This is a genomic window from Dasania marina DSM 21967, from assembly GCF_000373485.1.
GTDB lineage: Bacteria > Pseudomonadota > Gammaproteobacteria > Pseudomonadales > Dasaniaceae > Dasania > Dasania marina.
Genome location: NZ_KB891587.1, coordinates 115,344 through 173,014, shown reverse-complemented (window position 1 = coordinate 173,014; position 57,671 = coordinate 115,344). Strand labels below are relative to the sequence as shown.

At 45.9% G+C, this 57,671-nt stretch carries 51 protein-coding genes (2 of these 51 cut by a window edge); 36 read left to right on the top strand and 15 right to left on the bottom strand.

Annotated features, from left to right (window positions below; translation table 11 throughout):
- The 15 genes from rplE to rplQ form a co-directional block, all read left to right on the top strand.
- Positions 1 to 36, top strand: the final stretch of a protein-coding gene (gene rplE / locus B067_RS0115950; RefSeq protein WP_019531096.1) for a 50S ribosomal protein L5. 504 nt of this gene lie to the left of the window's left edge; the window shows 36 of its 540 coding nt (coding positions 505-540); its start codon lies off the left edge, out of view; its stop codon occupies positions 34 to 36.
- Between the two features lie 11 nt (positions 37 to 47).
- Positions 48 to 353 carry a 30S ribosomal protein S14 gene (gene rpsN, locus B067_RS0115945; RefSeq protein ID WP_026244723.1) on the top strand — a complete coding sequence of 102 codons (306 nt, stop codon included), beginning with the start codon at positions 48 to 50 and terminating at the stop codon, positions 351 to 353.
- Between the two features lie 61 nt (positions 354 to 414).
- Positions 415 to 813 (top strand): 30S ribosomal protein S8, encoded by a 399-nt coding sequence (gene rpsH, locus B067_RS0115940; RefSeq protein WP_019531094.1) that lies wholly within the window; start codon positions 415 to 417, stop codon positions 811 to 813.
- Between the two features lie 24 nt (positions 814 to 837).
- Positions 838 to 1,374, top strand: a complete 537-nt coding sequence (gene rplF, locus B067_RS0115935) for a 50S ribosomal protein L6 (protein WP_019531093.1) — start codon at positions 838 to 840, stop codon at positions 1,372 to 1,374.
- An 8-nt stretch (positions 1,375 to 1,382) separates the two neighbouring features.
- Positions 1,383 to 1,733, top strand: a complete 351-nt coding sequence (gene rplR / locus B067_RS0115930; RefSeq protein WP_026244722.1) for a 50S ribosomal protein L18 — start codon at positions 1,383 to 1,385, stop codon at positions 1,731 to 1,733.
- 11 nt (positions 1,734 to 1,744) lie between these two features.
- Positions 1,745 to 2,257 carry a 30S ribosomal protein S5 gene (gene rpsE, locus B067_RS0115925; protein WP_019531091.1) on the top strand — a complete coding sequence of 171 codons (513 nt, stop codon included), beginning with the start codon at positions 1,745 to 1,747 and terminating at the stop codon, positions 2,255 to 2,257.
- Positions 2,258 to 2,279: 22 nt separating this feature from the next.
- Positions 2,280 to 2,459 (top strand): 50S ribosomal protein L30, encoded by a 180-nt coding sequence (rpmD, locus tag B067_RS20720; protein WP_035802489.1) that lies wholly within the window; start codon positions 2,280 to 2,282, stop codon positions 2,457 to 2,459.
- A gap of 2 nt (positions 2,460 to 2,461) precedes the next feature.
- On the top strand, positions 2,462 to 2,908 hold the full coding sequence (gene rplO / locus B067_RS0115920; RefSeq protein ID WP_019531090.1) for a 50S ribosomal protein L15: 447 nt from the start codon (positions 2,462 to 2,464) through the stop codon (positions 2,906 to 2,908).
- Positions 2,909 to 2,959: 51 nt separating this feature from the next.
- The gene (secY, locus tag B067_RS0115915; protein ID WP_019531089.1) at positions 2,960 to 4,237 is read left to right on the top strand and encodes a preprotein translocase subunit SecY; all 1,278 of its coding nucleotides are present in this window, start codon (positions 2,960 to 2,962) and stop codon (positions 4,235 to 4,237) included.
- Positions 4,238 to 4,262: 25 nt separating this feature from the next.
- Positions 4,263 to 4,379, top strand: coding sequence for a 50S ribosomal protein L36 (gene rpmJ, locus B067_RS21695; protein ID WP_083921449.1), 117 nt, complete (start codon positions 4,263 to 4,265; stop codon positions 4,377 to 4,379).
- A 141-nt stretch (positions 4,380 to 4,520) separates the two neighbouring features.
- Positions 4,521 to 4,877 (top strand): 30S ribosomal protein S13, encoded by a 357-nt coding sequence (gene rpsM, locus B067_RS0115910; RefSeq protein ID WP_019531088.1) that lies wholly within the window; start codon positions 4,521 to 4,523, stop codon positions 4,875 to 4,877.
- Between the two features lie 81 nt (positions 4,878 to 4,958).
- Positions 4,959 to 5,351 (top strand): 30S ribosomal protein S11, encoded by a 393-nt coding sequence (gene rpsK / locus B067_RS0115905; protein WP_019531087.1) that lies wholly within the window; start codon positions 4,959 to 4,961, stop codon positions 5,349 to 5,351.
- A gap of 27 nt (positions 5,352 to 5,378) precedes the next feature.
- The gene (gene rpsD, locus B067_RS0115900; RefSeq protein ID WP_026244720.1) at positions 5,379 to 5,999 is read left to right on the top strand and encodes a 30S ribosomal protein S4; all 621 of its coding nucleotides are present in this window, start codon (positions 5,379 to 5,381) and stop codon (positions 5,997 to 5,999) included.
- A gap of 53 nt (positions 6,000 to 6,052) precedes the next feature.
- Entirely contained in the window at positions 6,053 to 7,057 is a 1,005-nt protein-coding gene (locus B067_RS0115895; protein WP_019531085.1) for a DNA-directed RNA polymerase subunit alpha, read from the top strand.
- A gap of 97 nt (positions 7,058 to 7,154) precedes the next feature.
- Entirely contained in the window at positions 7,155 to 7,541 is a 387-nt protein-coding gene (rplQ, locus tag B067_RS0115890) for a 50S ribosomal protein L17 (protein ID WP_019531084.1), read from the top strand.
- Between the two features lie 76 nt (positions 7,542 to 7,617).
- Here the strand turns inward: rplQ and B067_RS0115885 are convergent, their stop codons facing one another.
- The 3 genes from B067_RS0115885 to B067_RS20715 all read right to left on the bottom strand — a co-directional run bounded on the left by B067_RS0115885 (position 7,618) and on the right by B067_RS20715 (position 13,412).
- On the bottom strand, positions 7,618 to 8,499 hold the full coding sequence (locus tag B067_RS0115885; RefSeq protein WP_019531083.1) for a universal stress protein: 882 nt from the start codon (positions 8,497 to 8,499) through the stop codon (positions 7,618 to 7,620).
- Between the two features lie 86 nt (positions 8,500 to 8,585).
- On the bottom strand, positions 8,586 to 11,408 hold the full coding sequence (gene uvrA / locus B067_RS0115880; protein ID WP_019531082.1) for an excinuclease ABC subunit UvrA: 2,823 nt from the start codon (positions 11,406 to 11,408) through the stop codon (positions 8,586 to 8,588).
- Positions 11,409 to 11,546: 138 nt separating this feature from the next.
- Positions 11,547 to 13,412, bottom strand: a complete 1,866-nt coding sequence (locus tag B067_RS20715; RefSeq protein WP_019531081.1) for a serine hydrolase domain-containing protein — start codon at positions 13,410 to 13,412, stop codon at positions 11,547 to 11,549.
- Between the two features lie 252 nt (positions 13,413 to 13,664).
- Here B067_RS20715 and B067_RS0115870 point away from each other — a divergent pair, with 252 nt between their 5' ends.
- The 4 genes from B067_RS0115870 to B067_RS0115855 all read left to right on the top strand — a co-directional run bounded on the left by B067_RS0115870 (position 13,665) and on the right by B067_RS0115855 (position 21,928).
- Positions 13,665 to 14,513: a carbon-nitrogen hydrolase family protein gene (locus B067_RS0115870; RefSeq protein ID WP_019531080.1), complete on the top strand. Its 849-nt coding sequence runs from the start codon at positions 13,665 to 13,667 to the stop codon at positions 14,511 to 14,513.
- A gap of 324 nt (positions 14,514 to 14,837) precedes the next feature.
- The gene (locus B067_RS0115865) at positions 14,838 to 17,222 is read left to right on the top strand and encodes a TonB-dependent receptor (protein ID WP_026244719.1); all 2,385 of its coding nucleotides are present in this window, start codon (positions 14,838 to 14,840) and stop codon (positions 17,220 to 17,222) included.
- Positions 17,223 to 17,467: 245 nt separating this feature from the next.
- Positions 17,468 to 18,700 (top strand): MFS transporter, encoded by a 1,233-nt coding sequence (locus tag B067_RS0115860; RefSeq protein ID WP_019531078.1) that lies wholly within the window; start codon positions 17,468 to 17,470, stop codon positions 18,698 to 18,700.
- Between the two features lie 699 nt (positions 18,701 to 19,399).
- Entirely contained in the window at positions 19,400 to 21,928 is a 2,529-nt protein-coding gene (locus tag B067_RS0115855) for a choice-of-anchor D domain-containing protein (protein ID WP_019531077.1), read from the top strand.
- Positions 21,929 to 22,328: 400 nt separating this feature from the next.
- On the opposite strand, the gene pdxR is transcribed toward B067_RS0115855, so the two are convergent.
- Positions 22,329 to 24,131 (bottom strand): MocR-like pyridoxine biosynthesis transcription factor PdxR, encoded by a 1,803-nt coding sequence (pdxR, locus tag B067_RS0115850; RefSeq protein ID WP_019531076.1) that lies wholly within the window; start codon positions 24,129 to 24,131, stop codon positions 22,329 to 22,331.
- Positions 24,132 to 24,790: 659 nt separating this feature from the next.
- Here pdxR and ssb point away from each other — a divergent pair.
- The 3 genes from ssb to moaB all read left to right on the top strand — a co-directional run bounded on the left by ssb (position 24,791) and on the right by moaB (position 26,893).
- Positions 24,791 to 25,345: a single-stranded DNA-binding protein gene (gene ssb, locus B067_RS0115835; protein ID WP_019531073.1), complete on the top strand. Its 555-nt coding sequence runs from the start codon at positions 24,791 to 24,793 to the stop codon at positions 25,343 to 25,345.
- Positions 25,346 to 25,488: 143 nt separating this feature from the next.
- On the top strand, positions 25,489 to 26,358 hold the full coding sequence (locus B067_RS0115830; protein WP_019531072.1) for a sugar nucleotide-binding protein: 870 nt from the start codon (positions 25,489 to 25,491) through the stop codon (positions 26,356 to 26,358).
- Complete coding sequence (moaB, locus tag B067_RS0115825; protein ID WP_019531071.1) at positions 26,351 to 26,893, top strand: molybdenum cofactor biosynthesis protein B; 543 nt, start codon at positions 26,351 to 26,353, stop codon at positions 26,891 to 26,893. The genes B067_RS0115830 and moaB overlap by 8 nt, the downstream gene beginning before the upstream one ends.
- Positions 26,894 to 27,032: 139 nt before the next feature.
- Here the strand turns inward: moaB and fabB are convergent, their stop codons facing one another.
- Both fabB and fabA read right to left on the bottom strand, forming a co-directional pair.
- Positions 27,033 to 28,250 carry a beta-ketoacyl-ACP synthase I gene (gene fabB, locus B067_RS0115820; protein WP_019531070.1) on the bottom strand — a complete coding sequence of 406 codons (1,218 nt, stop codon included), beginning with the start codon at positions 28,248 to 28,250 and terminating at the stop codon, positions 27,033 to 27,035.
- Positions 28,251 to 28,294: 44 nt separating this feature from the next.
- A complete protein-coding gene (gene fabA / locus B067_RS0115815; RefSeq protein WP_026244718.1) occupies positions 28,295 to 28,819 on the bottom strand; it encodes a bifunctional 3-hydroxydecanoyl-ACP dehydratase/trans-2-decenoyl-ACP isomerase in 525 nt (174 codons plus the stop codon).
- Positions 28,820 to 29,038: 219 nt separating this feature from the next.
- Here fabA and galU point away from each other — a divergent pair, with 219 nt between their 5' ends.
- Positions 29,039 to 29,875: a UTP--glucose-1-phosphate uridylyltransferase GalU gene (gene galU / locus B067_RS0115810; RefSeq protein ID WP_019531068.1), complete on the top strand. Its 837-nt coding sequence runs from the start codon at positions 29,039 to 29,041 to the stop codon at positions 29,873 to 29,875.
- A 140-nt stretch (positions 29,876 to 30,015) separates the two neighbouring features.
- Complete coding sequence (locus B067_RS0115805; RefSeq protein ID WP_019531067.1) at positions 30,016 to 31,380, top strand: phosphohexomutase domain-containing protein; 1,365 nt, start codon at positions 30,016 to 30,018, stop codon at positions 31,378 to 31,380.
- A 92-nt stretch (positions 31,381 to 31,472) separates the two neighbouring features.
- Here the strand turns inward: B067_RS0115805 and B067_RS0115800 are convergent, their stop codons facing one another.
- The 4 genes from B067_RS0115800 to pgi are packed head-to-tail and all read right to left on the bottom strand — an operon-like array spanning position 31,473 to position 36,764.
- Positions 31,473 to 32,777, bottom strand: coding sequence for a UDP-glucose dehydrogenase family protein (locus B067_RS0115800; RefSeq protein ID WP_026244717.1), 1,305 nt, complete (start codon positions 32,775 to 32,777; stop codon positions 31,473 to 31,475).
- A gap of 37 nt (positions 32,778 to 32,814) precedes the next feature.
- Positions 32,815 to 33,819: an NAD-dependent epimerase gene (locus B067_RS0115795; RefSeq protein ID WP_019531065.1), complete on the bottom strand. Its 1,005-nt coding sequence runs from the start codon at positions 33,817 to 33,819 to the stop codon at positions 32,815 to 32,817.
- 10 nt (positions 33,820 to 33,829) lie between these two features.
- A complete protein-coding gene (locus B067_RS0115790; RefSeq protein ID WP_019531064.1) occupies positions 33,830 to 35,107 on the bottom strand; it encodes a nucleotide sugar dehydrogenase in 1,278 nt (425 codons plus the stop codon).
- 10 nt (positions 35,108 to 35,117) lie between these two features.
- Positions 35,118 to 36,764, bottom strand: coding sequence for a glucose-6-phosphate isomerase (gene pgi, locus B067_RS0115785; RefSeq protein WP_019531063.1), 1,647 nt, complete (start codon positions 36,762 to 36,764; stop codon positions 35,118 to 35,120).
- A gap of 255 nt (positions 36,765 to 37,019) precedes the next feature.
- On the opposite strand from pgi, the gene B067_RS0115780 reads away from it, so the two are divergent.
- The 6 genes from B067_RS0115780 (at position 37,020) to B067_RS0115755 (ending at position 45,487) form a co-directional block, all read left to right on the top strand.
- A complete protein-coding gene (locus B067_RS0115780; RefSeq protein WP_019531062.1) occupies positions 37,020 to 38,423 on the top strand; it encodes a TIGR03013 family XrtA/PEP-CTERM system glycosyltransferase in 1,404 nt (467 codons plus the stop codon).
- A 23-nt stretch (positions 38,424 to 38,446) separates the two neighbouring features.
- Positions 38,447 to 39,070 carry an XrtA/PEP-CTERM system exopolysaccharide export protein gene (locus B067_RS0115775; protein WP_019531061.1) on the top strand — a complete coding sequence of 208 codons (624 nt, stop codon included), beginning with the start codon at positions 38,447 to 38,449 and terminating at the stop codon, positions 39,068 to 39,070.
- Positions 39,071 to 39,086: 16 nt separating this feature from the next.
- A complete protein-coding gene (locus B067_RS0115770) occupies positions 39,087 to 40,607 on the top strand; it encodes an XrtA system polysaccharide chain length determinant (protein ID WP_019531060.1) in 1,521 nt (506 codons plus the stop codon).
- A gap of 12 nt (positions 40,608 to 40,619) precedes the next feature.
- Positions 40,620 to 41,342, top strand: a complete 723-nt coding sequence (locus B067_RS0115765; protein ID WP_019531059.1) for a P-loop NTPase family protein — start codon at positions 40,620 to 40,622, stop codon at positions 41,340 to 41,342.
- Positions 41,343 to 41,457: 115 nt separating this feature from the next.
- Positions 41,458 to 42,789 carry a porin family protein gene (locus B067_RS0115760; RefSeq protein ID WP_019531058.1) on the top strand — a complete coding sequence of 444 codons (1,332 nt, stop codon included), beginning with the start codon at positions 41,458 to 41,460 and terminating at the stop codon, positions 42,787 to 42,789.
- Positions 42,790 to 42,886: 97 nt separating this feature from the next.
- Entirely contained in the window at positions 42,887 to 45,487 is a 2,601-nt protein-coding gene (locus B067_RS0115755) for an amino acid adenylation domain-containing protein (protein ID WP_019531057.1), read from the top strand.
- Between the two features lie 6 nt (positions 45,488 to 45,493).
- On the opposite strand, the gene xrt is transcribed toward B067_RS0115755, so the two are convergent.
- Positions 45,494 to 47,080, bottom strand: a complete 1,587-nt coding sequence (xrt, locus tag B067_RS0115750; protein WP_019531056.1) for an exosortase — start codon at positions 47,078 to 47,080, stop codon at positions 45,494 to 45,496.
- A gap of 93 nt (positions 47,081 to 47,173) precedes the next feature.
- Here xrt and B067_RS0115745 point away from each other — a divergent pair, with 93 nt between their 5' ends.
- Entirely contained in the window at positions 47,174 to 48,127 is a 954-nt protein-coding gene (locus tag B067_RS0115745; RefSeq protein ID WP_019531055.1) for an XrtA system polysaccharide deacetylase, read from the top strand.
- A 4-nt stretch (positions 48,128 to 48,131) separates the two neighbouring features.
- Positions 48,132 to 49,568, top strand: coding sequence for a FemAB family XrtA/PEP-CTERM system-associated protein (locus B067_RS0115740; RefSeq protein ID WP_019531054.1), 1,437 nt, complete (start codon positions 48,132 to 48,134; stop codon positions 49,566 to 49,568).
- An 18-nt stretch (positions 49,569 to 49,586) separates the two neighbouring features.
- Here B067_RS0115740 and B067_RS0115735 read toward each other — a convergent pair whose 3' ends face one another.
- The gene (locus tag B067_RS0115735) at positions 49,587 to 50,666 is read right to left on the bottom strand and encodes a polysaccharide deacetylase family protein (protein ID WP_240472876.1); all 1,080 of its coding nucleotides are present in this window, start codon (positions 50,664 to 50,666) and stop codon (positions 49,587 to 49,589) included.
- Positions 50,667 to 50,771: 105 nt separating this feature from the next.
- Here B067_RS0115735 and B067_RS0115730 point away from each other — a divergent pair, with 105 nt between their 5' ends.
- Both B067_RS0115730 and B067_RS0115725 read left to right on the top strand, forming a co-directional pair.
- Positions 50,772 to 51,863 carry a glycosyltransferase family 4 protein gene (locus B067_RS0115730; RefSeq protein ID WP_019531052.1) on the top strand — a complete coding sequence of 364 codons (1,092 nt, stop codon included), beginning with the start codon at positions 50,772 to 50,774 and terminating at the stop codon, positions 51,861 to 51,863.
- 8 nt (positions 51,864 to 51,871) lie between these two features.
- Positions 51,872 to 53,131 (top strand): O-antigen ligase family protein, encoded by a 1,260-nt coding sequence (locus B067_RS0115725; protein WP_019531051.1) that lies wholly within the window; start codon positions 51,872 to 51,874, stop codon positions 53,129 to 53,131.
- Positions 53,132 to 53,144: 13 nt separating this feature from the next.
- Here B067_RS0115725 and B067_RS0115720 read toward each other — a convergent pair whose 3' ends face one another.
- Entirely contained in the window at positions 53,145 to 54,326 is a 1,182-nt protein-coding gene (locus tag B067_RS0115720) for a carboxylate--amine ligase (protein ID WP_019531050.1), read from the bottom strand.
- 67 nt (positions 54,327 to 54,393) lie between these two features.
- Here B067_RS0115720 and B067_RS0115715 point away from each other — a divergent pair, with 67 nt between their 5' ends.
- Positions 54,394 to 54,921, top strand: coding sequence for an arsenate-mycothiol transferase ArsC (locus tag B067_RS0115715; protein ID WP_083921448.1), 528 nt, complete (start codon positions 54,394 to 54,396; stop codon positions 54,919 to 54,921).
- A 22-nt stretch (positions 54,922 to 54,943) separates the two neighbouring features.
- Positions 54,944 to 56,011 (top strand): acyltransferase family protein, encoded by a 1,068-nt coding sequence (locus tag B067_RS0115710; RefSeq protein ID WP_019531048.1) that lies wholly within the window; start codon positions 54,944 to 54,946, stop codon positions 56,009 to 56,011.
- 87 nt (positions 56,012 to 56,098) lie between these two features.
- Here B067_RS0115710 and B067_RS0115705 read toward each other — a convergent pair whose 3' ends face one another.
- Positions 56,099 to 57,040, bottom strand: a complete 942-nt coding sequence (locus tag B067_RS0115705) for a glycosyltransferase family 2 protein (protein ID WP_019531047.1) — start codon at positions 57,038 to 57,040, stop codon at positions 56,099 to 56,101.
- Positions 57,041 to 57,058: 18 nt separating this feature from the next.
- A protein-coding gene (locus B067_RS0115700) for a heparin lyase I family protein (RefSeq protein WP_019531046.1) crosses the window boundary here: on the bottom strand, positions 57,059 to 57,671 show its 3' portion. It continues 212 nt past the right edge of the window; 613 of the gene's 825 nt are visible here — the last part of the coding sequence; the start codon falls outside the window, past its right edge — the gene reads right to left on this strand; it ends in the stop codon at positions 57,059 to 57,061.

The following is a 57,671-nucleotide window of genomic DNA, read 5'->3' as shown; positions in this document are numbered from 1 at the left end:
TTGTTGAAAGCGTTTAACTTTCCATTTAAAGGTTAAGGTCGACAGTAATGGCTAAGAAATCAATGATCGCACGCGACGTTAAACGTGCAAAAACTGTTGAAAAGTTTGCCGCAAAACGCGCTGCTTTAAAAACAATTATCGCCAATGTTAACGCTAGCGATGAAGAAGTGTGGGATGCGCAAATAAAATTGCAGCAATTACCTCGCGACGCAAGTCCAGTCCGTCAGCGTCGTCGCTGTCAGATTACTGGCCGTCCTCACGGTGTATACCGTAAGTTCGGTTTGTGCCGTAACAAGTTACGTGAAGCAGCAATGCGCGGTGATGTGCCAGGCTTAGTTAAAGCTAGCTGGTAATTAAGAATTTAAAGAGTTTATAAAGCGCACTTCATTCGGAAGTGGCTTAGGAGCACAAACTATGAGTATGCAAGATCCAATCTCAGATATGCTGACTAGGGTCCGTAATGCGCAGATGGCGGGTAAGCCAACTGTAGCAATGCCTTCTTCTACTTTGAAGGTGGCGGTTGCTGACGTGCTAGAACAAGAAGGCTTTATTGCTGGTCATACAGTTGCTAAAACTGAAGACGGCAAGGCTAACTTGAGCATTGAGCTGAAATATTTCGACGGAAAGCCAGTTGTTGTTGAGATCGACCGCGTTAGCCGTCCAGGTCTGCGTTCTTACGCAGGCAAAGGCGATATTCCATCAGTACGTGGTGGATTAGGTGTGGCTATCGTGTCGACCAGTAAAGGTGTAATGACTGATCGCGCTGCGCGCGCTGCCGGTGTCGGCGGTGAAGTGCTTTGCACAGTCTTTTAATTTTGGCTTTGAAGAGTTAGTACTATGTCTCGAGTAGCGAAAGCCCCAGTTGCTATCCCTGCAGGAACCGAAATAAAGCTAGACGGCAAGATTATTGTTGTTAAAGGCTCTAAAGGTTCTTTAAGCATGGATATCAGCGAAAAAGTATCTATTAAAGAAGTTGAAGGCACGTTAGTGTTTGCTCCTTCTAACGAAAGTGACCGCCAAGGTTGGGCTATGGCTGGTACTTTTCGTGCATTAGTGAACAACATGGTTACCGGTTGTAGCCAAGGCTTCGAAAAGAAGTTGTTGTTAAACGGTGTTGGTTATCGTGCTAAGGCCGATGGCAAGTCTTTGAACTTGTCCTTAGGTTTTTCACACCCTGTTGATTATCAATTGCCAGAAGGCGTATCAGCAGAAACTCCTTCAGTAACAGAGGTTGTTTTGAAGGGTATTGATAAACAAAAAGTTGGACAAGCGGCAGCAGAGATTCGTGCTTTCCGTCCGCCCGAGCCTTATAAAGGCAAAGGTGTACGTTATGCTGATGAGCTTGTTCGTCGTAAAGAAGCTAAGAAGAAGTAGGTAAGGTTATGAGCGCTAAGAAAGTTTCAAGAATTCGCCGTTCACGCCGTGCCCGTTTTAAGATGCGTGAACTTGCGGTAACACGTTTATGTGTGAACCGTACATCACAACACATATACGCACAAATCATCTCTGCTGATGGCAATAAGGTTTTGGCTTCTGCCTCTACTTTAGATAAAGATTTGCGCAGCGCTGCAACTAGCAATATAGATGCGGCCGCGAGTGTTGGAAAGTTGATTGCAGAGCGTGCAAAAGCAGCAGGTGTTACTGATGTCGCTTTTGATCGTAGCGGTTTTAAATACCATGGTCGTGTAAAGGCCTTGGCAGACGCTGCCCGTGAAGGCGGCCTTCAATTCTAAGGTTTTGAACGATGGCATTTAATGATTCTAAAAAACAGGATGATTCTGAAGGTTTGCAAGAAAAACTGGTTCAGGTCAACCGTGTTGCTAAAGTAGTAAAAGGTGGCCGTATATTCGGCTTCACAGCACTGACTGTAGTTGGTGACGGTAATGGTAAAGTAGGTTTTGGTCGAGGCAAGGCGCGTGAAGTGCCAGTCGCTATCCAAAAAGCTATGGAAGCTGCGCGTCGCAATATGATAGATGTGGACTTGAATGGTGATACTATTCAATACCCCATCAAAGCCAGTCACGGTGCTTCTAAAGTTTACATGCAGCCAGCCTCTCAAGGTACGGGTGTCATAGCCGGTGGTGCAATGCGTGCGGTGCTAGAATTAGCAGGCGTACACAACGTATTGGCCAAATGTTACGGCTCTACGAACCCTGTGAACGTGGTTCGTGCAACATTTAACGCTCTTAAGACGATGAATTCTCCAGAGCAAGTTGCTAACCGTCGCGGCAAAACTGTCGAAGACATTTTGAATTAAGCGGTAGTCAGGATTACATATCATGGCCAAGAAAATTAAAGTTACACAGGTAAAAGGTTCTAACGGACGTATACCTGCACACAGAGCTTGTATTGCTGGTTTAGGCCTGCGACGCATTAATCATACAGTTGAGCTAGAGGATACTCCTTCAGTTCGCGGTATGATTAACAAAGTTCATTACATTGTGAGAGTTGAGGATTAATCATGACCTCAGATTTACGTTTAAATACTATTAGCCCAGCACCGGGTGCCAAGCAAAATGCAAAACGCGTTGGCCGCGGTATTGGTAGCGGCACAGGTAAAACTGGCGGTCGTGGCCATAAAGGTCAAAAATCTCGTTCTGGCGGTTCAGTTCGTCCAGGTTTCGAGGGTGGCCAGATGCCTATGCAGAAACGTTTACCGAAGTTTGGTTTTACGTCTCGCGTTGCTCGTATTACTGCACAAGTTCGCACTAGCGAATTAAATTTAATCGCTGATGAAGTGATCGATATAGATGCGTTAAAGCGTGCCGATATCATTGCTACTCACATCGAGCGTGCGAAAGTATTTCTTTCGGGTGACGTTACTAAAGCCGTAACTATTAAAGGCTTGGCAGTAACTAAAGGCGCTCGTGAGGCTATCGAAAAAGCTGGCGGCAAGGTCGAAGACTAAATGAAGAAAGGATTGGCATCTGCAGGATCTCAATCAGGACTGGGCGAGCTTATGGCTCGCCTTCGTTTTGTTCTGATGGCAATAATTGTTTACCGAGTCGGTACGCATATTCCACTCCCCGGTATCAATCCAGACCAAATAGCGGCTTTGTTTAATCAAAACCAAGGTACGGTATTAGGTTTATTCAATATGTTCTCTGGTGGTGCACTAGAGCGTATGAGTATCTTGGCTTTAGGGATTATGCCTTACATTTCTGCCTCTATTATTATGCAGCTAATGTCGGCGGTTAGCCCTCAGCTAGAGGCATTGAAGAAAGAAGGTGAGGCGGGTAGGCGCAAGATTACCCAATATACACGTTACCTAACGGTGCTATTAGCTACCGTACAGGCAGCGGGTATGGTTGCTGGCTTAAGCAATCAGGGCATGTCTTACTCTGCGGACGCCAGTTTCTATTTTGTGGCCGTAGTTTCGCTAGTGACCGGTGCTGTTTTCATGATGTGGCTAGGCGAGCAGATCACTGAACGCGGTATTGGTAACGGTATTTCGCTATTGATTTTTGCGGGTATTGTTGCAGGCTTGCCTTCTGCGGTAGGTCAGTCATTAGAGCAGGCCAGACAGGGTGAGCTCAATGCGTTAGTGTTATTGCTTATTTTGGCGCTAGCGATAGCTGTTATTTACTTGGTGGTTTACATCGAGCGCGGTCAACGTCGCATTACTGTTAACTATGCCAAGCGTCAGCAAGGTCGTCGCATGGTGCAGGGGCAGCAAAGCCATTTACCTTTAAAAGTGAATATGGCGGGCGTAATACCTGCTATTTTCGCAAGCTCTATCTTGCTATTCCCTGCCTCTATAGCGCAGTGGTTTGGCCAAGGTAATGATATGGAATGGTTGCAAGAGCTTGCTCTGCAAATCGGACCAGGTCAGCCTTTGAACATATTATTGTTCACAATGTTGATCGTATTTTTCTGCTTCTTTTATACGGCGTTGATGTTTAACCCTAAAGATGTAGCAGATAATTTGAAGAAATCCGGTGCTTTTTTGCCGGGTATTCGCCCTGGCGAGCAAACAGCTAAGTACATAGATAATGTATTGACGCGCTTAACCATGTTTGGTGCGTTATATATCGCCTTAGTCTGTTTGTTGCCACAGTTTCTCGTCGTGATGTGGAATGTACCATTCTACTTAGGTGGTACATCATTATTGATCGTCGTAGTTGTAGTTATGGACTTTATGGCGCAAGTGCAATCTCATCTGATGTCTAATCAGTACGATGGCTTGATGCAAAAGGCCAATTTGAAAAACTATGGTAAATCTGGCGCTCCGCGCTAGGCCATTTACCCATTGGGGAAGTGATATGAAAGTTCGTGCTTCTGTGAAGAGAATTTGTCGTAATTGTAAGGTAGTACGCCGCAAGGGTGTTGTTCGAGTTATTTGTAACTCTGAGCCACGCCACAAGCAGCGTCAAGGCTAAACAGTAGCAACAAGTTGGTTCATTTCAGGCATTCTTAGGAATAGCTTGATTTTTGATTAGTCTGACGCTAGACTGTCGCGCCTTTCGCGCAGGTGGTTAACGTGCGTGCAGGTAAATATTAGATTTTGTGGAGTAAATTGGATGGCTCGTATTGCTGGTGTCAATATACCAGATCACAAACATGCCGTGATTTCATTGACTTACATATTCGGTGTAGGCCGTACAACTGCTAGACAGCTGTGCGCCACCACTGGTGTTGCTGAAGACTCAAAAATCGGTTCGCTGTCAGAAGCTGAACTCGACGTTTTGCGTACTGAAGTTGCGAAGTTAGCCGTAGAAGGTGATCTTCGTCGTTCTGTGTCAATGAACATTAAGCGTTTGCTTGATCTTGGTTGCTATCGTGGTTTGCGTCACCGTAAGAGCTTGCCTCTACGCGGTCAACGCACAAAAACCAACGCTCGTACTCGTAAAGGCCCTCGTAAGCCTATACGCAAGTAAGTACGTAGACAGTAACCCTAGTGTAGCTACACACTAATGGTATTTATAAGTGTAGTGTCGATATTAGAGTAGGAATTAAACATGGCTAAGCCTAGTGCAAAGCAGACCCGTAAAAAGGTCAAAAAGACTGTAGTGGATGGCATCGCGCACATTCATGCATCTTTCAACAACACCATAGTTACTATAACCGATCGTCAAGGTAATGCCTTATCATGGGCTACCGCTGGTGGATCTGGTTTCCGTGGCTCTCGTAAAAGTACCCCGTTCGCTGCTCAGGTTGCTGCTGAACGTGCCGGTACCGCCGCCCTAGATTACGGTTTGAAAAACCTTGACGTAGAAGTTAAGGGGCCTGGTCCTGGTCGCGAATCTGCAGTTCGTGCATTGAACAACTGCGGTTACAAAATTGGCGCAATCAACGATGTGACGCCAATTCCCCATAACGGCTGTCGTCCTCCTAAGAAACGTCGCGTTTAACTTTAATTTAAGATCAGGAATGCAAACATGGCTAGATATATAGGCCCAACTTGTAAACTGTCCAGAAGAGAAGGCACGGATCTGTTCTTGAAGAGCGGCGTCCGTCCATTGGACTCAAAATGTAAAGCTGAAACAGCACCCGGTATGCACGGTGCCCGTCGTGGTCGTCTATCTGACTACGGTGTTCAGCTACGTGAAAAACAAAAAGTTCGTCGTATCTATGGTGTACTCGAAAAGCAATTCCGTGGCTACTATAAAGAAGCTGCGCGTCTTAAAGGTGCTACAGGTGAAAACTTGTTACGTCTTTTAGAGAGTCGTTTAGATAATGTTGTTTACCGTATGGGCTTTGGCTCAACGCGTGCCGAATCTCGTCAATTGGTTGCGCACAAGTCGATTTTGGTAAATGACCAAGTGGTAAACATTGCCTCTTATCAAGTTAAAGCAGGCGATAAAGTTTCTGTACGTGAGAAGTCTAAGACTCAATTACGTATTAAGCAGGCTTTAGCGCTATCTGCACAGCGTGCTGACGCTGAGTGGATTGATGTTAATGAAGGTAGTATGGAAGGTACTTACAAGTCACAGCCAGATCGCGCTGACTTGCCTTCTGAAATTAATGAAAACTTGATCGTCGAATTGTACTCGAAGTAATTCAGTACGAATAACAACGATAAACTAGAGACGACTACTACACAGGTGCCTATATGCAAAGTGCAGTGAACGAATTTTTAACGCCGCGTGTTATTGAAGTTGAAGAAACTGATTCTACGCGCGCAAAAGTTACATTAGAGCCCTTAGAGCGTGGCTTCGGCCACACTCTAGGTAATGCTTTACGTCGTATCTTATTGTCTTCAATGCCTGGCTGCGCCATTATTGAAGCAGAAATCGACGGTGTTTTGCACGAGTACAGTGCAATCGAAGGCGTTAAAGAAGATGTTATTGAGATTCTATTAAATCTCAAAGGCGTCTCGATAGTGATGAACGGTAAAGATGAAGCCGTTCTGAGTTTAAGCAAGAAAGGCCCCGGTGTAGTAACTGCGGCTGACATCCAGGTTGATCATGATATAGAGATCAAAAACCCTGGTCATGTTATTGCTCATCTAAATGATTCTGGCGAAATTAACATGAAACTGACTGTCGGCCGTGGCCGTGGTTATGTTCCTGTTGGCGCTAGGCAGACAGAAGACGATGAAACCCGCACCATAGGCCGCCTGCAACTGGATGCTTCTTATAGCCCAGTTCACCGTGTAGCTTATGTGGTTGAAAGCGCCCGTGTTGAGCAACGTACTGACTTAGATAAGTTGGTATTAGATCTCGAGACTAACGGCACTATCGATCCTGAAGAAGCCATACGTCGTGCAGCGACTATTCTTCAGCAGCAATTATCGGTGTTTGTTGATCTTGAAAGCGAAAAAGAAGTTGAGCCTGTTGAGGAAGAAGATCAAGTTGATCCTATTTTACTGCGTCCAGTTGATGATCTTGAATTAACAGTACGCTCGGCTAACTGCTTGAAAGCTGAAAATATTTACTACATTGGTGATTTGGTACAGCGTACTGAGGTTGAGTTGTTAAAGACTCCTAACCTAGGTAAGAAATCACTAACAGAAATAAAAGATGTATTAGCGTCACGTGGTTTGTCTTTGGGCTTACGCCTAGACAACTGGCCACCTGCCAGCTTAAAGAACGACGATAAAGTTCTAGCATCTTAATGTTATAAGCCGGGGCCGATTATCGGCGTCCATAAGCGTTATTTATTGCTGTGATAGCAACACTGTCATCGCAAAGAAAAGGTAAGGAAATATAGCCATGCGTCATCGTCATAGTGGCCGTCAGTTAAACCGTAATAGCTCGCATCGTAAAGCGATGTTCCGCAACATGGTTAACTCTTTGGTTGAGCACGAGTTGATTAAAACAACTTTGCCTAAAGCTAAAGAGCTCCGTGGTTATGCTGAGCCTCTTATTACATTGGGTAAAGAAGACAGCCTTGCTAACCGTCGCCTAGCTTTCGATAGAACTCGTAGCAAAGCAACTGTTGGCAAGTTATTCACCGATCTAGGGCCTCGCTTTAAAGAGCGTCCAGGCGGCTACATCCGTATTTTAAAATGCGGTTACCGTACCGGTGATAAAGCACCTATGGCTTATGTAGAGCTAATAGATCGCCCTCAGGTTGAAGCCGAAGGTAGTGAAGATTAAGGTTTAGTCTTCATAAAAAAAGCCGAGCTTAGCTCGGCTTTTTTGTGTCTGGCGTTTAGGCAGGGGCTATATTGCCTTAGGGTTTTACGGCGATTACATCGGTGTATAAGTTTTGCAGTATCGCTTCAACGGTATTGCCCAGCAGTTTACCCTTCACGCCTTTGCGGCCCACGGTGCCTATGACTACCGCTTCAGCTTTGAGTTTGCTGGCTAAGCTGGGGATAATTTTCTCCGGCTTGCCTTGTCGAACAATGAATTGCTCTTTGCTTAGTTCATGTTGCGCACAAAAATCGGCAATGACTTGCTGTAGCTTCTGCTTCTTGTTTTTAACGTAAACACTGGCATCAACGATATCCATATCCACTAAGGCCTGAGGCACGGTGATAACAAAGCAGGCTTGTACTTTTGCGCCAGTGGCGGCAGCCAGTTGTTTGGCTTGCTGCATAACCAAGTGATTGAGCTTGCTCTTGCTGGCGGTTGCTGTAGCTAGGTCAACGGCGGCAATAACCGTGGGCTTTTTCTTCCAGCTTTTGCTGGCAGTAATCATTACCGGTGCTGGGCACTCCCGCAGTAGCTGCCAATCGGTGGAGGTGTATAGGCGATGGCCGGTTTTATTGCCGGTTTTTATCACCAGGTCTATGGGCTGCTGTTGGCAGTGGGCAACAATTGCGCTGGCGATATGTTTACACCACAGCGTTTCTACTTTGATGTTTTTGCTGGGCGCCTTTAACTCTTTTAGGGTTTTCTCTACTTGTTCTTTGCGTTGCTGTAGTAATTTTTTTTGCAGCGCGTTACGGCTAAGGTTGGCGTAAGGCGTGCCGGCTAGATTGTGTATGTCCGCAAAACAAAACCCAAATACGGTGATTTTGGCGGCGGTTGTTTGTTGTATAGCTAGCGCCCTAATTAGGGCTGTGTTTTTGCCGCCCTGGGGGTCGGCAATAACGAGTAGTTCCTTCATGGTCTGCTCCGAGGGTTGGGCTATTGTTATGCTTCCGATCAAGTATAGAAGATAAAGTACTAAACAGGGTTTAAAAAAGTTTGCGCTTAATCAAGTAAGGGTTTTAAAAAGCGCCCAGTATGCGAGTCAGTGTTAGCCGCTACCTGTTCTGGTGTGCCGGTGGCAATAATTTGGCCGCCGCCGCTACCGCCTTCGGGGCCTAGGTCTATAACCCAGTCAGCGGTTTTTATCACATCGAGGTTGTGCTCTATTACCACGATAGTATTGCCGTGGTCGCGCAGCCTGTGTAGTACATTGAGCAATTGCTGTATATCGTGAAAGTGCAAGCCGGTGGTAGGTTCATCCAATATGTATAAGGTTTTGCCGGTGTCGCGCTTGGATAGCTCTTTAGAGAGTTTTACCCGCTGTGCTTCACCGCCTGATAAGGTAGTGGCGGATTGGCCCAAGCGTATGTAAGACAAACCTACATCAATAAGGGTTTGTAGCTTTTTATGGATGGCGGGGATGTTCTCAAAAAAGCCACAGGCATCTTCTACCGTCATATCTAAGACTTCGTGTATGTTCTTGCCTTTGTAGCGCACCTCTAAGGTTTCACGGTTATAGCGCTTGCTCTTGCAGATATCGCAGGGCACATACACATCGGGTAAAAAGTGCATTTCTACCTTGGTGACACCATCGCCTTGGCAGGCTTCACAGCGGCCACCTTTAACATTAAAGCTGAAGCGGCCTGGCTTGTAGCCACGCGAGCGCGCTTCTTGGGTGCCGGCGAACAAGTCTCTTACCGCCGTGAATATTCCGGTGTAAGTGGCTGGATTAGAGCGCGGCGTGCGGCCGATCGGGCTTTGGTCGATGTCTATACACTTATCCACCAAATCCAAGCCCTTAATGGCCTTATGAGGGGCTGCGGTGAGGGTGGTGGCGCCATTGAGCGCGGTAGCCGCAAGCGGGTGTAGTGTGCCGTTAATCAGCGTAGATTTGCCCGAGCCGGAAACGCCAGTCACGCAGGTCATCAAGCCTATGGGTATGCTTAAATCGACATTTTGTAGATTGTTACCAGAGGCCTTGAGCACCTCAATCTGTTGTTTGGGATTGTTGGTGTGGCGTTTTTTAGGTACGGCTATGCAGAGCGCACCTGATAGGTATTGGCCGGTAAGTGAGCGCTTATTATCAATGATGTCCTGATAGCTGCCCTGGGCGATGACTTCACCGCCATGTACGCCGGCACCGGGGCCTATGTCTATAATGTGGTCGGCGCTGCGTATGGCGTCCTCATCATGCTCTACCACGATCACAGTATTACCTATGTCGCGCAGATGGTTAAGCGTTCGAAGTAAGCGCTCATTATCGCGCTGATGTAGCCCTATAGAGGGCTCATCAAGAATATACATCACGCCTACTAGGCCTGCGCCGATTTGGCTGGCCAGTCGTATGCGTTGGGCTTCGCCCCCTGAGAGAGTGTCGGCGCTGCGGCTAAGGGACAGGTAATTGAGCCCCACATCCACTAAAAACTGTAGCCGGTCTTTAAGTTCTTTCAGTATTTTACTGGCGACCTTCGCTTTACCGCCGGCAAACTCTAAGCCGTGGAAGTAATCCAGCGCTTCACCTATGGGCATTTGAGTAATGCTGGGCAAGGTGCGGTTATCGATAAACACATGGCGAGCTTCGTGTTTAAGTCTAGCGCCGCCGCAGTCCGAACAAGCTTGGGTGCTGAGGTATTTGCTAAGGTCTTCGCGCACCATTTGTGATTCGGTATCACGGTAGCGGCGCTCCATATTGGGGATGACGCCTTCAAAGCTATGTTTGCGCTGAAAGATGTCACCGCGGTCGTTGGCGTAGTTGAAGTTGATTTCTTCATCGCCCGAGCCCTGCAGGATGACCTTTTGGGTGGACTTAGGTAGCTGCTCAAAAGGTGTTTCTATGGCAAAGTCGTAATGCTCGGCGATGGACTTGAGCATGTGGAAATAATAGACGCTGCGTCTGTCCCAGCCACGTATGGCCCCTTCGGCCAAACTGGCTTCGGGGTGTTGCACTACCCGGGATTGGTCAAAGTACTGCTTAATGCCTAGGCCATCACAGCCGCCACAGGCGCCGGCTGGGCTGTTAAAGGAGAACAGCTTAGGTTCTAACTCAGTAATGCTGTAGCCGCACTCGGGGCAGGCAAAGAGTGAGGAGAACACTAAGTCTTCGCGCTCGCCATCCATAAAGTTAATCACAGCGATACCACCGGTGAGTTCTAGGGCTGTCTCGAAGGATTCCGCTAAGCGAGTTTGCAGGTCGTCGCGTATTTTTAAGCGATCTACTACCACCTCTATGGTGTGTTTTTTCTTTTTATCCAGATCGGGAGTATCGTCTAAGTCGCAAACTATGCCGTTAATACGGGCACGGACAAAGCCGCTAGCGCGCAGTTGATCAAATACATGTAAGTGCTCACCCTTGCGCTCGCGTACGGTGGGCGCTAGTAGCATTACCTTGCTGCCCTCGGGCAGGGCCAGCACCGAGTCCACCATTTGGCTAATAGTTTGTGCCTCTAACGGCTGGCCGTGTTCGGGGCAGCGCGGCTCACCTACGCGGGCATAGAGTAGGCGCAGGTAGTCATATATTTCGGTAATGGTACCCACGGTGGAGCGGGGGTTATGGGAGGTAGATTTTTGCTCTATGGAAATAGCGGGGGACAAGCCTTCGATATGATCCATATCGGGCTTTTCCATCATCGATAGGAATTGCCGCGCATAGGTAGACAGTGATTCCACATAGCGGCGCTGGCCTTCAGCGTAAAGGGTGTCAAAGGCTAAAGAGGACTTACCGGAACCTGAAAGCCCGGTAATGACCACTAATTTATCTCGGGGGATATCGAGGTCGATGTTTTTTAGGTTGTGGGTACGTGCGCCCCTGACCAAGATTGTATCCATAGAAAATTACCGCAATGCAAAACGCACTAGTATAAATCTTTGTACGCACAGTAAGCAAAGTTTGCGGGCTGTTAATTTGGCGGTAGTGCAGCTTGCGGTTTGGCCATGGATAAGCGTGAGGGGGCGCGATTTGGCGTCTTAATGTTGGCAGAGAGGCGATATCTTATTGAGCTCCATCGCGGCATTAATCCAGCCAGTTTGTTTGTGGTTGGCATCGCCGAAATGATAATAAATCATACCATTGGGCAGGGCGGCAATAGTTATGCCGCCATAGCCAGCCATATAAGGCACCCAGCTGCCCTTAGTGCAGTCTAAGGTGTCGGTATAGGCAAGGTCTTCATACCAAAAACCATTGTTGTAGCGCCAGGCACTGTCTTCAGCGTTTAAAATATCCAGTCCTGCAGTCGGTGGTAAATGGAGGGTGTTTGTTATCATTTCGGCATCTAATAAGCGCTTACCCGCAATGCTTCCTTTGTTGGCTAATAGCTGGGCGAGCTTGGGGATGTCATCACGCACAAAGGTGAGTCCATAGCCGGTAAAAATTTGTGCGCTTTCATCGTAGCTGCGCTTCGAGGTATAGGTGGTTGGGCTTAGATTCAAGGGCTTCCAGATACCGTCAACAATAATGTCGTTATAGAAATCCTTGCTGGAGTTTGTTTTTTGTTGATAAAAATTGTGCATTGCGCGGCCAAGTACGTAGGTGTCGGAAGTGTGATAGCTGAAGACTTCTCCCGGCTTACTTTTGTGTGGAAAATGCCCACAGGCAAAGTCGATAAGCTGTTTATGGGTACTGGCTTCGAAGAAGTTATTTAACTTGTATTTTAGGGCTTCATCTTCCCCTAGCTGGGTAGAAATATAATTTCCTGTAGACATGTCTAATGCGTTTTTAAAGGTGACGCCTTGCCATTTGTCGCCAGAGCACTCAGGGACATAGTCTGAAATAAGTAAATTTTTACTACCGGGATATAGCTTTTCCAATCGCATAAGGCCATAGCCGCCAGCAACCGATTTTGCCGTAGAGTAAGATGGCACATTCAAAACTTCGCAAAACGGATAGAGGCCAAAACGTGTTTTACAGTCTCCTACATAGTGTATGCCTTTATAAAGCACACCATAAATGGATATTTCATCAGCGTCGGCGCCTATTCCTGCTTGGCTATTGTAGGATTTTAGTTGCACCTGAGGATAACTATTTATTAGATTTTTGATGGGTTGCGTGGGTATCCTGTTGGCAACTTCCTGCTCGTATTTGGCTATAGTCTCTGCGCGCTTTTTAATAAGGTGCGGCGTATAAGAGGCCTCGAGTTTGCCCCGTAAGTTGAGTTTCATATAAAAACAGGTTTCCCCTGCGAATTGATAAGCAGCATTTGAGATGCTGCCATCATCTTTAAATAAAAATGTCAGAACGCCGTTCCATGTGCAGTTAGCGTTAGTTTCTTGTAGGGAGAAGGGCAGGGCGGCCCGTGAATAGCCTAAGTCACCTGCTTCATTCCAAACGCGGCCTGGTTCGAGTATGTATTCAGAATTACCGTGTGAGCTGGCGATTAAGCCGCGCTGTATGGGTATTAAGTGAGTGCCATGTTGAATAAACTCAAAGTCGAATTCGGGGAGGTGATTGGCGTTGCGGTAATATTGCTTATTATTAAACTTGCTGACCTCTATAGCTTTGCCGTTTTTATTTTCGCCGTGCAAGCTTAGCCTTCCTTGAAAATTATTAGTTGGGTTAGCTGCCGCTTTAGGAATGCTGTAGTGGCTGTAATCCATTAATGTTAGCCTGTCAGAGCTTAATAAAAAGTCATGGCTTAGTGCTTTTCTATCCGTATTTCCAGATCCGCTAAAACTACCATAAATAAAACCTTGTTGATTAGAGCTGTTTAGCTCGTTAGTTATTGCGGTAATTCGGCCACTATTATTTTCCATAACGTCCATGTTAATAAGCTTGTGATTATAGGCGCAGGCTGATGTTGTGATTAGTAGGCCGGCAAGCAGTACTTTTTTAATCATTGTTTTTGTCCTTGACTTCTATAGGGCGTGTTGTCTGCTCGAATAATGGTTTTTATTTTGCATAATCAAGTATTGATTTTAAAAGGGCTTATCAAGTCAAGTCCACATAAATTTTGGGTCTATCTGTATCGTTAACTGGACCTACTTTTGATTTGTAGGCTTATGTATTGTGTGTGCGACTGTGGTTGCATTGCCCGTTTTTGGCGGTGTTATTTTTAAGTCTTTCTTTTGTTGTGAAAAATGAGGTGGTCTATGTCTAGGTTTATGGTTGCGGGTTTGCAGCTAGAGCTGGAAGCAAAAAATAACATGGATTTGGTTATGGATGAGATGAGAAAAACCAAGTCTAGATTTCCATTTGTAAAGATGATTATGATGGGCGAGTTAGGTGTTTTTGGGCCTGCTCTGGAGAATGCTGTTGAATTACCGGGCCCTGAAGAGGATGCATTTTGTGAGTTGGCTAAAGAACTGGGAGTATGGATATTACCTGGGTCTATTTTTGAGCGTAAGGACGGTAAAATTTATAATACTACGCCCGTAATAAATCCTGAGGGTGAAGTTATTGCGCGTTATCGTAAGATGTTCCCGTTTTTCCCTTATGAAGCGGGGGTGACGCCGGGTGATGAATTTGTTGTTTTCGATGTTCCCGAGGTAGGCAGGTTTGGTGTTAGTATTTGTTACGATATGTGGTTTCCCGAAACAACGCGAACATTGGCGTGTATGGGGGCCGAAGTAATACTGCACGCAACAATGACTAATACCGTGGATAGAGACATTGAGCTATCAATTGCTAGAACTAACGCGGCATCTAACCAGTGTTATTTTGTGGACATTAATGTCGCAGGTAAGATCGGTTGGGGAGGCTCTATAGTAGCCGGCCCTGGTGGTGAAGTTATACATCAAGCGACTAGTACGAGAGAGGTCATAGTTATGGATCTTGACCTAGAGTATGTTCGGCATGTGCGTAAAAATGGTTGGCATGGTTTAACCCAACCGCTTAAAAGTTTTAGGGACAGTGTGGTTCAGTTTCCACAATATGCCGATAAAGACTTTAAGTGCAATATATTAAATGAGCTAGGCGAGTTAAAAAAGCCGGAAAGTTGAACTGTTCGGGTCATTAATACTAGCGGTTTACTGTGAGGGCGTCTTAGGGCGCCCTTTTTTGAAGGCTAGTGTCGATGACTTAGTCGCTGGCAAGGCGCGTAATTTTAATAATAATGTAAATTGTATATCTTGATAGCTATATGATTTTGTTGGTTTTTCTATATTGGTTCTATGATAGTTGAGGTTGGTGTTGGTGCATGAGATTGGACCCAAGTGAGTTGAACTTTGGATCTACTTATTGTGATTTTGGCGAGTAATATCTAACACTCGTAGAGAATTTAGTCGGCACTGTGCCGATTCCATTTAGATGATTTGGGGATAATAATGAAATCTAAGTATTATAAAAATAAATTTCCGTATGGCCGGATGATGTCTTTAACCTTGGCATCAGTAAATGTCCTAATGGCTGGTGTTGCCAGCCCAACCTATGCTGCAGGCATGGAAGAATTGATTGTTACCGCTTCTCGACGCGCCGAAATGGTGATGGATATCCCTTACAATATTACCGCCGTAAGTGGTGACAGTATTGAGGCCGCACAAATAACCGATGCTACAGATTTGATGCGCTCTATGACCGGCGTCAATGTAGTGGACAGAGGCTATCGAAACTCTGGGGCAATCAACGGTATTATGATTCGCGGTATGAATGTCGACGGTGGTGGCAATGGTGATATCCCCCTATCGGCAGTGCCTACTGTATCCACTTATATTAATGACAGCCCTTTATATGCCAACTTCATTCTTAAAGACATTGAGCGTGTTGAGGTTTTACGTGGGCCGCAAGGCACCCTCTATGGCTCTGGGGCGCTAGCGGGTACGGTTCGCTATATTATGAAACAGCCAGAAACAGAGGAGTTCTACGGTAAGGCCTCCGGTTCTTATAGCCAGACGGAAGGCTCTGAGGGGTTTAGCTGGTCTTCTGATTTAGTATTAAACATGCCTATTAATGATCAAATAGCCGTTAGACTTTCTGGTGGCATGATCGACGCCGACGGCATCACCGATTACACCAATGTTTACGCTTTGGATGAGAAGGGTGCGCCAATCGCTACGGGTGGGGATATTACCAATGGCGATCCCATCTATACCGAAAAAGAAGATGCCGATACGGTTGAAATATGGCATGGCAAGGCCTCTATATTATTTCAACCCAGTGATGAATTTAAAGCGCTGCTAACGTATCAGCAGCAATCCGATGAAATTGGCGGGCGTCGTCAGCAAACCACAGGCACCCATTGGGTGACCGGTGTTGAGCAGGCTTATGATGATTATGAAAATGGTTCTATTCAACTAGAGCCTAGCTCCAGAGATGTCGATATGACGATGCTGGAGATGGAATATGATATGGGCTTTGCCACGCTGGTCTCCAGTACGTCGGCCTACGAGCACACGGGTGAGAGCATTAGTGAGAACACAGGGTTTTATGCCAAATTTGCTTGGTTTACCACCCTGTATGGCGGCACCCCACGTCCCATCGCTAAATCTGAGCGCAGCTATTCAGATGAGGCGGTTATTCAGGAATTTCGTTTAGTCTCCAATACCGATGGTTTTGTGGATTGGACGGCTGGTCTTTACTACATGGATCAGGAAATGGGTGCTGTTCAGACCAACAGCATGCCGGGTTGGTCGGATTATATTAATACCGTCCCTAGTTGGTATGGGCACTTTTTTGGCGCCGACACTTCAACGGAGATCGACTTTGCCTACGATAGAAAAACAGACTTTGAAGATAAGGCTGTCTTTGGTGAGCTTACTTTCAATATCTCCGATGAGTTTAGGGCGACGCTAGGGGCGCGTTATTTTGACAATAAATTTGTTAACAAAACCACCATGGACACCCCTATCTGGAGCAACCCTGCTACACCGGAGTTTGAAATATCGGATGATGGTGTTTTGTTAAAAGGTAATGTTTCATGGGATTTCGGTCCTAGTCAGTTAGCCTATATTACTGTTTCAGAGGGCTATAGACGAGGCGGCGCCAATGCGGTGCCTTTAACCGGAGGCTTTGCCGAAGATCCTGCTTGGCAGCAATATGATTCAGATTCTGTTATTAACTATGAAGTTGGTTTTAAAGGCTCACCAGGGCTGATGAAGTATAACGTTTCATTGTTTTATATGGACTGGGATGACGCGCAGTTAAATACAGCCACACCTATATGGGGTTTTTATGCGGCAATAAACGCAGGCAAAGCCAGAAGCCAAGGGGTGGAGGTTGAGATTGAAGGGATGCTTACGGATGATCTACACTATACCGTTGGTTATGCTTATGTAGACTCTGAACTTAGAGAAGATGTTTTTAGCCCTACCGGTGGTGCTATTGCCGAAAAAGGTGAGCAGCTACCAGGCACCGCGAGAAATATCCTGAGTGCATCTGCAGACTACTCACAGTTGTTGGATAGCGGCATCAACTGGACGTCACGATTGCATGTTTATTATCAGTCGGCGTCACGTAACTCTATTGGTAGTGACCCTAGGTTTGATATTGACTTTGATGGCTTTCAATTGTGGAATGCGTCTACTCAGTTGATTGCTGACTCCTGGACCGCGACGCTGTTTGCTAAGAACCTCACTAATGAAGAGGGAGTGACGGGGACGTTAAGTGAGGGTTATATGGGTACAGAGCCTTCACAAAACTTTTTAGGCAACTCTTCGAAGGACTATATCGTGCTACCTAGAACCCTTGGCGTGGCACTAACGTATAGTTTTTAGAATGATGGGCTAATGTTTGTATTCTCATAAAGGGTTGCGTGCGAGCGCAGCCCTTTTTTTGAAATACAGATTGTTATTCAAGTCTTATTGCCGATTAGTAAAAAGTAGCTTTTAGTGATAATGACCTACAGTTTCAATAGCGGTAACGTTAAGGTACTACTTGTCGCGTGTTACAAATGAACCTCTATCTTTATTGGCTTTGATGTGGATGGAATGTTGTTAATTTTCCTAGAGTTGTAGTTGTTATGAATAAGCATGATAAAGATAATAATGAAAGTGTAAACGTAGAGATTAAGAGTGGTCGTTATTGTTTCTCAGAGACAGGAACGGCGGTAAATATTGCTCTGGCTTTTTTAACGTCGGCAGGCTTGTTTTACGCTAATATCATGCCCGTTTTAGTTTCTGGTTTGGTAGAGGGCTTAGGCTTCTCCCAGAAAACGGCGGGTATCATTGGCTCAGCAAATATTTATGGTGCTGCATTAGGCGCTTTTATTTCTATTTTTATCGTTAAAAGAATAAAGTGGAAATTTGTCTGTTTGATATTGCTATTGTTGCTGATCTCGATAGATATAATATCTATGTTTGTGTCGAATGCAGAGTCCTTAATTGCTGTTCGCTTTGTACACGGTTCGGTAGGTGGGTTAATAGTTGGAATAGGCTTGTCAATTACCGCCAGAACGAAAAACGCAAGCAAAGCATTTGGTTATCTTTTGCTGGTGCAATTTGGTTGTGGTGGTTTGGGTGTTATGCTGATACCGGGGTTGATTCCAGATTATGGCCATCAAATAGTATTTTTTGTCTTGATCGTATTTAGCTCAATAGCCTTGCTTACATTGCCTTTTTTACCCGCGTTCCCTGTGCGTAAAGCGACGGTTGAGCTTCAGCTGGGTATAAAAAAGATTAAACTATATCGCAGCCCTGTGCTGCTAGTGTTGTTAGCTATATTTTTATTTCAGGCGTCAAATATGGGGCCCTATGCCTATATTGTAGGGCTGGGTAAAAATTATAATATAGACATTGCTTTTATTAGCTCCTCTTTAGGTATTGCTGCTTGGATGGGTATTTTGGGGTCGCTGTTGGTGGTCTTCTTGGCGTCAACAAAGTGCGGTAGAACCATCCCTATAGTCATTGCAGTTTTTGTCACGCTAGTGGGTACTGGGTGTCTACTCTATAGCGAATACAAATGGGTATATTTTGTAGCGAACTGCGTCGTCGGTATTACGTGGGCCTTTTCTATCGCCTATCTGTTGGGCATGGTCGCAGAATTTGATAAGGCCGGGCAAATGGCTGCGTTAGCGGGCTTGGCCTCAAAGTTGGGGTTGGCTTCAGGGCCTATGATTGCAGCGTTAGTGTTGGGCGATGATGACTATAAAATTCTTATTACTTTAGCGGTAGTAGCCCTATTTGTTTGTTTGTTACTGGCTATATATCCTGCGCTGTTATTAGACCGCCGTGAGAGTAAAGTTAACGTGTTATAGGTGTAGTTGAGTTATGTTTTTTAATTATAATTTAGGTCGTTTCATACTTTCTGTTTTTCCTGAAAGATGAGATGCAATAATGTTTAAATGTTGCGTATTTCCTCTGGGTATTTATGGGGGTGTGGTTTTTAGGTTGTCATATTTTTATACTGGCAAGTTATTTTAGGCTTGGATCGAGAAAGCGCGGATAATATGTTGCAATAGTTCAGTATTTATCTACAAGTTATGGATAAAAACAATTATCTGTAAGATCAGGCCTTAGCTATTGCAATTGTCTATAGCGCCACCAAAATAACAATGTCATACACCGTTAAGTATTACTTCAATAACTCACTTGTTCTGATTAAATTATAATTTCGAAAAAAGGAAGAAGTGTCAGTATCACGAGCTTTTATAACGTCAAACACCATACCCATGAGCTGTTGATAACTTTAAAACAGGTAAGTGAGATGCTTGGCGATTAAAAGCCAAGAAGTCGATAAAGTTCAATCTTAAAGCTGCACCTTGGCAGCAATCTGGACCTATCCTTATGTGATTCTGGCATCTATCTAATCACCCTTCAATTAGCTAGCCTCTTTATAGTGTTGCGTTATGTATCAAATTAGATGCACTGCACTGCGGTCGATACAAATGACAAGTAATGGATAAAAAGTATAAGGACTCAAGAAAATAAATACTTGCAACTACGAGGCTTAAAACATGATTAATAAAAAATATTTAACCGCTATGGGGGCATTGCTTTGGGGCTGTTTATTACCCGTCCAAGCAGACACCATTTTTAGCGAAGATTTTCAAGACGGTGAATACAGCAACTGGAGCATAAGTGGCGACGGCTACGATGCCGCCAATTATTATGCGGGTAATTACTCCATGCGTACTGATGGCTTGCGGCAAGGTGTTATTGCTGTTTCCACCGAAGGTTATGAAAGTGTCAGCTTGTCTATGGATCTAGCAGCACTGTATTTAGTCTATTACGATTTTTGTTATGCTGAATATTCTACCAACAGCGGTACCTCTTGGAATATTTTACATTGGATTACCGATGGCGGTGACGATGGTTCTTTCGACACCACCAGTGTGTCCACCGGGCTGGACGACAATCCCAATGTGCAGCTGCGATTGCGCGCATACACTTGGTACGGCAACTATTGCTATGGCGATAACATCACGCTGACAGGTACACCCATCAGTGGTGGTTCCGGGCCAGAGATCGATGTGGCCGGCTCAGGCTCTTTTGGCGCGGTTGTTGTGGACGGCAATGCAACCAATACATTAACCATCACCAACAATGGTGATTCGAACCTCAATATAGGTAGCCTTACTGGTTTGGCCAGCCCTTTCAGCGTGGTATCTGACACTTGTTCCAGCAGTACTGTTACCGCAGGCAACAATTGCACCGTGGGTATTAAATTTGAACCCACTACCGAAAGCGTTTTCAGTGACACGCTGAGCATTGCTTCCAATGACAGTGACGAGAACCCCTATACGGTGAATGTTAGCGGCACAGGTGTGCCCGATAATGGCGGAGGCGGTTCCATTTACGACCCCTTTACCGGTGATGGCAACGTTAGCCGTAGCAATCTTGGCTACAGCTTTATGACTGGCAGCGGCACGCTTAACCTTATGAATTACAGCAATTACGCTGTTCCTGCTAACGCCGCTAACCCAAGCAATACTTTTGAAGGCAAGCTCACGCTCAGTGGTGAATACACCTACGGCAGCGCTACCGAGGTAGGGGGCGATAATAATTTACAGTACTACCCAGATGCTGAGCATTTGCCTGAGTTTGAGTTTGAGTTTGTGCAGCACGGCACCCACTTTATTCCCGTTACTCGTGGTCTATACGAGGACGAGCATACTTCCTGGGCCTACATTCTTGAGCCCGGTAGAGTATGGAATGAAGATAGTGATAACGGCTATTCACGTGTGTCCTTTCCATTTTCTTTGCAAGAACGAAATAATGACTGTATTTGGAACGGGGTAATGACTTTCTTATTTAAAGATGACGGCTCCGTGTCGAATGTGTCTTATCAAATAGCCTCAGAAACTTGTCTTTATATGAAAGTTAACTTTTGGGGTAAGCTGAGTGCCAGCTACTCGGATTACAGCGTTACTGGAGCGAGCACTATCAAGTCCAATTACGAGGATGAAGTGGCGCGTCGTATGCCCGTTAAACCCATTTCGGCATTGGCAACGGACTACCCTGGTAATGGTGTAGTGACGAGTAATATTGGCAGCGATATAACTGCGGCTGATATGACCATCTATGGCGTAGCTTATAATGGCGTTCACTACTCCGGTGGTTGCAGCACCCGCTATGGCGACTACCCCTTCTGTGAAGTAATGAATGTACCGTCTTACTCCACTGCTAAATCAGTGAATGGCGCTTACGGTTTAATGCGTTTAGAGCAAAAGTATGCAGGCACACAGCGCACCTTAGGCATAGATGATTATGTTAGCGAGTGTTACGGCTCTCAGTGGGCCAGCACTACCTTCGAAAATGCTATGGATATGGCTACGGGTAACTACACCTCTTCTACTTCTCATGCAGATGAGGCGTCACAAACCAAGCTAGATGACTTTTTCTTTAAGACTACGCACGCAGACAAGGCGAGCTTTGCCTGCGCCTACCCTTATAAAACCACGCCAGGGAATACGTTTGTATACCACACTTCAGACACTTACTTGCTAGGCCGAGCAATGAATGTTTACTATCAAGGCATAGCCGGTAGTGGCGCTGATTTTTTCAGTGACGTAGTCGTGGATGAGATATATAAGCCTTTAGGGCTCAGCCCCACCACATACACAAGTTTGCGTACACAAGATGCAGCTTCACAAGCGCATACGGGATTTGGTTTAGTTTATGTGCGTGATGACGTAGTGAAATTAGGGGAGTTTCTTAATAAGGCCGAGGGCAAAATTGATGGCATTCAAACTCTTGATAGCACCATGGTCAATGCCACTTTAAACCTAGGTTCTGGCGGGTTGAGTGCGGGCAGTAGTGCTGATAAGTACAACAATGGCTTTTGGTACTACGATATCGACCAGGCTACTCATGACTACGGTTGTAGTGGCGCTAAATGGGTACCGTACATGGCTGGTTTCGGAGGCATTAGCGTAGTCTTATTCCCCAACGATATGGTTTTTTATCACTTTAGTGATAACGACGAAATTGCCTGGGGTAATACTGCCATTGAGTTGGACAAGATTTCTGCATTATGCCCCTAGTTTAGTGCAGCTATTATCAAAAGCTCCAAGGATGGGGCTGCCACAATATCTATAAGTTTAAAGCCCATCTCAATGGGCTTTTTTATGGCTCTACAATATCTCTTTAGCTTGTAATAAATGTACCTAGAATGCTGGACCCATATAAAACCTAATGAAAAAACACTTAGTCAGAAAAAGTGCTTTCGCAATAAAAATTCTCGCTAAATCCAATCTTTACATGGAATTTCCTAACGCAAAAAAAGGGGGGATCAATTGAGATATTTAACACTAACATGCCAAAGTTGATCTCCAGTGGAGAAATAGAAGCTCTTTATATGAAGTAGCGGGTAGACGCCAAGTGAGTTGGCCCTATTTTTTAACACTCCTATGCCTTATAAAAAAGCTATTTCCAGATAGTGGCCTATTGTTTTGCTAATATTATTTCTCCCCTATCTTCTAGCATATTGTCTTGGCTGTACCATTGGATGTTTTTTCCGGTAATCGCTATTTTGAGGCCTAAAGCTTCACCATAAGACCAAGTGCTCCATTGCCGATACCAGAGGTCGCCTTCAATCCACCACTTTCCTTTATCGGTTTCTAGCTTATCTAACTCTGCAACGCCTGACATGGTGCCGTCCGAGTGCAATTGAATGTGGCAACTATTACCAAAAACTGTTTTCATTTTAAGCATTGCGCCTGGCATTAGCGTGCTGAGCTTATCCCCTGATATCCACGACGTAGCGTTGCACGTTAATGCGCCCTGATAATTAGAGGTCATCTCACGTAATAAATTACCTAATTTATTAATTCCTGGGCGTATTCTATCAATAGGAACACCAGCGGTTCCTATTCTCAGGGTTTTTTCTTGGGTTGATGAATCGCTATAGTAAATATTGCCGGGTTCGATAAGCACGCCGGCTAGTTTCGCTCTTGCTACCAATGCGGCTACATCAATATCGATATCTTTTTTTATTGTCACCCAGCAGGCTCCGCCTTGGCTTGGGGCGGTAATAATTAAAAAAGGAAAATGATAGTTTAACGCTTTCCATAGTGCTTTCCATCGTTGATAGAGTACATGCTTGATATTGGCTAGCGATGCATTGTAGTGCCCTAATTTAAAAAATGTGCAAGCTGTGCGTTGCTGCAAAAGAGAGGGCGGCGGCATGATTTTTTTTCGAAGCGCTTTGAGTTGCGTAATAATTGGCGGTGATGCGACGATAAACCCAAGATTTAAACCGGGCGCGAGTATGGTTGATAATTGAGAGACGTAGATAACGCGCCCTTGCGTATCTAGGCTACGCAAAGCTGGAAATTCTTGCCCCTCGTAATTGCTATCGGAATCAACGTCATCTTCGATAATGGTTATGTTTTGTTGGTTTGCTTTAGCTATTGCGGCCTTTCTGCGTTCAAGGGTCATGCAGACGCCGGTAGGGACTTGGTGGCTGGGGGTGCAATAAAGAAGCTGGCAGCTATCGATGTTGTCGTCGATTATCATGCCACTGTCATCTATAGGCTGATAGTGCAGTGTCGCTCCGCTGCTTTTCAGCATATTTCGTAGCTTGGGGGCGCCTGGATCTTCAAACGCAATCTTACTATCGGCGTCGACCAGTAGCTGTGTTATCAAATAGTGAGCGTTGTGCGCTCCAGTTGTAATAAGAATTTCTTCAGGGCTGGCGGTTATGGCTCTACGTGCAAGAGCTTTTGTTCGCAGTTGATCGATAAATTCGGGGTCATCCTCTTCAAAGTCGGTAGAACTCCATTTTTTTGCAGCATTAGAGCTGTGGGCTAATCGTGAGGCTTCTTGCCAGTCGTTGGTTGGGATAAGGTCGGTGTCTATACAGTCATGGATGAAGGGGTAAGTGTATTCATTAAGAGGGCGGTCGTATTGTTTAAAATCAACACTTTTGCCCCGCTTAATGATTTGCTTAGGGCTTATAGGCTTATCGGTTAAAGCAGCTGAGTTTATATCTGAGATTATTTTATTACTAACATAAATACCACTGCGTGGCCGGCTTTCCAAATACCCTTCATCGGTGAGTTTCTGATAAGCAAGAATGACCGTGTTACGAGAGACTTTCAGCATCTCGGCAAGCCTGCGCGTAGGGGGCAGCCTTTCATCGCAGGGCAATACGCCAGAGATAATAGCTTCTACGAGTTTTTCTCTAATCTGAGCTTGCAGGCTTAGTGCGCTATTAGGGTCAAGATAGATGAGGATTTCTTTCATAATATGGGGGGGGAGTGCCTCAGATAATTAATAGATGTAAGCCAAGGATTAAGTAAGGGGTAATCACTAGCGCTATAACCTTTAACTTGTCGCTAGATCTAGGGGGCGAGGCTTGATAGTTATTTTGTCCCGATTGTAGCATGCCCTTTCCAAAATACACGTCAAATGCCAGTGTCATAGTAGGGGGCTACGGGTCTGGGGGGCGTGGGTCAGTTTGTCGTTGAGCTGAGGCTATGGTTAGTGGGGATAAAGCTGTAGAGGGGGTATCTTGGGGTGGTGAAATAAAAAGGGGGGTGTTCAGCCGGCACCGTCGGCTGCTGTTAATCATGATCAGTAGTGATAATACTCAGCCCAAGCTAGAAGGGGATTGGTTGCATCTAGGTAGACTTATTTTGACTGGTGCTGAGTGCGAGTTAATATGGCTTAGAGGTGGGGGTAGTGCTTTTACAGAGCCGATAAATATGCGAAACTTGCCAGTTCAAACTAGCCGCAGTTATGCTGTAGCTAGCCGCTATAGCCAGTGGCCCCCAGGGCGGTTAAATAGCATGGCCGAGGGTGGCTGGCGGTAGCTCTAGAATTGTCTCTAGAACTAGGTATATAGAATAGTTTTTACATCATAAACACAGCGAACATTAGCAGACATAAGGGCAGGGAAAACTATGGCAAGGGGCATAAATAAAGTTATTTTAGTGGGTAATTTGGGTAACGACCCAGAGACCAATTCTTTACCTTCCGGCGGCGCAGTCACCAATATCAGCATTGCGACCTCAGAAAGCTGGAAAGATAAAAACACCGGTCAGCAGCAAGAGCGCACCGAGTGGCACCGAGTGGTGTTCTTTAATCGCCTCGCTGAAATTGCCGCCGAGTATTTGCGTAAAGGCTCTAAGGTGTATGTAGAGGGCTCGTTAAGAACCCGCAAGTGGCAGGATAAGCAAACTGGCCAAGACAGATACTCTACCGAGATCGTCGGTGCCGAAATGCAAATGCTGGACAGTCGTGGCGGCGCTCAGCAAGGGCCGGGGCAAGGTCAGGGGGGCTATGATCAATATAGCCAAGCGCCGCAGCAGGCCGCGCCACAGCAAACCGCGCAGGCGCCACAGCAGCCTTATCAGCAGCAACCGCAACAAGCCAGCCCTCAACAGCGTGCACCACAGGCGCCACCGGTGGCGGCAGCCCCTGATGCAGGCGCTTGGGATGACGATATTCCGTTCTAAACAAAACAGTATAAAAAGGGTCGCTGAGCGGCCCTTTTTTTTCGCGTAGCAGTCGCTAGGGTTAGAAAGTATCTATGCTAAAGCTACAGTACGTAAAGGCGTGATGGATAAATGAGTAGCTTGATAAGTTTTAAGGTGTGGCAGTGACAATACTGATAGTGGCAGAGCACGATTTTATAGGGGCAGCGATGGCGCAGCGTTTTGCTGACCGCGGTTGCCAACATATTAGTTATCCTTTGGCCGAGTTGCCGGAAGGCAAGGCTCTGGTCAGTTTTTTAAGCGAGCAGCAGGTGACGCAGGTTATCAATAGTTCGTTGGTTAGCTTGCCTGCGGCGCAATTGCCAGGCTATTTGCAGCAAGGGCCTCTACTGAGCTTACTAACGGCGGTTGAGCAGTTACAGTTGCCATACATACAACTATCCAGCAGCCATGTGTTTAACAGTGCCGAGCCGCGTCGTTATAAAGTGTCAGATTTAGCTGAGCCCGATACCGAGCTGGGGCAGATCTATCGCCGGGTGGAGAGTTATACCCGCAAGCATGTGCAGCGCTATATTATATTGCGCACCGGCGCGCTGTTTTCCGAGCGTGGCGATAATGTGCTTACCCATTTATTGGCGCAGTTTAAGCAGGGGGGTGATATCAGCCTGTCGCTACATGGCCACAGTGCCCCGGTGTATATGGATGATTTAGCCAGAGTGGTGAGCGGGCTGGTAGATCAGCTAGGCTGTGGCACGGACGAATGGGGGGTAAATGTTTGGGGGGAGTATCACTACAATAGCTCCGACCCTACCACCTATTATCACTTTGCTGAGTCGCTGCTGGCGGTGATGGCCCAGCATATCAATATCGAGCAGGTGAACTTAGTGGGGGTAGAGGCGCCGGATAATAGCTGGCAATACCCTCTGCTCAATTGTTCGAAAATACTCAGCGCCTTTGGTATTAAGCAAATGCCTTGGCGCTCGTCAGTGGTCAATGTAGTCAAACGTTATTGTAAAGAGGTGGTCGATGAGTAAGCCCGAGTTAAAACAGCAAGCCTTGAATATTGCCGTGCTGACGGTGTCGGATACCCGCAGCGAGGCCAATGATACCTCGGGGCAGTATTTGGTTGGGGCTTTGGCCGAGGCTGGCCACAGCCTAGCCGCTAAAAAGATCGTGATTGATGATGTCTACCAAATGCGTGCGGTGGTATCGCAGTGGGTGGCTGATGCTGACATACAGGTAATTTTAGTGACTGGCGGCACCGGTTTTACCGGTCGCGACTCTACCCCTGAGGCGCTGAGGGTCTTGTTTGATAAAACCATAGAGGGTTTTGGCGAGCTATTTAGGCAAATATCCTATCAGGAGATAGGCACCTCTACCGTGCAGTCCCGGGCGCTGGCAGGCCTAGCCAATGAAACAGTGATATTCTGCATGCCCGGCTCCACCGGTGCCTGCAAAACCGCTTGGCATGGCATTATTGCCGAGCAGCTGGATAGTCGCCATAAGCCCTGTAATTTTGTCGGGGTGTTAAAGGCTCGCCGGCAGCAGGCTGCCAGCGAGAGTCACTAGTTACCAGTCTCTAGTCACTAGTTATCAGTCTCTAGTTCCTAGTCGCTAGAAAAAGCAAAGGCACAAAAAAAGCCGTTATTCTTTATCAAAAGAATAACGGCTTTTTCGTTTTTACTATCGACTACTAACTAGCGACTCTTCAACTCTCATAGCGCTTGAAGATCAGTGTCGCGTTAGTACCGCCAAAGCCAAAGCTGTTAGACATCATTTGATTGAGCTTGACGTTGTCTTGGCGAGTTTGCACGATGTTGAGGTTGCCGGCTTCTGGGTCTAGGTTCTCAATATTGGCAGAGGCGGCGACAAAATCGTGCTCCATCATCAATAATGAATAAATCGCTTCCTGTACCCCGGTGGCGCCCAAGGAGTGGCCAGCTAACGATTTGGTTGAGGCTATCATGGGGCTGTTGTCGCCAAACACTTCTTTAATCGCTTTCAGCTCTTGTATATCACCGGCAGGCGTTGAAGTGCCATGGGAGTTGATATAGTCAATCTTGCCGTCAGTGGTGGCCATGGCTTGCTGCATGCAGCGCACCGCGCCTTCGCCGCTGGGGGCTACCATGTCGTAGCCGTCAGAGGTGGCGCCATAGCCGGTAATTTCACCGTAAATTTTGGCACCGCGCGCTAGCGCATGTTCTAGCTCTTCAACCACTACCATGCCGCCGCCGCCAGAGATAACAAAGCCGTCACGGTTGGCGTCGTAGGCGCGGGAAGCGGTTTCGGGGCTGTCGTTATATTTGGTCGATAAGGCGCCCATGGCATCGAATAAGGCACTGAGTGACCAGTGCTCTTCTTCGCCGCCGCCAGCAAAAACCACATCTTGCTTGCCTAGCTGAATTTGCTCAACCGCCGCACCTATACAGTGGGCGCTGGTGGCGCAGGCTGATGAGATGGAGTAGTTAATGCCCTTGATTTTAAACGGGGTGGCCAAACAGGCTGATACCGTGCTGCCCATGGTTTGGGTAACGCGGTAAGGGCCTACACGCTTAAGGCCGCGCTCACGTAGTATATCGGCAGCTTCAATTAAGTTAGCTGAGGATGCGCCGCCAGAGCCGGCAATAAGGCCGGTACGAGGGTTGGATACCTGGTCGTCCGCCAAGCCTGAGTCGGTAACGGCTTGCTGCATAGCAATGTAGGCATAAGCTGCCGCATCGCCCATAAAACGCAATTGTTTGCGATCTATGTGCTCTTTAAAGTCTATGTCTATGGTGCCGGCGATATGGCTGCGAAAGCCCATGTCTTTATAATCTTGGCGAAAACGTATGCCCGATTTGCCTTCTTTAAGCGAATCAAGAACGCTGGGGATATCGTTGCCTATACAAGAGACTATGCCTATGCCAGTAATCACTACGCGTTTCATGGGGGTACCTCGTTGAAATTCTCTTGGTAAAAGTCTATGGCTACTTAAAAGTTTGCGTCGTCTGCTTTAAACAAGCCTACGCGCAAATCGTTAGCGGTGTAGATAACTTCGCCATCACAGGCAACCGTGCCATCGGCTATGCCCATAATCAGCTTGCGCTCTATCACGCGCTTTAAATTAAGAGTGTAGGTGACTTTTTTGGCGGTGGGCAGTACTTGGCCAGTGAATTTAATTTCACCTGAACCTAAGGCGCGGCCGCGGCCAGGGTTTTGACGCCAGCCTAGGTAAAAGCCAACTAGCTGCCACATGGCATCAACGCCTAAGCAGCCAGGCATAACAGGGTCGTTTTTAAAGTGGCAATCAAAAAACCATAGGTCGGGGGTTATATCTAGCTCAGCAATAACTTGGCCTTTACCGTATTCGCCACCTTCAGAGCTGATGCTGACTATACGGTCTACCATCAGCATGTTGTCCTTGGGGAGCTGCGCATTGCCGGGGCCAAACAGGTCGCCGTTACCGCAGGCGATTAGCTCTTCCTTGGTGTATGAGTTTTGCTGAGGTGCTGACATATAGCTATCCGATTGATAAGGCTGTAACCCCATTATTTTATGATGCAGGGTTAATGAGGGGTGCAATTGTAATCTATAGGCTGTTGATGTCCAGAGGGTGGCTGCGAAATGCTGGTAATATGTCGCCTTGGCCTTGAGAAAGCAGCGCCAAATAGGCTATGCTCGCCGCCAATTAATGGAATTTCCCGTTATGGGGCTCAATAAAAACCGGTGCCAAATATGATAAAAAAATGCTTATTTCCTGTTGCAGGCTACGGCACGCGCTTTTTACCCGCTACCAAGTCTATGCCTAAAGAAATGTTGCCGATTGTTAACAAGCCCCTAGTGCAATACGGGGTAGAAGAGGCGATAGCCGCGGGCATGGACCAAATGGCCTTTGTTACCGGCCGTGGCAAGCGAGCAATTACTGACCATTTTGATATTAGCTATGAGCTAGAGCACCAAATTGCCGGTAGCGCTAAAGAGTCCTATTTAACCGGCATACGCGAGGTGTTGGACAAGGCCCGCTTTACTATGACCCGCCAGCGCGAGATGAAAGGCTTGGGCCATGCCATTTTAACCGGCGAAACCCTCATTGGTAACGAGCCCTTTGGTGTGGTGCTGTCCGATGACCTGTGCTTAAACAACGGCGGCGATAGCGTGATGACGCAAATGGTTAAGCTGTATAAACAGTTTCGCTGCAGCATAGTGGCCATACAGGAAGTACCCGCCGATCAAACCGAAAAATACGGGGTGATTGCCGGTGAGTTGTTAAAGGATGGCCTCTACCGTGTCGATGACATGATAGAAAAGCCCAGCCCCGAAGAGGCACCCTCTAACCTAGCCATTATTGGTCGCTATATCCTAACCCCCGATATCTTCGACATCCTGCGTGATACCCCCCCCGGTAAAGGCGGCGAAATACAGCTAACCGACGCACTGTTACAGCAAGCCAAAAACGGCTGCGTCATGGCCTACAAATTTGAAGGCCAGCGTTTTGACTGCGGTAGCGTTGATGGCTTTATAGAAGCCACCAATTTTGTGTATGAAAATATCTATAAGAAACAACAAAAGTAAAAGCTACAAGTTACAAGTTACAAGTTACAAGTTACAAGTTACAAGTTACAAAATTATTAGTGCAGGTTTTTCGAAGTCAATCGCTTTCTTAAAGCTTGCCGCTTACCACTTAAAGCTGCCCGCAGGGCAAAGGTTTTCCAATGTCTCAGCCTCTTACTTGTTTTAAAGCCTACGATGTTCGTGGCCGTATTCCCGACCAACTTAATCCTGAAATAGCCTATCGTATAGGTCGTGCCTATGCTGAGGTCATTAAGCCTAAGCGTGTGGCGGTGGGTTACGATATACGCTTAACCAGCCAAGAATTAACAAATGCCTTAGCGCAGGGTTTGATGGACTCGGGGGTGGATGTTTATGACATAGGCCAGTGCGGCACCGAAGAAATTTATTTTGCTGCGTTTGCGGGCGAGGTGGATGGCCACAAGATGGATGGCGGCATAGTGGTTACCGCCAGCCACAACCCCAAAGACTATAACGGCATGAAGTTTGTACGCGAAGGCTCTAGGCCTATTAGTGGCGATACTGGCCTATTTGATATACAGCGCTTAGCCGAGCAGGGCAACTTTACCGACGCTGCGCAAAAAGGCCAGCGGCATACGCTGGATACCGCAGAGGCTTATATAGAACACTTGCTTAGCTATGTCGATGTGGCGCAATTAAAGCCCATGAAAATTGTGGTCAATGCCGGTAACGGCGGCGCCGGTGATGTGATTGATAGAATCGAATCCCATCTGCCGTTTGAATTTATCAAAGTGCATCACCAGGCTGACGGCAACTTCCCCAACGGCGTACCTAACCCCTTGCTCATTGAAAATCGCCAGCCGACCATAGATGCGGTAAAAGCACACAAGGCCGATATGGGTATAGCCTGGGATGGTGACTTTGATCGCTGTTTTTTCTTTGACGAACGCGGCGAGTTTTTAGAAGGTTACTATGTGGTGGGCTTATTGGCCGAAGCCTTTTTAGCTAAGTCGGGGCCAGCAAAAATCGTCCACGACCCGCGCCTAACCTGGAATACCATCGCCTTAGTCGAAGCCGCTGGCGGCACAGCCGTGCAAAGTAAAACCGGCCACGCCTTTATTAAAGAACGTATGCGCAAAGAAAATGCCGTCTACGGCGGCGAGATGAGTGCCCATCACTATTTTCGTGATTTTGCCTACTGTGATAGCGGCATGATCCCTTGGCTGTTAGTTGCACAATTAATTCAGCGAAAAGGCCTAACCTTGTCGCAACTAGTGGCAGAGCGCGTAGCGGCCTACCCTTGCAGCGGTGAAATTAATCGTGAAGTTAAAGATGCCGCCGCCGTGTTGAAAAACGTCGAAGCCGCCTACTGCGCCGATGCGCTAGATGTTGACCGCACCGATGGCTTAAGTGTTAGTTTTGCCGATTGGCGTTTTAGCTTGCGCATGTCTAACACCGAGCCGGTAATACGTTTGAATGTGGAGTCGCGCGGTGATGTTGCGTTGATGCAGCATAAAACAGACGAGCTTTTATCTTTCATTGAGTAAGTTAAACAGTAAATAACGGCAACCATAAAAAACCCGGCATTAATCACTAATGCCGGGTTTTTTATGGTTTGCGATTATTTAACTTGGGGCTGCTATCGGCCTACGCCGTAATAAACAAAACCGGCCTCGCGCATTTTTTCAGGCTCGTACACATTACGTAAATCGACAAAAATATTGCCGCGCATTAAGGCTTTAATTTTAGCCATGGGCAAGCCCCTGTACTCATTCCATTCTGTCATTAGCACCACAATATCCGCATCAGTGACTGCCTCATAAGCCGTTTGGGTATACACAACGGAATCTGGCAGTAGGCTTTTCGCTTCTTCCATTCCCTGAGGGTCATGGGCGCGAATGTGGGCGCCTTTGTCACAGAGCGGGGGCAGAATCGAAAGAGCGGGGGCGTCCCGCATGTCATCGGTTTCTGGCTTGAACGTTAAGCCTAACACCGCGATGGTTTTGCCTGCTTCGCTGCCGCCTAGGGCGTGGCGTATCTTTTTAACCATCTTGGCTTTTTGTGCGGCATTAACTTCAACTACCGCTTCGACAATGCGGCTTGATACGCCGTGTTCTTGCGCAATTCTTACCAGTGCTAGGGTATCTTTTGGAAAACATGAACCGCCGTAGCCTGGCCCCGCGTGAAGAAACTTCTTACCAATACGGACGTCTAGGCCCATGCCTTTTGCTATAGCTTGAACGTCGGCACCAACAGCTTCGCATAATTGTGACATTTCATTGATAAAGCTAATTTTGGTAGCGAGAAAAGCATTGGCTGCGTATTTGATAAGTTCGGCGCTTTCTAAATTGGTGACCTGTATGGGGGCTTCAATAAGGTTAAGCGGGCGGTAGAGTTCGCGCAGCAGCTTTTCGGCGCGCTCACTTTCTACCCCTAGTACCACGCGGTCGGGGCGCATAAAGTCACTAATCGCGGCGCCTTCACGTAAAAATTCAGGGTTTGAGGCGACATCGAAGTCAGCGTCGGGGTTAGTTTCTTTAATAATGCGTTCAACCTGTCTAGCGGTACCAACAGGAACAGTAGATTTATTAACGATAACGGTATAGCCAGAGAGGTTGGCGGCAATATCTTTGGCTGCAGCATACACATAAGCTAAATCTGCATGGCCGTCACCGCGACGGCTAGGGGTGCCAACGGCAATAAAAATTAAGTCAGCTTGTTTTACCGAGCTGGCTAAGTCAACGGTAAAAGAGAGGCGGCCCGATTGCGCGTTTCTGCTGACTAGGTCTTCTAGTCCCGGTTCATAAATCGGAATGCGGCCATCATTGAGGCGATCAATTTTGGCTTGGTCTAAATCTACACAGATGACGTTTGCGCCAAACTCTGCAAAACAAGAGCCCGAAACTAGGCCGACATAGCCGGCGCCGATCATTACAACGTTCATGCTTTTCCTTAGGCCACTCAACCATGTTGGGCTGCGGCTATGGGTAGTAGTTTTTATACCACGCAATAAAGTTGGCGACACCTGTTTTTATATCGGTGCTGGGCTGATAACCCACCTCATCAATCAATTCAGATACGTCGGCGTAGGTGTCAGGCACATCGCCTTGCTGCATGGGCAATAAGTTCTTCTGCGCTTTTATTCCTAACTCTTGTTCTATTAGCTCTATAAAGCGCATTAATTCCACCGGCTTATTACAGCCTATGTTGTATATGCGGTAAGGCGCAGTAGAGCTGGAGGGGTCGGGGGCGTCGCTATTCCACAGAGGGTTAGGCTGGGCAATTTTATCGCAGCTACGTATGACCCCTTCGACGATGTCGTCTATGTAGGTGAAGTCGCGTCTATGATTGCCGTAGTTAAAAACATCGATAGGTTCGCCGGCAGAAATTTTGCGGGCAAAAATCATGGGTGCCATATCGGGCCTACCCCATGGCCCGTAAACAGTAAAAAAGCGTAGGCCGGTGGTGGGTATATTGTATAAATGGCTGTAGCTATGCGCCATGAGCTCGTTAGATTTTTTGGTGGCTGCATAAAGACTCACCGGGTGGTTAGCGCTGTGGTGGGTGGAAAAGGGCTGTGCTGTATTAGCGCCGTATACCGAGCTGCTAGATGCGTAGACTAAATGTTCCGTTTGATGGTGGCGGCAGCACTCTAAAATATTGAGAAAACCGCTGAGGTTAGATACCACATAAGCTTGTGGATTAGTAATTGAGTGACGCACCCCAGCTTGTGCCGCCAAGTGTATGGCTCGCTGCGGTGCATGGCGTTTAAAAACGGCATCAAGCTTAGAGTAGTCGGAAAGGCAAAACTCATAGTGATGATAGTCTGGGTAATCTTCTAGGCGTTTTAAACGGTCACGCTTTAACTGGGTATCGTAATAGTCATTAACATTATCAATGCCTATTACGGTGTCGCCCCTGTTTAATAATTGGATGGTGGTTTCGCAGCCTATAAAACCAGCGCTACCGGTAACCAAAATAATCATAAGTAATCCGCTATAGCCGCCCGTCAACAATCTCTGTAGGTAGCGCGTATTTCAAATCATAAATCACGCAGTTATCTTTGCAGAGTGCTTTCGTTTTCTCTGCGGGCCATTCTTTAAACTCGTTATGTGCGACGGCTAAAATAATAGCGTCATAGTGATTGTCTTTTAATTCTTGCGACAAACTGATGTTGTAGTGTTCCATAGAGTCGCTGTTGCTAACCCACGGGTCATACACGTCAACTTTTGCGTTACAGAGTGATAGCTCGTGGTAAATATCGGTGACGCGGGTGTTGCGTAGGTCGGGGCAGTTTTCTTTAAAGGCGAGCCCTAGAATAAGAATGTTAGCGTCGACTATATGTATGCGTTTTTGTGTCATCAGGCGCATCACTTCATTGGCAACGCGTTTGCCCATGCTGTCATTCAAGCGTCTGCTCGCTGAAATTATCGCCGGGTGATAGCCATTTTTTTCAGCTTTGTGTACTAAATAGTATGGGTCTACGCCTATGCAGTGGCCGCCTACTAGCCCAGGCCTAAAAGGTAAAAAATTCCATTTAGTGCCGGCGGCTTTAAGTACATCTTCGGTGTCTATGCCCATATCTTTAAAGATAATGGATAGCTCGTTCACCAAGCCAATGTTGACGTCGCGCTGGGTGTTTTCAATAACTTTTGACGCTTCAGCTACTTTGATGCTACTGGCCAAGTGCGTACCTGCATGAACAATGCGCTGATACAGCTTATCGACATAGTGTGCCGTCTCTGGCGTGGAGCCCGAAGTGACTTTGATAATATTGGTGATGCGTCGCTCTTTGTCGCCGGGGTTGATGCGCTCAGGGCTGTAGCCAGCAAAAAAATCTTGGTTAAAGGTTAAACCAGAAAATTCTTCAATAATGGGTACGCAGATTTCTTCTGTGCAGCCTGGAAATACCGTGGATTCATAAATAACGATATTGTTTTTTGAAATCACCGAGCCTAATAGCTCTGAGGCTTTTTTCAGTGGGGTTAGGTCGGGCTGTTTGCTGTCATCTATGGGGGTGGGTACGGTGACTATATAAATGTCACAGCCTTTTAAGTCCTCAACATTATTGCTTAATTGTAGGTGCTGGGCTGCCATTAATTCTTCTTTAGTGCTTTCTAGCGTGTTGTCGTGGCCAGCTTTTAAATCATTAATGCGTTTGTTATTAATATCAAAACCAGTACAGGGTAATATCTTGCCAAATTCAATCGCTAAGGGCAGGCCTACATAGCCTAAACCAATAACTGCAATACGAGGTTGTGCTGGAAAGTCCATAAAAAGTCCTTTAAATAGTCTTTGTTTTTAATTCGCTGATTGCAGCTAGTGTGGCGGGGTTGTGTAGCCCGGCACCGTCGCTTTGCAGGGCAGTGTAAATCGTGGCAGAGGCGGTTTTGCCTAGCTCAACACCCCATTGGTCAAAGGCATTGATGTTCCAAATAATACTGGCGGCGTAAGTTTTATGTTCGTATAGCGCGACTAGTGCCCCCAGTGCCTGTGGGGTAAGTTGCTCTACGCTGATAATACTGGAGGGGCGGTTGGCGGGCATAACTTTATGCTGGGCCAGTAAGTGGGCGTCGTCAGGGCTGTAACCAGCGGCAATGAGCTGCTTGATAATGACTTCGCTGCCCTGCCCGTCCATTAAGGTTTGGGCCTGAGCTAGGCAATTAGCCACCATGTGTTGGTGTTGTGTTTGGTTGGCGCTGTGGCTGTTTAACGGCACAATAAAGTCTACTGGGATCAGCTGGGTGCCCTGGTGTAACAGTTGGTGAAAGGAGTGCTGGCCGATAGTGCCGGCGCTGCCCCAAAGTACCGGTGCGCTGGCATAGTTAAGCGGGTGGCCCTGCCTATCGACGCTTTTGCCATTGCTCTCCATGGTAAGTTGCTGCAAATGGTTAGGTAGTAGCCTTAGCGTGTGGTCGTAGGGTAATACGGCAACATTACTGCAGCCCCAAAAGTTGACGTACCATATTTCTAACAGCGCTAAAATAACGGGCAGGTTGTTGCGCAGCGGGCTGTTAAAAAAGTGCTGGTCCATCTCCTGGGCGCCGGCCAATAGAGCTTCAAAGGTGCTAAAGCTAGTGGCGAGCGCTATCGGTAGGCCCGCCGCAGACCACAGAGAAAAGCGCCCACCTACCCAGTCCCACATGGGCAGAATGTTGGCGGCATCGATGCCGAATTCTTCGCATTGGTCGGTGCGGGCCGAAATAGCAATAAAATGTTTACTAATATCGGGTTGCTGCGATTGCTCAACTAGCCAGTGTTTGGCGGCCTGGGCATTGGTTAAAGTTTCCAGGGTGCTCCACGATTTAGAAATCACAATAAAAAGCGTGGTGGCGGGGTTGAGCGTGGCTAGGGTATGTTCAAGGTCGCAGGGGTCTATATTGGTGACAAAGTGCACCTTGAGTGTGCTGTTGTGATAGGGGGTTAGCGCCTCGGCAGCCATGCGCGGCCCTAGGTCAGAGCCGCCTATCCCTATGCTGACGATATCGGTGATAGCTTGGCCGTTATAGCCCGTCCACTGTTGTGAGTGCAGTTGTTCGCAAATGCGCTGCATTTTAGCGCGGCAGTCCGCGGCTAGGCGTTGTTCGGTTGTTTGGCTGGCTGAGCTACGCAGCTGGTTGTGCAGCGCCGGGCGGTGTTCGGTGAAATTAACGGCTAAGCCTTGCTCTAGGCTATTGATGGCTGCGGGTAGCTCGCAGTCTTCTGCCAGTGCCAGTAAGTCGTCTAATATCGCCTCATTAATAAAATGCCGAGACAGGTTGGCCTGTATCTGGGGGGCGCTAAAGTTAAAGTGTTGGTAGTGCTTATTATCGTGATTGAAATAATCAGCTATGCTTAGCTGTTGTGCACGGGCAGCTTGGCCTATAAGTCGGCTCCAGGCCGAGGTATGGGTGGGGTTGGTGTAGGAGATGGGGTCAATTAATGCCGGCATAGGTTTGCTTACTGATTATCGTTTTATTGTTAAGGTCTTTGCTATGATTGTTTGATATTATGCGGGCATAATATCACGGCTATCTGCGGGTGCTATCATAACGCACACATAACGTATAAAAGAATAACGTATACGCGACAACTTGGCTGTATAAGTTTAATCAGAATAATTCACATCAAGCATGGCTGTTTTCTGAGCATTTAACGTGAAATGTTTGCAATCATGCTTTAGGTAAAAACTGGGACGTCGTTATCCGTGGCACATATTCGAATATTTAATCATTACGTACAATCCCCTTTTATTTTTCTAGCGCTTACCGAGTTTGCGTTGCTGGCTGTGTGTGCTTATTTGGGGGTGACGCAGTGGGGCTGGGGTGAAGAAGAATTACGTCACGGTGAAGTCGGTATGCGCTACTCACTGGTTTATGCGTTGGTAATGCTGCTAGCTACCTTCTCGCTAGGCTCCTATGCAGCGGGTGTGCGCGAGAGCTTTGCCGGCATGGCGGTGCGCTGTGTGGTGAGCTACTGCCTGTTGGGCAGTGCCGCCATGGTGATCTTGTTTTATTTAGTACCAGGCCTCTATATCGGCAGGCGCGCCTTATTTGGCTCTGTGCTCTTGTCGCTGGTGATTATTCTGCTGGTAAGAAAGCTGTTCTATCTATTGGTTGATATCTCGCAGTTGCGCCGCCACGTCTTGGTGCTGGGCGCGGGCGTTAAAGCCGCCGCTATAGACAGGGTGCGAAATGAGCAGGCGATAGGCTTCGATATCGTTGGCTTTATCCCAGCAGCGCCAGAGCAAACAGTGTTACCCCAGGAAAAATTATTAGATGCCATTGGCGGCCTGCAGCACCTAGTCGACAAATATAAAGTCGATGAAATCGTGATTGCCGTTGATGAGCGTAGGCGCAGCTACGGAGGCTACTTCCCGTTGGAGGAGCTGCTGGAGTGCAAGCTAAAAGGCGTGCGCATCACCGAAGCGGTACAGTTTTACGAGCGTGAACTCAGCCAAATAGAGCTGTCAGAGCTGCATCCGGGCTGGATGGTGTTTGGCGATGGCTTTCATTACAGCTTGGCGCGCGACATTACCAAGCGGCTATTTGATATTAGTATCTGCTCGCTGCTACTGCTGTTGGTCTGGCCATTAATGCTATTTGCCGTGGTTGCGGTATTTTTGGAGTCAGGTTGGCCGGTGCTGTATACCCAAACGCGCACAGGCTTAAATGGCGTGCCGTTTAAAATCTACAAATTTCGCAGTATGACCCAAGATGCCGAAAAAGGTGGCAAGGCGGTGTGGGCTGCCGCCAATGATGCTCGTGTTACCCGGGTGGGGGCGTTTATGCGCAATACCCGTATTGATGAGCTGCCACAAATCTTCAATATTTTACGCGGTGAGATGAGCTTTATAGGCCCCAGGCCTGAGCGCCCAGAGTTTGTGGAGGAGTTAAAGCAATCGCTGCCCTATTATGATTTTCGTCACCGGGTTAAGCCGGGGTTAATGGGTTGGGCGCAATTAAACTACCCCTATGGCGCGTCTATAGACGATGCCGAAAAAAAGTTAGTTTACGATCTGTATTATGTAAAAAACCATAGCCTTTTGTTAGATATGTTGATTGTGGTGCAAACCGTAGAGGTTATTCTGTTGGGCAAAGGTGTTAGGTAATTGTGACGTTAAAGGGAGCGACTATGAATAATAAATATGTAAGGTATCTGTGGTTTGTGTTGGTGGTTTGCTTAACCGCCTGCGGTGGCCAGCAGTATGATGTTATGCCCGAAGAAGGCTTAGTAAAAGATTACTCGTCCGAACCTTATACCGTTGGTGTGGGTGATGTGATTAAAGTTGAAGTGTGGGGTAATGATAAGTTATCCCTGCAAGTGCCGGTGCGCCCCGACGGTAAAATTTCAATGTCACTAGTGGGTGATGTGTTAGCGGCGGGCAAAACAGCAGAGGGCTTATCGCAACACATTACCGAGCTGTTATTAAATTATATTAAAAATCCTCAGGTTACGGTTATTATCGCCAACCCTAGCAGCGCTGATTTTCAGCATAGAGTTAGGGTAACCGGTGCGGTGCGCTCGCCGCAGTCTATACCCTACCGCAAAGGGATGACGGTAATGGATATAGTCTTATTAGCCGGTGGCTTAAATGAGTTCGCCAAAGGCGATGATGCCAAGCTGTACCGTCGTGTTGATGGCAAAGTAAAAGTTTATTCCGTAAACCTTGATGATATTTTACGTTCCGGCCGTTTAGAGACTAACTACCCGTTAGTGCCTTCCGATATCGTAACTATACCCGAACGCTCATTTTAATGACTGGTAAACAATAATGGAAACAGCTCTTTTAGCTGAGTTGGCGCAAGCTGTTTGGCGAGAAATAATACAGTGGCGAAAGTGGGTTATTGCAACCGTGCTGCTGGGTGCATTTGCGGTATTAGGTGCAGGTTTTTTTTGGGCAGAGCAATACGAAACCGATACCTTGCTCTATGCCGATGTCACCAACATTATTCAGCCCTTATTAAAAGGTAAGGCCGAGGTCACTAATATTGACCGCACCAGCGAAGTCAGTGAAATTATTTACACGCGTCGCATCTTAAAGCGCGTGGCCGATGATGTGGGTTTAATCGATCCTGACATGGAGCTCAATCGTCAGGAAGCGGTAATTTCTGGCCTGCGCGATCAAATAGGGGTAGAGAATGCCGGCAAAAACTTCTTGCGCATTGTTTATCGGCATCCATCACCAGAGCGCTCCTTTACGGTATTAAATGCCGTAGTTGATGCGTTTATTAAAGATACCTCTGACCGCCGCCGTAAAGAAAGCCGTGACGCCTATGAGTTTATTGCCCAGCAAGTAGAAGGCTATAAGCGCCAGTTAGTATTGGCCGAGCAACAGCTCAAGGAGTTTAAGTCTAAAAGTTTAGATGGCACCCAGGCCAGTGTTAACTCGCGGATAGGAACATTGCGTACGCAAATTGAAGAGTTGAAGCTGACGATTGATGAAAGTTCTGCAAGAAAATCATCCTTAGAGCAGCAGATAGAGAACGAAAGTGCTTACCTCACTACCCGTGATAAAGTTGATGAGCAGCGTGAGCGGCTTGCCATTCTTAGTGAGCGTTTAGACCTATTGCGTTTAAGCTACCAAGAAACATACCCCGATGTAGTGACCTTAAAAGAGCAAATCGCCGAGCAACAAAATATTATTAAATCGCTACAGGGTGATACCTATATAGGCACCAGTAGTAATAATAATTCTAAAGAAAACCCGCTATACGAAGAGTTGCGGGTAAGGCTGTCCGAAAGCGCTGTCGATGTTCGTAGCCAAAAGAAACGCCTAGAGGCGATGGGCAGAATGCTAGAAGAAGAGTACGCGCGGGCAGAGCGAGTGGCATCGCGCACTGCTGATCTCTCTGAGTTAGTTCGCGACTATGACGTCACTAAAAACATCTATGAAGATATGCTAGAGAGCAAAGAGAAAGCAAGGCTTTCGATGACCTTGGATATCGAAGGGCAGGGCGTAAGCTATAAAATTCAAGAGCCAGCGGTGTACCCTTTAAAACCATCAGGCTTACAGTTTTTGCATTTTGTTATTGCCGGGCCGTTAATCGGTTTGTTATTGCCTATAGGCTTAATCATTGCCTATGTCATGTTGGACCCGCGGGTGCGCTCTGCTATGCAGCTTAGAGAGGCGTTGCCAGAAGGCATAGAAATACTGGCAGTAGTGCCGCATGTAAACACCCCTTTTGTAAAACGTTTACTGCGTAAAGACATACTACTATTAGCGATGTTATTAGCGGCGGGGGCAGTGGTTTATGCCGGTATAGCCTATGCACGTATCTCAGGCTCTATATAAGGAAGCGCTAGCATGACGAGACTAGAAGCAAAAGCAGAAGCAAAAGTAGAAGACAAAAACGATATTCGCGACATGGCTGAGGTGCCGCAGAAGTCTTTAGAAGAGCTCACCGCGTTAAAATTAATTTATCCCGGCATGCAGCAGCGGGAGGTGCTTAATGCTTTTCGTGACTTACGGGCAAAATTGGTACAAAAGCATAAAGGCAATAATTTCGTCTTATTAGTAAGCTCGTTAAGCGCTGGTGGCGGCGGTAGCTTTGTAGCCATGAATGCGGCAGCTTCATTTGCACTGGATGAAGGTAAAACGGCTATTTATATAGATTGTAATCACGAGCACTCCTTTGCTGCAACCGTGCTGGGTGGTTTAGAAGGCTATGGTTTAGTGGACTACCTAGAAGATGAAACCCTAGACGCCAAAGATATAATTTACTCAGCAGGTATCCCTAGGGTAAGAGTTATTCCGCCAGGCATGGGCAGTGATACCTCAGTAGAGCGCATGGCCTCAAGCCGTATGCGCGAGCTTATTAGCTCTTTAAAGGGCCGTTATAATGATAGGTTTATTGTATTGGATGTGCCGCCAGTCAGTGAATCATCGTTGGCGCGTATATTGTCTAGCGAAGTGGATTTAGCGGTTTTAGTTGTGCCCTTTGGCAAAGTTAGTGTCAATCAGGTGTTGGCGGGTATTGATGCGGTGGGCGAAGAGCGCTTTGCTGGGTTAGTGTTTAATAATGAATAAGGTAAGTCGCTAGTGGGTAGTCTCTAGTCGCTAAAGACTAAAGACTAAAGACTAAAGACTGGCAATGATAATAAAAACAAACGTGTATGCTGTGTTAAGAATAAGGGCGAAGGTCATGTTAAAAAAACCATCTAAAACTATAAAGTGTACAACTATAAAGAACAAAACTATCGATGTAGCTGTATTTAAAAAACTTAGCATGGCCTGTGCCATAGCGGCTGTGTTTAGCTCTACGGGCCATGCTTTAGAGTTAAGTGCTACGGTGGGTTTGGATGCCGAGCATAGCGACAATATGACCAAGCAGGCTGTTAATGAACAAAGCGACCTCAAAACTACCGTGTCAGCGTCGGTTAATGCCGAGCATAGCGGCGACAAAGTTCAGGTAGCAGCCAATTACAGTGCGGCTCGCTCTACTTATCAGCAAGATAGCTACGAGGATCAAACCCGGGTAACAGGCTCGGGTAAATTAGTCTATGAGCAAATTGAAAAGCAGCTAATTTGGACCTTAGAAAATAGCCGTAAAAACGTTATTAAAAATAAAACCCTTAATGATGTAGAAGATAACCGCGAAGATCGCTCCATATCCTCAGTAAGAGCCGATTTAATAATGCACCCCTCCGAGGTTGATAGCCTCAGCTTGTCGCCAAGTTACACCGCAATAAAGTATGAAGATACCGACGGCCAAGATTCAGAGCGCATAGGGGCAAGTTTAAGCTGGGATCATGCCCTTAGCAAAATCGATGGTTTTGGCGCACAAGTGACTTACGATGACGTGACGTTCGATAACGACCAATTTGATTACGAATACTATCTCTATACCTTAAGTTATCAGGCGCAGCTGTCAAAACTGAATTATTCCATTAAGGTTGGGGTGAACGAATCACAGCGAGAAAGCGCAGACTATAGCGGCCAATACATAAACGCCAATGCCAGCTATGAGCTAAGCAGTTCGGCAATCACCTTAAATATATTGCAAGAACTAACAGACACCTCGCGCGGTAGCAATAACGAGGGCTTAAGCGAAAACTCAGCAAGCTTTAACGAGGTTGATGTATTTGAGCGCGCCAGCGTTGAGTTGGGTTATCAAAATAGCAACTTATGCGGCACCTGCGACTTGAATGTGTCGTTAATGTACGAAGAAGAAACCTACGAGGTATTACCGCGTGATAATGAAGAGCTGCGAGCCAATGTAAACTTTGCTTACCGCTTAACACGGTTAATGTCCCTCAGCTTAGGTGTGCAGTGGCAGGATGTAAGCTTTAGCAGTACCGGCTTAGCGCAAAGCGATTACCAAAGTGTAAGCTATCGTACCGGCCTAAACTGGCAGTTAGCCGAAAAATTATCAGCAGGCGTCTATGTGGCCTATGAAGAACGCGAATTCGACCTGCAAGCTCGTGATTATGACGAGCTAAAAGGTGGCGCCAATGTGCGTTATAGCTTTGATTAATACTTGGCCTGCTAGACTTGTACATGTATCGCTAAGCTAGTGAGCGGTGTAGCCGATAACATGGAATGCCCTAATAATATGGAATATCAAAGGCGCTATGCAGTCAATTGTTGAGTCTGTTTCTCATTGGGCGGTAAGCAAGCCGCATTCAGTTGCCGTGCAGTCTGCACAGGCCGAATTAAGCTATGAGCAGCTGAATCATTTATCGGATAATGTAGCGCAAAATCTTAGGGCCAATAATATTGCACCTGGTGATGTTGTCGCGCTGTGTATGCCGCGCGTTATCGATGTGTGGCCCATTATTTTCGGTATTTTTAAAGCGGGTGCCGTGTATCTTCCCGTTGATCCGTCTTGGCCCCAGCAGCGTTTAGCATCCGTTTTACAGCAAGCATCTTGCCGCAAGGTGGTTGTGGCAGCGGTCACCGCCGACAAAATAACGGCAGGCGCTTTGTTAGCCGCTGATTTAATCAGCCAGCCGCCGCATTCTAAAAACAGCCCTGAAAGCTGCCATGAAAACAGCCCTGAAAACACGCATAAAAACAGCACTGGAAAAAAGGCAGAGCTAGCTGTTAATGAACTTGCGTATATTATTTTTACCTCAGGCTCTACTGGCCAGCCTAAAGGGGTAAAAATATCCCATCACTCGCTCTGGCATTTACTAACGACAATGCGCGATTGCTTGTCGCTAGATGCGTCGTTACGGCAGTTATGCATTACCTCTTTTGCTTTTGACCTTGTTATCCCCGATTTATTTTTACCCTTATTAGTGGGGGGGTGCTGTGTGCTAGATGAAGGCGCTACCACATCGTCACCGCAAAGCTTGGCTAACAAAATAACACAGCAAAAAATTAATTTACTGCAAGCAACGCCTAGCACCTTAAAAGCTATTAACGACACTGGCTGGCAAGGTTGCCCACAATTACAGTTGCTAGTGGGCGGCGATAAAGTGTCGCTAAGCTTGGCGGCAACGCTAAGCCAAAAAGTAAAAGCGCTTTGGCATTGTTACGGCCCAACAGAGGCAACCGTATGGGCGGCTATCAACCAATATGACGAACGCCAAGGGTTATCGTTTGCCTCACCCTTGCCCGGCTATGGCTTTTATGTGGTTGATGAGCATGGCGAATGTTTAACGCAGGCGGGTGCAAAAGGCGAGCTGTTAATCACCGGGCAAGGTTTAGCCCAAGGTTATGTAGGAGCCGATGATTTAACAGCAGAGAAGTTTATACAGCTCAGCGTGGCTGGCGCTGAACATCGCGCGTATAAAACCGGTGATATATTCCAGTACACTGAGAATATGTCACTAAGCTACGTGGGCAGGGCCGATAATCAAATTAAGTTGAGCGGCCACAGGGTAGAGCTAGGTGAAATAGAGGCCGTGGCTGAGAGTGTTATTGGGGTTGAGCGTTTTATTGCTGAGGTGGTTGAGGGGCAGCTAACGGGCTTTTACCTAGCGTCAAATAATCAGGCCACTATTGAAGAAAGTATTAAAGCAGCGCTCGTAGCTAAATTGCCGTGGTATATGCTGCCTACACAGTACATAGCGGTAACAACATTACCATTAACCCATAATCAAAAAGTTAATCGCCCTGCGCTACACAAGATGGCCGTGGCGCAACTCAAACAAAATACCAATGTAAATCCAAGCCCAACCCCAAATCCAGATACCAGGCCAGCTATAGCCATAGAGCGGGCTAGCTATTATTTACAGCAGGTAAGCTTGGCTTGGGGTGATATTTTTGATGAAAACATTAACGCCGAAGCCAATATATTTAGCCGGGGCATGGACTCCTTAAGCGTCGTCAGCCTATTAGTCGCCATAGAGCAGCGCTTGCATATTAATTTGCCCATGAGCTTTATCTACAGCCACACCAGCTTAGCGCAAATAGCCGAAGCGTTAGAGCATGATCAAGAGCTGGCTCACAAAAAACAAGGGGCGGGCTCTACGCTAACCGAGTCTGGGCCACAGCTAATCACCTTGCAGCAAGGCGAGGGTACGCCGTTAATTTGTATACACCCTGTTGGCGGTGGCGTATTTCATTACAATTTACTGGCAGGCTACTTGGGCAAGGGCATCCCTGTTTATGGTGTGCAAGCGCAAGGCTATGATGGTGGCGAGCCGCTATATGATGTGGTGCTAATGGCGCAGTGCTATGCCGCATTAATAAAGCAGTGTTTCAACGCCGGTGCTGTTCGCTTGTTGGGCGGCTCTATGGGCGGGGTTTTGGCGGTGGAAACGGCCAAACAACTTACAGCGCAAAATATCCAGGTAGAAACCGTTTATTTATTAGATGCTGTGGGTAATGTTGCCAACGGCCAAGGCGAATTACGTTCTGTAACGGCGCGCGCCATAGTGCGGGGGCTAAAACTGAGGCTAGCTGATAAGTGGATGCAGCTTAACGCCAAAGTAATTTTTATACGCGGTAAGCGCATATCAAACCTGTGGCGCTATCAATACCTTACCCTAACAAATCACCTCGCCCTCAATAAATATTTAGCCAGCGCGCATTACTGCAAAAAATACGCAGGTAATGTGGTGTTGTTTCGCCTGCCTTTGCAAAAAGAGGGCGGCTATGCCGATAAATATCTCGGCTGGGGTGAGGTAATAACGCCGCCGCCGCAGGTGCACTATGCCGAAGGTAGCCACCAGCGTTTTTTAGAGTCTGATGGCTTTGCTGCAAGCTTTAAAGAGCATTTTTAAGCGGAGTTATTGATTTAGCGCTTCATGTAACGACAAGCTATAGCTATCGATAAGGCGGTCGGCCAGCGTCAATAAAGGCTGGTCATTACTCTCAGAGCATTCACCATTACACAGTAAGCTTACAGTGATTAACGAAGCTCCGTCGTGATGTAACAAGCTTTGATGAATTTGACTAGGCTTAACCCATCGTGTGTTATTAATAATACGGTCGCCAATAAGGTAGGTATAAAGCACCAAAGCCTGTTGGTTGCTGCGCTGATCTTTTAGGGTGATAACTTGCACGGGCTTGTTGAGGGCAGTGAGCCTAGCGGAAGAGTTTGTTTTTACCCAGCTACTGCTATGCAGCTTATTATTTTCATGGATGAGCTCTTTACCCTGAACCTCGAATAAAAACCCTCTAATAGTAACCCTTAGTGCGGGCTGTTTCTCGGTGCTGAGCTGCGGGCTCTGTTGTTTGCTTGGCGGCTGGCCTGGTTGCTGGCTTAGCTGCTGATCTGATAACTGCCCGAGCGGTTGTTGAGCTAGCTGTTGATAATTTAAATGTATATCAGCGCCTTGAATCTCCGGCCCCCACGAGGGTGGGCTGCTAGGTATAAGCTTAAGTGTGGCTAGCTCTTTTTTAACGATAACGGCGGCTGTTTGCGGGTTAGTGTTATTGGCGTTGCTGTTATGCCATAGGTTAGCAAACAACATAATGGCAATGGCCATAGCGGGCCATGTTAACCAGTTAATATGGCTATGGCTTACGCCTACCTTATTGTGTACGGTTTCGTCGGCTTGGCCGGTTTCTAAATAGCGGCCAAAAAACATCAGTGGAATAGTAAAAATACCAAAAAGAATTAAACCAAGGCTTTCATGGTCCCGAATCATGGGGCTTTGCATGTCGGTTATTTGGCCTAGGGCAATAATCGTGGTTACCCTTACCCAGTTGCAAACTATGCCTGCTAATATACCAGCGGCCAACATACATAATTGGCGCTTAAGGCTATGCAAATACAAGTGGTTGTACACTAGCGAAATAAACACACACATCAGTAAATAATTAAGGCCGCTGCAGCCTGAGGCCACCACAAAATTACCGGCAGGAATGCTAATATAGTTGCCCTCTATAAAAACAGGCACCCCAAATAAGTTTAACAATGAAGAACTTACAATAGTGGTTAGGTACTGTAGCGCGGGGTTTAATACATCCCAAACAGGTATAACGGTATAGATTAATAAAAACGGAAATACCAAAAGCTTGCCTATCGCTTTACCGGCAAGCAAAAACACTAAGCTCAGTGCAATGGCCGGTAGCATAAGTTGCTCGCCCACCTGAATATTGCCAATATGTGCAGCTAGCCAAGCTAGGCTGCAAAGTGCTAATGGTAAGCTAGCAAGCGGGTAGGGGGTTACGGGCAGTAATTTAATGCTGCGCCACTGGCGCAGTGCTAAAAGAACAGCGGCAATAAGCAAATAATAACCGTGCGAGTACGACTCTTGGTTAGTGCTCCAGCGGTTATCAAGGGTGGCAGCAGAGGGGTAAAATAAATAGCCACATAAAAACAGGGCCAATCCGCTGGCAAGTAAGTAAATATTTTTAAGGCTAATCATTGGGCTTTATTATTAGTGGAGTGGGCCTTAACTTTAACAGACTATAGCCAATTAAGGGTATACTCGCATAAAAAGTATTTAAGGGATTTTTCAATGCAGGCAACGCAGCCGCCAGCGCAGCAAACAACGCAAAAACCCATACCGCAATCAGCGCCGCAAGCAATGCAGCATGCACTAACCGTCGATGTGGAAGACTACTTTCATGTGGGCGCATTTGTAAAAAATATCGACATTGATGATTGGGATAATTGGCCTTCGCGCGTTGAGGCATCCACACAGGTGTTGCTGGATTTATTTGCCGAGCACCAAACCAAGGCAACTTTTTTTGTGTTGGGTTGGGTGGCGCAGCGCTACCCCGAGCTAGTGCGTGCCATCCATGCGCAAGGGCACGAAATAGCTAGCCATGGCATGAGCCACCAATTAGTTTATGGCCAAAGCCCCGCTGTATTTAAAGAAGAAACGCTAGCCTCAAAAAAACTGCTTGAAGATATTATCGGCGAGCGCGTTAACGGCTACAGGGCGGCTAGTTATTCCATAACGCCAAACTCAATATGGGCGCTAGAAACCTTAATAGAGGCCGGCTTTACCTACGACTCCAGCATCTTCCCCGTTAAGCACGATCGCTATGGCATGCCCGGCGCGCCATTACAAATACACCAAGCAAGGGTGAATGGGGGTGCCGCAATAACAGAGTTTCCTCTTACTTCGGCCAGCGTGTTAGGCCAGCGTGTGCCCGCTGCTGGTGGTGGCTATTTTCGCTTATACCCGTATTGGCTAACCCAATTATTACTAAAAAAAGCAGCTAAAGAGCTCAATCAGCCCTTTGTGTTTTATTTGCACCCCTGGGAGATAGACGAAAACCAGCCTAGGGTTGAAGGCGCCTCCATGCTAAGCCGCTTTAGGCACTACAACAATCTCGATAAATGCCTACCTAGGATGAATACCTTACTCCAGCAGTTTTCGTTTACCACCATGGCTGAGGTTATCGAGCAATACGCCAGCCAAAACACATTGGAGGCCTGCGACTATGCCCAATTCAGAGGCTAGTTCAATGGATAGCTCGATGCCCAATCTGATGAATAAGGCAGAGTTAAGTAAGGCCTTTTTCCAGGCACCGCAGCAATGGTTAGCGCAGCACAGCCTCTCGGCACTCAGCGTAGACGTTAATCCCCACTTGTTAGCGCGTGAGCAAGCCTTACAAGAAAAAGGCAGCTACAAAGTCAAAACCGGCAAATTATCCCGTGAGATTGGCGCTTTAAAAAAAGCAGGCCAGCCAGCAGAAAGCCTTATTGCCGAAATGAAAGGCTATAAAAGCAGCCTAAAAGACGTAGAGGCAACCATAGCCGAGGCTGAAGCCGCAATCACCGCTTTACTTGCACCACAGTTACAGCCCAAGCCAAGCAATAACACGCCTAAGCCAGAGCAACAGCTTGCGCAACGTGATATCGATTACAGCGCCTTACAGGTAGAGCTATTAACCGCAGCGTTAAAACCGGCCTGCGAGCAATACCTGCAGCAATCGCCACGGGCTACGCTATATCATCAGCCCGGTTGGTGCGGCTTAATAGAGCAAAGCTTTAGCCATAAGCCCCACTATTACGTGGCGCATATGGGTGGTGAGGTTGTCGGCGTGCTGCCACTCATACACTTAAAAAGCCGCTTGTTTGGCGCGTTTGCGGTATCCATGCCCTATTTTAATTACGGCGGCCCCATAGGCGAAACCGAGCAAGTGTGTGAAGCCTTGGTAGCGGCGGCCAGTCAGCAGGCCGCTAACAGCAAGCTAAGCCATATTGAATATCGCTGCCTGCAGCCCCTAGCAAAGCACCCCGGCCATCAAGATAAAATATCCATGTGGTTGGGCTTGCCCAGCGCATCAGAGCAGCTATGGCAGGCGCTGGGCGCCAAAGTAAGGGCGCAAGTGAATAAAGCAAAGCCCCATGGTTTTACCGTGCATATAGGCGGTGCAGAGTTGCTAGATGATTTTTACCAAGTGTTCGCCATTAACATGCGCGACCTAGGCACGCCGGTATACGCTAAAAGCTTTTTTCAAAATATACTCGCTAGCCATATAGGCAAAGCCAATATTGTGTTGTTAAAAAATAGCCTAGGGCAGCCCGTGTCGGCCTCTTTTTTACTAGGCCATAAGCAGCAGTTAGAAGTGCCTTGGGCATCTACCCTTAAAAAAGAAAACCGCACCAACGCCAATATGTTGCTGTATTGGTCTATGCTGCAATTTGCTTGCGAGCAGGGCTATAAAGTATTTGATTTTGGCCGCTCATCGGTTGATGCCAGCACCTACAAGTTTAAAAAACAGTGGGGTGCAAAACCGGTGCAGTTGCACTGGCATTATTGGCTGGCTGAGGGCGGCGCGCTGCCGCAGCTAAACCCCAATAACCCCAAATATAAAATGGTGATTTGGGCGTGGCAAAGGTTGCCGGTATGGCTCACCAAAATACTAGGCCCACACATAGTTAAAAGTTTGCCCTAAGTAAATAAGGGTGAGGGCCTAAAACCAATTCGCCAGTCGCGCTTTAAATAGCGTGGCTGAATGGCTGCGGTCTTGGTGTATGCCTATGCGGGTTAGTGTGTGTAATGGGCAGTCGTGGGCCTTATTAATACCGCGCTGGGTAGTTACCGCCGCTTTATAGTGTTGTTGCACTAGCTCAATGGCTTTAGGGCATACATCGCCGTTGGGGTAACAGAATAAATTAACGGGCTGGCTTAGCTCGTCTTGTAAGCGCTGTTTGCTGTTAATAATTTCTTGGCTAAGTGCGTGCTCGTTAAGCTGGCTATTAAGCCGAAAGTGGTTACAGGTATGCGAGCCTATCTCCACCAAGTTATTTTGGCTCATGGTTTTTAATTGCGCCCAGCTCATTAAGCCAGGATTGATGGTGGTGTTGCTGCTGCCGGTGTTGGTATTTTTGCTATCAGTGTTGCTGCTAGCTTGTGATGAAGCTAGGTGCTCAGCAAGCCAGCGGTGAATTTGCTCGTCGCTATATTGCTTGAGTTGGTTAATGGTATAGGCGGCAGCTTCTCTGGGGTCGCTTAAGTCACTTAAATGGGGCTTTAGCCACTCAGGGGCTGACGAATAGGAATAGACAGGGCTAGAGCCAGAGCCAAGAGCGAGTGAGCCCTCAGCGCTATTGCCTTGTTGCGCGGCCAGCTGTTGGCGCAGCAGCTGGTTAATTTGGTTGGGCCAAAATTGTTGTTGGGTGCCTATCATGTCGCTAACGGCAAACAAGGTGATGGGCACTTGTTGCTGTTGAATAATAGGGTAGGCATATTCATAGTTGTCGGCCCAGCCATCATCAAAGGTAATGGCGCAGGCCTTGGCTGGCAAAGGTAGGCCTTTTTGCTGGCGATCCACCCATTCGCTCAGGTGTATGGGGGTGAAGTATTGTTTAATGAGTTGTAGGTGCTGGCTAAAGGTGTCGGGCTCTACAATCATGCCCGGCTCTTCGCTGGCATAACGTGGGTCTGTTTTGGGCAGTATACGGTGGTACATTAATATACGAAGGTTAGAATAGGGCCTTGCGTAGGCAAAGGTAATAGACGCTGAAGAAAGTGAGTCTAAAAGTTGGCGCATTATTTTTTTTGTTAGGTTCATTGAGTTCATGTCTTTAATAAAATAAAGATAAGTATACTAGAAAACTGGAATAAGTTGGTGGTCTAAATAGGGTGGAAATTTAGCTTGGAAAAGAAAAACATACTACATGTTATAGATACAGGAGGCGTTGGTGGCGCCGAGACAGTATTTAAAAACTTATGCATGAGCATCAATAGCGAAAATTATAACTCTATAGCCTTAGTTAAAGGACCTGGTTGGCTAAGGGATAGTTTAGTGGCAGGNGGGGNAAGNATCTATGAAAAAAACTGTAAAGGAAGTTTTAATTTAGTCTATTTAGTCTATTTGATATATGTAATAAAAAAAGAAAAAATTAACATTATACACTCTCACCTATTAGGATCTAATTTATACACTTGTCTGGCATCCGTTTTTACAGGCACTCCGGTCATATCAACATTTCATGGAAAAGTAGATTTTGATATGAGTGGGAGGCTGTCAAAATTAAAAATAAAATTGATATCATCTTTTTCAGAAAAGATAGTTTTTGTAAGTGATAGTCTAAAAAAATATGCTTTAGATTGTTTTGCCTTTGACAAGGCAAGAATAGAGGTCATATATAACGGTGTTGAGGTTCCAGTTACGGACAGGAAGGCAAAAGAAAAAGAAGCTAATCTTGAGGGGCGGGTTCGGCTTGGGGCGTTAGGTAATGTTAGGCAAGCCAAAAATTACGAAAATTTAATACGGGCATTAAAAATTCTTATTGATAAGGGGGTTGATGTAGAAGTTATAATTGCAGGCGATAGCGAAAACAAACTATGTGATAGCTTAAAGTTGCTTGCAGTTGAAAATAACATTGAGGAAAGAGTTAGTTTTATTGGGTATGTTGAGGATGTTGCCGATTTTTTAAAAGGTTTAGATGTGTTTGTGATTTCATCTTCGTCAGAAGGCTTACCTCTGTCTCTTATACAGGCAATGATGATGGGTCTTCCGGTTGTTGCTACTCGATGCGGCGTGGAAGAGTTTATAGATCATGGGGTTGAAGGGTTAATAGTTGATAATAACTCGCCATCAAGCTTGGCAGAAGGCGTAGAGACAATGCTTGATGATAAGGATGGAGCAGCAGCTTACGCGGATGTTGCGCAGCGTAAAGCACTGGAATTATACGGAGCTAAAAGCATGTACTTAAAATATGAAGAGTTATATGAGGTGGTATAATCGTAGGCATGGATAAGGTAAAGGTTTCTGGGGGTTCAGGTTACTTTAATGATTGTTTGTCGTTAAAGTTCGGGAAAATATATCAAGGCTTCAAAACTGAAACAAAATCGTTTTGGTTTCTTTGCGTATATTTTTTTCTAGAGTACACAAGAATACAGCAGATTTATGATTGGCTGGGCATCATACCGTGGGCGCAAATATTTTTGTTAGCAGCCTTTTTTTCAATAATTATTTCGTCATCAAAAATAAAAATTAAGTTTGGCGCATTTGGATTTTCTTTTGCGGTATTTTTTGTACATATAATGCTTTCATCAGTTTTTGGCCATGATGTTAATAGGTCGTTCCAGCAAGTTCCTGTGATTGTTAACTGGCTGTTAATGTATTTTTGCGTGGTCAATCTCGTTACAACCAAAGAAAGGTTTTTTATTTTACTGTCGGTTATTATGCTGGCTAGCTTTAAAATGTCACAGCATGCAGCAATATCATGGGCAGGCAGAGGATTTGCTTTTTCTCGCTGGGGTATAGCGGGTGCGCCAGGTTGGTTTGGGGATGCGGCCGACTTAGGTTTGCAAATGTGTATATTTTTAGCGTTTACATTCTTTTTTTATTTGCTGGTAAGGGGGCGGATTAGTTTGTTCCCTCGAATCATACTATACCTGATGATGCTGACAGCATTGGCAACTATATTGGCCGCAGGTAATAGGGGGACGTTGTTAGCGCTTTTTGCAATGGCACTAAGCTACTTGGTTATGCGTAAAAAACGGATTAGGAATTTGATTGGGTTGATAGTATTTTTTGCCATATTGCTATCGCTTGCACCGAAGGAGTTTTTGCAGCGATTTGACACTGCGGGAGAGGATAACACATCAACTGAAAGGCTTGAGCTTTGGGGTAATGGCATAAATATGGGGAAGAAGCATCCTGGCTTGGGTGTGGGGTATGAAAACTTCACTAGCTATAATGGAGATTATTTTGGTAAGGCAAAAGTGGCTCATAATACACCGATAACAGTTTTTGCTGAGCTTGGTTACATAGGGCTAATAATTTATATGTATCTCTTTTTAAAAGTTGTGTGGGTAAATTTTCGATTAATCGGCAGATCAAGAAAAAACAAAGATGATTTTACTCAGTCAATGGCAGCCGCAATGATCATAGGGATGTCGGCCTACATAGTATCTACGTTATTTATTACAGTGCCTTACTATCCTTATTTATATGTTCAAATGGCGTTAACGGCCGCTTTATTAAGAATAAGTGTGAATGACTAAAGTAAGACTAGGTTTACTGCTTAAAAATGTTAGCTAGAAAATACTCTTTGAGTTCGAATAGCCCCGGCCCGATATCATTAAGCCTAAGTGTTTCGTTGCGGTTACTTTGGAAGAAACAGAAAATAAAAGAGCAAGTGCTAGCTATTTTGCTTTTCAATGAGGCGTTTGATTTAAGTACTATGGCTAGGTTGTCAAGGTCCCCGAGCACCCAGCGCAATGTTGTGCCTGTTATTTGTATTGGGGCAGGATAGGTATTGTTTGTGTTAGTGGCATAAAGAAGGTAGGGAAACTCAACGCCGGAATCTATAGCGAGCTGTAAAGAGCCCCAGAACCGCGTATTGACTTCCATGATATAGGGTGTTCCATCTTTGGCGATTTTAAATTCAACCATGGCCACACCAGACCATTGTGCATGCTCTAGTAGTTTTTTAGATATATCGACCATATTAGGCGGAGGATTAATGCTGGTGCTGAGTACGCTTACTCCGCCCCAAGGTGGTTTTTCTCGAATTCTTTTATGGGCAAACCAGGCAATATCTTGCCCGCTGTTGTAGAGTGAAAAAATGCCTTGGCCTTCTCCTTCAATATACTCCTGTATCATAAAGGATTGTGTGCGTAGGTAATCTGTTGAGTCAAGAAGCTGAATTAATTGAGGTTTGTTGGCTACCATGTGTACGGCTGTGCTTACCCAGCGATTACCGGATTTATGTTTTGAGAACGAGGGCTTAATAACGCAGGGGAAGGTTATAGTGCTAAGGTTTGCATCAATATCGGCACTATTGTGAATGTAGATTGTATTAGGAATTGGTATATTTAAAGATTGTGCGGTTTTCATCAGTTCGGATTTGTTGCTTAGTGTAAATATTTTTTCTAGTGTTGGTATGGGGAGTATAGAGTTGTTTAGTAGGGGTGAATATGGAGCTAGTGTGTAACAGGTAACCTCTGTCATAGGGAAAATAATATCTATCTCAGTTGTGCTAGTGAGCTCTAATAACCATGATAAAAATTGTTCAGGGTGATTTTGTGGGTCAGGGTAGATGAAATGCTGGGTAGAAAATTTAGATTTAGAGGATAGGCAATGCTGATCCGTGCTAGCGGTAAACACAGTGACTCCGTGTTTGCCAAGGTTGCGAGTGGCTGCTAATGCACTACGCTGCTCGCCATCAAGTATAAGTGCGGTTTTGGTGCTCAACATGACTGCCTATTTAGAGTATTCATTGAAGTATAAAGTTATAATTACCATCGTGCTATAAGGAATTGAGATGTTGACAAAAAAACAAAGACTACGTTCGGTCTATGAAAGGATAATATATTTTCTGGGTGGTTACAGGTCTTATGGAAGGGTGTCTAAAAATTTAGATGTGTCAAGGTTGGTATTTGTTTGTTCAGGTAATATTTGCAGGAGCGTGTTAGCAGAATATTATGCAAATAAGATTGGAATGAATGCCGTGTCTTTTGGGGTTGATGCGCCTGATGGTGATCCTGCTAATAGGACTATGGAAGCGGTTGCAAAAAATAATAATTTATACCTAGATGGTCATTTGACAACTAGTATGGAAAGTTATACCTATCAGCCTGGTGATTTAATAGTTGGCGTTGATATTAAGCATTTAAATATGATAGCAAAATCTAAAGGCTTAAAAAAGGAATCAATGCTATTGATGGGGTTATTTTTGGACGCTAAAAAAGTCACGTTAATTGATCCTTATGGAAAAGACGTGATTTTTTTTGAAAATACTGCGGATAATATATATGAAGCAGTTGAGCGTATAGTTGATGTGGTTCGATAGTTAGACGGGTTCGGGTTAGATAATGAAAAATTACAAGTTTAATGTAAATAGTTTTGACATGCTTAGGTTGCTTGCGGCTTTACAGGTTGCGTTTCTGCATAGCTATGAGTTTTCGGGTAACTATAATGGCGATAACTATTTTTTATCGTTTTTAGAGTTGTTTCCTGGTGTGCCTATATTCTTTTTTGTGAGCGGTTATTTGATAAGTAAATCTTATGAAAGATCTGCAACATTATTTTCGTTCAGCTTAAATCGAATTTTACGCTTGTACCCAGCATTAATAGTGTGCGTAGTAATTAACTTAATTATGATAGCTGTTACTGGCTATTTTCAAAATACTAGTGTTAGTGCTAGCGAGATAGTGATGCTCGGCGTTGCGAAATCATCTTTTTTGCAGTTTTATAATCCCGATTTTATGAGGGCATTCGGTGACGGGGTGTTAAACGGTAGCTTATGGACAATATGCGTAGAGATTCAGTTTTATATGCTTGTTCCTTTACTTTATAAGTGTTTAATGCGTGGAGGTAGGTTCGAAAATATAAAACTGGTTATGGTTATTATAGTTTTTATTGTTGCAAACCGTTGTCTTTTTAGTTTTTCGGGTGAATACAGTCAGAATATAATTTGGAAATTATATCGAATAAGTTTTATGCCGTGGCTTTACATGTTTCTTGTGGGTGTGTTAGTGCAAAAAAACTTTGAGGTAATAGCTAGATATATTTTAAAGCTAAACTTATTATTTTTGTTAATAGTGTATGTGTGTATTGCATACCTTCTATCAAATCAAGGGATGTTGCTGGGTAATTCAATTTCTCCTTTACTCTTCTTTCCGTTAGTGGTCTTGATTTTTAAATTTTCTTATTCAAATGTTCAAATTACTAATCGGTTACTGAGGGGTAATGACATCTCATATGGTGTATATATATGGCATATGCCAATAATCAATCAGGCATTATATTTATATGGATATGATTTATCAGAAGGCGTGGTTGTCGGTTTGCTCGGTCTGACAATTTTTGCAGGCTTAGGGTCATGGTTGCTGATAGAGGCACCTTCATTAAGGCTAAAAAAGAATTCAATAAAAAGATAGAGAATGATCTAATTTGGGCGTTGTTAGGTGAAAAATAAGCATGATGGGCATTAAGTTAATAGTAGGCCTGAAGATGGAGTATTAAAATTAAGAATGCTTTGAGTAATTACGCTGTATCACTCTCCGTTTAAAAAAAGATAGAGATCGGGATGTTAGGTATAGCGAGCATATAGCAATATTATAAACACGGAACTTTAGCGTGAGTGAGTGAAATTTATAGTAAGAGAGGATTGTTGGGAGTATTACTATTGCCGCTATTATGCTTATTAATCTTGGTGTGGATAATAGTGATAGGGTAAAAACAAACAACAAGGTGAGTATGTATAATAACGAGGCAATAGCCACTTTTGATGATAGGAAGGATCGCAAAGTGCTGAAGTCGCCGGCACCATGCCAAATTTCACGCCGTATAAAGTCATGAAGAGTGGAAGGGTAGTCTAAATGAATAACTTTTAGATCTGGGTTAGAGGTTATAGGGATTTGTTGCTGTTTTGCTTTTTGGCAAAAATCATAGTCTTCGCCAGATGAGAGGTTGTCTGTAAATCCGTTAACCTTGTCATACGTCTCTTTTGTTGTAATCATGTGACCTGTCGCCACATAATTTTTCGGTTTCTGGCTAATTAGTGTGAACCAGTATTTGTTTAATCGATTATTGCTGTTAGGGGGGAGGCAATTTGAACCTGTGATGTATAGGGGGTTTTCATCGAGTAGAGCTAAAGTATTGGTTATGTTATGCGACCATTCATTTGTAAGCCTTATGTCGGCATCTAAAAAAATCAATATTTTGCTATTACTGTGTTGAACCAACTCATTTCTTAGCTTAGAAATTGTACCGCTATTTAATACAAAGTAATTTACCCTAAATGACTTTACTATGTCTACTGTGTTGTCCGTTGATCCGTGGTCGCCTATTACTATTTCATACGATATTGTCGCTGGCATTTGACTTTGTATACTTTCAATGCAGGCAGCAATGTTGCGCGCTTCATTAAGTGTTGGTATTAGAAATGAAACATCTGTTTTATTCATAGGGATATAATTTTAGAGTTAAAGTTGACTTGTGCTAAGCCCTGTTGGTGGGTTCGGTGCATTTTGTAGGTCCCAGTTAGGCTTTTCGTTCGTTATTTGGATTTCATCAACCCACAAATGTTGTGTCTTAGGGGCGAGGCCGTTCCAGTAAGTGAACAAATACAAAGAGTTAAAATAACTACCATCAAAAGCTAGAGTTTTTATTTCGCGTTCATGGGTGACGAGCGCATTATCAAGCCATACTTTTACCTCACTCCTTCCTCCCTCGCTTGCGGTTTTATGATCCGCATACAGATATGTTGTGATTTTATGCCATTGATTTTTTTTAAATTGATGGCGCTCTCCGAAAGTAAACCAGCCAGCTGAACTTGCATACTCCCGGATCATTCTAAATACATTGGGGGAGTCCTCATCAGCCATCTGTATATCTAGTGCGCCTGAGCCTGAGCCGTCGGATTTTTGACTCATAAAACGGATGGTTTTTAAACTTCCTTGGTCAGTGTCAATTGTAAAGCTATCGGGTATGTATATATACATTTGATACCATAGCTCTTGACTTGCGGTAACGGGAGAAGGGAAGTTTATAACGCCACCCCATCTTCCAAAGCCTTGATCTCCTTTAGATATGTTA

Bases quoted from the DNA above. Each gene is read 5' to 3' on its own strand.
- pgi (WP_019531063.1), bottom strand. From the start codon at position 36,764: ATGCCGGCATTAATTGACCCCATCTCCTACACCAACCCCACCCATACC.
- B067_RS0115795 (WP_019531065.1), bottom strand. From the start codon at position 33,819: ATGATTATTTTGGTTACCGGTAGCGCTGGTTTTATAGGCTGCGAAACC.
- rpsD (WP_026244720.1), top strand. From the start codon at position 5,379: ATGGCTAGATATATAGGCCCAACTTGTAAACTGTCCAGAAGAGAAGGC.
- B067_RS0115720 (WP_019531050.1), bottom strand. From the start codon at position 54,326: ATGTTGAGCACCAAAACCGCACTTATACTTGATGGCGAGCAGCGTAGT.
- uvrA (WP_019531082.1), bottom strand. From the start codon at position 11,408: ATGGATACAATCTTGGTCAGGGGCGCACGTACCCACAACCTAAAAAAC.
- rpsH (WP_019531094.1), top strand. From the start codon at position 415: ATGAGTATGCAAGATCCAATCTCAGATATGCTGACTAGGGTCCGTAAT.
- rpsM (WP_019531088.1), top strand. From the start codon at position 4,521: ATGGCTCGTATTGCTGGTGTCAATATACCAGATCACAAACATGCCGTG.
- rplQ (WP_019531084.1), top strand. From the start codon at position 7,155: ATGCGTCATCGTCATAGTGGCCGTCAGTTAAACCGTAATAGCTCGCAT.
- rplO (WP_019531090.1), top strand. From the start codon at position 2,462: ATGACCTCAGATTTACGTTTAAATACTATTAGCCCAGCACCGGGTGCC.
- fabA (WP_026244718.1), bottom strand. From the start codon at position 28,819: ATGTCAGCACCTCAGCAAAACTCATACACCAAGGAAGAGCTAATCGCC.
- moaB (WP_019531071.1), top strand. From the start codon at position 26,351: ATGAGTAAGCCCGAGTTAAAACAGCAAGCCTTGAATATTGCCGTGCTG.
- B067_RS0115710 (WP_019531048.1), top strand. From the start codon at position 54,944: ATGAAAAATTACAAGTTTAATGTAAATAGTTTTGACATGCTTAGGTTG.
- B067_RS0115740 (WP_019531054.1), top strand. From the start codon at position 48,132: ATGGATAGCTCGATGCCCAATCTGATGAATAAGGCAGAGTTAAGTAAG.
- B067_RS0115865 (WP_026244719.1), top strand. From the start codon at position 14,838: ATGAAATCTAAGTATTATAAAAATAAATTTCCGTATGGCCGGATGATG.
- secY (WP_019531089.1), top strand. From the start codon at position 2,960: ATGGCTCGCCTTCGTTTTGTTCTGATGGCAATAATTGTTTACCGAGTC.
- B067_RS0115775 (WP_019531061.1), top strand. From the start codon at position 38,447: ATGAATAATAAATATGTAAGGTATCTGTGGTTTGTGTTGGTGGTTTGC.
- B067_RS0115805 (WP_019531067.1), top strand. From the start codon at position 30,016: ATGTCTCAGCCTCTTACTTGTTTTAAAGCCTACGATGTTCGTGGCCGT.
- B067_RS0115870 (WP_019531080.1), top strand. From the start codon at position 13,665: ATGTCTAGGTTTATGGTTGCGGGTTTGCAGCTAGAGCTGGAAGCAAAA.
- rpmD (WP_035802489.1), top strand. From the start codon at position 2,280: ATGGCCAAGAAAATTAAAGTTACACAGGTAAAAGGTTCTAACGGACGT.
- rpsK (WP_019531087.1), top strand. From the start codon at position 4,959: ATGGCTAAGCCTAGTGCAAAGCAGACCCGTAAAAAGGTCAAAAAGACT.
- rpsE (WP_019531091.1), top strand. From the start codon at position 1,745: ATGGCATTTAATGATTCTAAAAAACAGGATGATTCTGAAGGTTTGCAA.
- xrt (WP_019531056.1), bottom strand. From the start codon at position 47,080: ATGATTAGCCTTAAAAATATTTACTTACTTGCCAGCGGATTGGCCCTG.
- B067_RS0115725 (WP_019531051.1), top strand. From the start codon at position 51,872: ATGGATAAGGTAAAGGTTTCTGGGGGTTCAGGTTACTTTAATGATTGT.
- B067_RS0115715 (WP_083921448.1), top strand. From the start codon at position 54,394: ATGTTGACAAAAAAACAAAGACTACGTTCGGTCTATGAAAGGATAATA.
- B067_RS0115895 (WP_019531085.1), top strand. From the start codon at position 6,053: ATGCAAAGTGCAGTGAACGAATTTTTAACGCCGCGTGTTATTGAAGTT.
- B067_RS0115705 (WP_019531047.1), bottom strand. From the start codon at position 57,040: ATGAATAAAACAGATGTTTCATTTCTAATACCAACACTTAATGAAGCG.
- B067_RS20715 (WP_019531081.1), bottom strand. From the start codon at position 13,412: ATGATTAAAAAAGTACTGCTTGCCGGCCTACTAATCACAACATCAGCC.
- B067_RS0115745 (WP_019531055.1), top strand. From the start codon at position 47,174: ATGCAGGCAACGCAGCCGCCAGCGCAGCAAACAACGCAAAAACCCATA.
- B067_RS0115855 (WP_019531077.1), top strand. From the start codon at position 19,400: ATGATTAATAAAAAATATTTAACCGCTATGGGGGCATTGCTTTGGGGC.
- rplF (WP_019531093.1), top strand. From the start codon at position 838: ATGTCTCGAGTAGCGAAAGCCCCAGTTGCTATCCCTGCAGGAACCGAA.
- rpmJ (WP_083921449.1), top strand. From the start codon at position 4,263: ATGAAAGTTCGTGCTTCTGTGAAGAGAATTTGTCGTAATTGTAAGGTA.
- B067_RS0115885 (WP_019531083.1), bottom strand. From the start codon at position 8,499: ATGAAGGAACTACTCGTTATTGCCGACCCCCAGGGCGGCAAAAACACA.
- fabB (WP_019531070.1), bottom strand. From the start codon at position 28,250: ATGAAACGCGTAGTGATTACTGGCATAGGCATAGTCTCTTGTATAGGC.
- B067_RS0115770 (WP_019531060.1), top strand. From the start codon at position 39,087: ATGGAAACAGCTCTTTTAGCTGAGTTGGCGCAAGCTGTTTGGCGAGAA.
- B067_RS0115760 (WP_019531058.1), top strand. From the start codon at position 41,458: ATGTTAAAAAAACCATCTAAAACTATAAAGTGTACAACTATAAAGAAC.
- rplR (WP_026244722.1), top strand. From the start codon at position 1,383: ATGAGCGCTAAGAAAGTTTCAAGAATTCGCCGTTCACGCCGTGCCCGT.
- galU (WP_019531068.1), top strand. From the start codon at position 29,039: ATGATAAAAAAATGCTTATTTCCTGTTGCAGGCTACGGCACGCGCTTT.
- ssb (WP_019531073.1), top strand. From the start codon at position 24,791: ATGGCAAGGGGCATAAATAAAGTTATTTTAGTGGGTAATTTGGGTAAC.
- B067_RS0115790 (WP_019531064.1), bottom strand. From the start codon at position 35,107: ATGGACTTTCCAGCACAACCTCGTATTGCAGTTATTGGTTTAGGCTAT.
- B067_RS0115755 (WP_019531057.1), top strand. From the start codon at position 42,887: ATGCAGTCAATTGTTGAGTCTGTTTCTCATTGGGCGGTAAGCAAGCCG.
- pdxR (WP_019531076.1), bottom strand. From the start codon at position 24,131: ATGAAAGAAATCCTCATCTATCTTGACCCTAATAGCGCACTAAGCCTG.
- B067_RS0115765 (WP_019531059.1), top strand. From the start codon at position 40,620: ATGACGAGACTAGAAGCAAAAGCAGAAGCAAAAGTAGAAGACAAAAAC.
- B067_RS0115735 (WP_240472876.1), bottom strand. From the start codon at position 50,666: ATGCGCCAACTTTTAGACTCACTTTCTTCAGCGTCTATTACCTTTGCC.
- rpsN (WP_026244723.1), top strand. From the start codon at position 48: ATGGCTAAGAAATCAATGATCGCACGCGACGTTAAACGTGCAAAAACT.
- B067_RS0115860 (WP_019531078.1), top strand. From the start codon at position 17,468: ATGAATAAGCATGATAAAGATAATAATGAAAGTGTAAACGTAGAGATT.
- B067_RS0115800 (WP_026244717.1), bottom strand. From the start codon at position 32,777: ATGAACGTTGTAATGATCGGCGCCGGCTATGTCGGCCTAGTTTCGGGC.